This window comes from Micromonospora sp. WMMD1120, from assembly GCF_029626235.1.
In the GTDB taxonomy this organism is placed as follows: domain Bacteria; phylum Actinomycetota; class Actinomycetes; order Mycobacteriales; family Micromonosporaceae; genus Micromonospora.
On sequence record NZ_JARUBO010000005.1, the window covers coordinates 4,141,258 to 4,198,555 of the forward strand.

The 57,298-nt window shown below is 73.1% G+C and carries 48 protein-coding genes, 3 pseudogenes and 1 riboswitch (2 of these 52 running past the window's edge); of the genes and pseudogenes, 25 read left to right on the forward strand and 26 right to left on the reverse strand.

The genetic code is table 11. The features are described 5' to 3' along the window. The 4 genes in view from O7634_RS19460 to O7634_RS19475 are tightly spaced (at most 46 nt apart) and all read left to right on the forward strand, a layout consistent with a single transcriptional unit that may run on beyond the window. Positions 1–742: the 3' portion of a hypothetical protein gene (locus O7634_RS19460; RefSeq protein ID WP_278151541.1), read on the forward strand. It extends 362 nt beyond the left edge of the window; the window shows 742 of its 1,104 coding nt (coding positions 363–1,104); its start codon lies beyond the left edge, outside the window; the stop codon is at positions 740–742. A 30-nt stretch (positions 743–772) separates the two neighbouring features. Further along, on the forward strand, positions 773–1,822 hold the full coding sequence (locus O7634_RS19465) for a nitronate monooxygenase (protein WP_278151542.1): 1,050 nt from the start codon (positions 773–775) through the stop codon (positions 1,820–1,822). Between the two features lie 46 nt (positions 1,823–1,868). Then, a complete protein-coding gene (locus O7634_RS19470; RefSeq protein ID WP_278151543.1) occupies positions 1,869–2,969 on the forward strand; it encodes an SRPBCC domain-containing protein in 1,101 nt (366 codons plus the stop codon). Positions 2,970–2,982: 13 nt separating this feature from the next. Beyond that, a complete protein-coding gene (locus O7634_RS19475) occupies positions 2,983–3,618 on the forward strand; it encodes a hypothetical protein (RefSeq protein ID WP_278151544.1) in 636 nt (211 codons plus the stop codon). A gap of 49 nt (positions 3,619–3,667) precedes the next feature. Here O7634_RS19475 and O7634_RS19480 read toward each other — a convergent pair whose 3' ends face one another. Next, a complete protein-coding gene (locus tag O7634_RS19480) occupies positions 3,668–5,689 on the reverse strand; it encodes a glycosyl hydrolase family 28-related protein (RefSeq protein WP_278151545.1) in 2,022 nt (673 codons plus the stop codon). A gap of 218 nt (positions 5,690–5,907) precedes the next feature. Between O7634_RS19480 and O7634_RS19485 the strand changes: the two genes are divergently transcribed. Together O7634_RS19485 and O7634_RS19490 are read left to right on the forward strand one after the other, a co-directional pair. Continuing rightward, positions 5,908–6,978, forward strand: coding sequence for a PIN domain-containing protein (locus tag O7634_RS19485; RefSeq protein ID WP_278151546.1), 1,071 nt, complete (start codon positions 5,908–5,910; stop codon positions 6,976–6,978). Positions 6,979–7,069: 91 nt separating this feature from the next. Beyond that, positions 7,070–9,739, forward strand: a complete 2,670-nt coding sequence (locus O7634_RS19490) for a LuxR family transcriptional regulator (protein ID WP_278151547.1) — start codon at positions 7,070–7,072, stop codon at positions 9,737–9,739. A gap of 127 nt (positions 9,740–9,866) precedes the next feature. On the opposite strand, the gene O7634_RS19495 is transcribed toward O7634_RS19490, so the two are convergent. Beyond that, complete coding sequence (locus O7634_RS19495) at positions 9,867–10,763, reverse strand: hypothetical protein (protein WP_278151548.1); 897 nt, start codon at positions 10,761–10,763, stop codon at positions 9,867–9,869. Here O7634_RS19495 and O7634_RS19500 point away from each other — a divergent pair. The 3 genes from O7634_RS19500 to O7634_RS19510 all read left to right on the forward strand — a co-directional run bounded on the left by O7634_RS19500 (position 10,747) and on the right by O7634_RS19510 (position 12,615). After that, complete coding sequence (locus O7634_RS19500) at positions 10,747–11,835, forward strand: hypothetical protein (protein ID WP_278151549.1); 1,089 nt, start codon at positions 10,747–10,749, stop codon at positions 11,833–11,835. The genes O7634_RS19495 and O7634_RS19500 overlap by 17 nt on opposite strands. A gap of 156 nt (positions 11,836–11,991) precedes the next feature. Beyond that, positions 11,992–12,213 carry a hypothetical protein gene (locus tag O7634_RS19505; protein WP_030335934.1) on the forward strand — a complete coding sequence of 74 codons (222 nt, stop codon included), beginning with the start codon at positions 11,992–11,994 and terminating at the stop codon, positions 12,211–12,213. 240 nt (positions 12,214–12,453) lie between these two features. Further along, complete coding sequence (locus O7634_RS19510) at positions 12,454–12,615, forward strand: hypothetical protein (protein ID WP_278151550.1); 162 nt, start codon at positions 12,454–12,456, stop codon at positions 12,613–12,615. A 73-nt stretch (positions 12,616–12,688) separates the two neighbouring features. On the opposite strand, the gene O7634_RS19515 is transcribed toward O7634_RS19510, so the two are convergent. The 4 genes from O7634_RS19515 to O7634_RS19530 form a co-directional block, all read right to left on the reverse strand. Then, a complete protein-coding gene (locus tag O7634_RS19515; RefSeq protein ID WP_278151551.1) occupies positions 12,689–13,237 on the reverse strand; it encodes a DUF1062 domain-containing protein in 549 nt (182 codons plus the stop codon). A gap of 202 nt (positions 13,238–13,439) precedes the next feature. Beyond that, on the reverse strand, positions 13,440–14,501 hold the full coding sequence (locus O7634_RS19520; RefSeq protein WP_278151552.1) for a Gfo/Idh/MocA family oxidoreductase: 1,062 nt from the start codon (positions 14,499–14,501) through the stop codon (positions 13,440–13,442). A gap of 100 nt (positions 14,502–14,601) precedes the next feature. Beyond that, positions 14,602–15,267 (reverse strand): response regulator transcription factor, encoded by a 666-nt coding sequence (locus O7634_RS19525; RefSeq protein WP_278151553.1) that lies wholly within the window; start codon positions 15,265–15,267, stop codon positions 14,602–14,604. Continuing rightward, complete coding sequence (locus O7634_RS19530; protein ID WP_278151554.1) at positions 15,255–16,544, reverse strand: sensor histidine kinase; 1,290 nt, start codon at positions 16,542–16,544, stop codon at positions 15,255–15,257. Before O7634_RS19530 ends, O7634_RS19525 begins: the two co-directional genes overlap by 13 nt. A 134-nt stretch (positions 16,545–16,678) precedes the next feature. On the opposite strand from O7634_RS19530, the gene O7634_RS19535 reads away from it, so the two are divergent. The 3 genes from O7634_RS19535 to O7634_RS19545 all read left to right on the forward strand — a co-directional run bounded on the left by O7634_RS19535 (position 16,679) and on the right by O7634_RS19545 (position 20,898). Then, on the forward strand, positions 16,679–17,446 hold the full coding sequence (locus O7634_RS19535; RefSeq protein WP_278151555.1) for a TetR/AcrR family transcriptional regulator: 768 nt from the start codon (positions 16,679–16,681) through the stop codon (positions 17,444–17,446). A gap of 88 nt (positions 17,447–17,534) precedes the next feature. Further along, the gene (locus O7634_RS19540; RefSeq protein ID WP_278151556.1) at positions 17,535–18,734 is read left to right on the forward strand and encodes a low temperature requirement protein A; all 1,200 of its coding nucleotides are present in this window, start codon (positions 17,535–17,537) and stop codon (positions 18,732–18,734) included. Positions 18,735–18,741: 7 nt separating this feature from the next. Next, positions 18,742–20,898, forward strand: coding sequence for a hypothetical protein (locus O7634_RS19545; RefSeq protein ID WP_278151557.1), 2,157 nt, complete (start codon positions 18,742–18,744; stop codon positions 20,896–20,898). 27 nt (positions 20,899–20,925) lie between these two features. On the opposite strand, the gene O7634_RS19550 is transcribed toward O7634_RS19545, so the two are convergent. The 3 genes from O7634_RS19550 to O7634_RS19560 all read right to left on the reverse strand — a co-directional run bounded on the left by O7634_RS19550 (position 20,926) and on the right by O7634_RS19560 (position 23,016). Further along, on the reverse strand, positions 20,926–21,321 hold the full coding sequence (locus tag O7634_RS19550) for a hypothetical protein (RefSeq protein ID WP_278151558.1): 396 nt from the start codon (positions 21,319–21,321) through the stop codon (positions 20,926–20,928). Then, on the reverse strand, positions 21,321–21,770 hold the full coding sequence (locus O7634_RS19555) for a hypothetical protein (protein WP_278151559.1): 450 nt from the start codon (positions 21,768–21,770) through the stop codon (positions 21,321–21,323). Before O7634_RS19555 ends, O7634_RS19550 begins: the two co-directional genes overlap by 1 nt. 367 nt (positions 21,771–22,137) lie before the next feature. Beyond that, the gene (locus tag O7634_RS19560; protein WP_278151560.1) at positions 22,138–23,016 is read right to left on the reverse strand and encodes an alpha/beta hydrolase; all 879 of its coding nucleotides are present in this window, start codon (positions 23,014–23,016) and stop codon (positions 22,138–22,140) included. A 137-nt stretch (positions 23,017–23,153) separates the two neighbouring features. Here O7634_RS19560 and O7634_RS19565 point away from each other — a divergent pair, with 137 nt between their 5' ends. Both O7634_RS19565 and O7634_RS19570 read left to right on the forward strand, forming a co-directional pair. Next, on the forward strand, positions 23,154–26,459 hold the full coding sequence (locus O7634_RS19565; RefSeq protein ID WP_278151561.1) for a BTAD domain-containing putative transcriptional regulator: 3,306 nt from the start codon (positions 23,154–23,156) through the stop codon (positions 26,457–26,459). Positions 26,460–26,560: 101 nt separating this feature from the next. Next, complete coding sequence (locus O7634_RS19570; protein ID WP_278151562.1) at positions 26,561–28,135, forward strand: Na+/H+ antiporter; 1,575 nt, start codon at positions 26,561–26,563, stop codon at positions 28,133–28,135. Positions 28,136–28,251: 116 nt separating this feature from the next. Here the strand turns inward: O7634_RS19570 and O7634_RS19575 are convergent, their stop codons facing one another. The 3 genes from O7634_RS19575 to O7634_RS19585 are packed head-to-tail and all read right to left on the reverse strand — an operon-like array spanning position 28,252 to position 30,692. After that, the gene (locus O7634_RS19575) at positions 28,252–28,995 is read right to left on the reverse strand and encodes an amino acid ABC transporter ATP-binding protein (RefSeq protein WP_278151563.1); all 744 of its coding nucleotides are present in this window, start codon (positions 28,993–28,995) and stop codon (positions 28,252–28,254) included. Further along, positions 28,992–29,771, reverse strand: coding sequence for an amino acid ABC transporter permease (locus O7634_RS19580; protein ID WP_278151564.1), 780 nt, complete (start codon positions 29,769–29,771; stop codon positions 28,992–28,994). The genes O7634_RS19575 and O7634_RS19580 overlap by 4 nt, the downstream gene beginning before the upstream one ends. A gap of 39 nt (positions 29,772–29,810) precedes the next feature. Further along, positions 29,811–30,692, reverse strand: a complete 882-nt coding sequence (locus O7634_RS19585) for an ABC transporter substrate-binding protein (protein WP_278151565.1) — start codon at positions 30,690–30,692, stop codon at positions 29,811–29,813. A 272-nt stretch (positions 30,693–30,964) separates the two neighbouring features. Then, positions 30,965–31,076: riboswitch (SAM riboswitch) on the reverse strand. A 201-nt stretch (positions 31,077–31,277) separates the two neighbouring features. On the opposite strand from O7634_RS19585, the gene corA reads away from it, so the two are divergent. Further along, positions 31,278–32,408 (forward strand): magnesium/cobalt transporter CorA, encoded by a 1,131-nt coding sequence (corA, locus tag O7634_RS19590; protein ID WP_278151566.1) that lies wholly within the window; start codon positions 31,278–31,280, stop codon positions 32,406–32,408. A 16-nt stretch (positions 32,409–32,424) separates the two neighbouring features. On the opposite strand, the gene O7634_RS19595 is transcribed toward corA, so the two are convergent. Both O7634_RS19595 and O7634_RS19600 read right to left on the reverse strand, forming a co-directional pair. Then, positions 32,425–32,610, reverse strand: a complete 186-nt coding sequence (locus O7634_RS19595; protein WP_203149154.1) for a hypothetical protein — start codon at positions 32,608–32,610, stop codon at positions 32,425–32,427. Between the two features lie 219 nt (positions 32,611–32,829). After that, complete coding sequence (locus O7634_RS19600) at positions 32,830–33,345, reverse strand: 2'-5' RNA ligase family protein (protein WP_278151567.1); 516 nt, start codon at positions 33,343–33,345, stop codon at positions 32,830–32,832. Between the two features lie 77 nt (positions 33,346–33,422). Here O7634_RS19600 and O7634_RS19605 point away from each other — a divergent pair, with 77 nt between their 5' ends. The 3 genes from O7634_RS19605 to O7634_RS19615 all read left to right on the forward strand — a co-directional run bounded on the left by O7634_RS19605 (position 33,423) and on the right by O7634_RS19615 (position 36,590). Continuing rightward, a complete protein-coding gene (locus O7634_RS19605) occupies positions 33,423–33,932 on the forward strand; it encodes a DUF664 domain-containing protein (protein WP_278151568.1) in 510 nt (169 codons plus the stop codon). Between the two features lie 121 nt (positions 33,933–34,053). Beyond that, positions 34,054–34,530, forward strand: a complete 477-nt coding sequence (locus O7634_RS19610; RefSeq protein WP_278151569.1) for an SCP2 sterol-binding domain-containing protein — start codon at positions 34,054–34,056, stop codon at positions 34,528–34,530. Then, positions 34,527–36,590 (forward strand): glycogen debranching N-terminal domain-containing protein, encoded by a 2,064-nt coding sequence (locus O7634_RS19615; protein WP_278151570.1) that lies wholly within the window; start codon positions 34,527–34,529, stop codon positions 36,588–36,590. The genes O7634_RS19610 and O7634_RS19615 overlap by 4 nt, the downstream gene beginning before the upstream one ends. A 42-nt stretch (positions 36,591–36,632) precedes the next feature. On the opposite strand, the gene O7634_RS19620 is transcribed toward O7634_RS19615, so the two are convergent. Beyond that, entirely contained in the window at positions 36,633–37,136 is a 504-nt protein-coding gene (locus O7634_RS19620; protein ID WP_278151571.1) for a DinB family protein, read from the reverse strand. 130 nt (positions 37,137–37,266) lie between these two features. On the opposite strand from O7634_RS19620, the gene O7634_RS19625 reads away from it, so the two are divergent. Continuing rightward, a complete protein-coding gene (locus O7634_RS19625; protein WP_278151572.1) occupies positions 37,267–38,184 on the forward strand; it encodes a DUF72 domain-containing protein in 918 nt (305 codons plus the stop codon). A gap of 27 nt (positions 38,185–38,211) precedes the next feature. On the opposite strand, the gene O7634_RS19630 is transcribed toward O7634_RS19625, so the two are convergent. Both O7634_RS19630 and O7634_RS19635 read right to left on the reverse strand, forming a co-directional pair. Then, positions 38,212–38,583 (reverse strand): hypothetical protein, encoded by a 372-nt coding sequence (locus O7634_RS19630; protein ID WP_278151573.1) that lies wholly within the window; start codon positions 38,581–38,583, stop codon positions 38,212–38,214. Positions 38,584–38,719: 136 nt separating this feature from the next. Continuing rightward, positions 38,720–39,349 (reverse strand): hypothetical protein, encoded by a 630-nt coding sequence (locus O7634_RS19635; RefSeq protein ID WP_278151574.1) that lies wholly within the window; start codon positions 39,347–39,349, stop codon positions 38,720–38,722. Between the two features lie 187 nt (positions 39,350–39,536). On the opposite strand from O7634_RS19635, the gene O7634_RS19640 reads away from it, so the two are divergent. Continuing rightward, positions 39,537–39,713: a hypothetical protein gene (locus tag O7634_RS19640; protein ID WP_278151575.1), complete on the forward strand. Its 177-nt coding sequence runs from the start codon at positions 39,537–39,539 to the stop codon at positions 39,711–39,713. Positions 39,714–40,034: 321 nt separating this feature from the next. Here the strand turns inward: O7634_RS19640 and O7634_RS19645 are convergent, their stop codons facing one another. Together O7634_RS19645 and O7634_RS19650 are read right to left on the reverse strand one after the other, a co-directional pair. Further along, on the reverse strand, positions 40,035–40,898 hold the full coding sequence (locus O7634_RS19645; RefSeq protein WP_278151576.1) for an alpha/beta fold hydrolase: 864 nt from the start codon (positions 40,896–40,898) through the stop codon (positions 40,035–40,037). Between the two features lie 118 nt (positions 40,899–41,016). Beyond that, entirely contained in the window at positions 41,017–42,273 is a 1,257-nt protein-coding gene (locus tag O7634_RS19650; protein WP_278151577.1) for a hypothetical protein, read from the reverse strand. 201 nt (positions 42,274–42,474) lie between these two features. Between O7634_RS19650 and O7634_RS31910 the strand changes: the two are divergent. From O7634_RS31910 to O7634_RS19660, 4 genes and pseudogenes are all read left to right on the forward strand, one after another. Further along, positions 42,475–43,965, forward strand: a pseudogene (locus O7634_RS31910) (ATP-binding protein); the annotation flags it as partial. Further along, a pseudogene (locus tag O7634_RS31915) lies at positions 43,939–45,309 on the forward strand (DNA topoisomerase); the annotation flags it as partial. The pseudogenes O7634_RS31910 and O7634_RS31915, both read left to right, overlap by 27 nt. Before the next feature lie 6 nt (positions 45,310–45,315). Next, positions 45,316–45,954: pseudogene (locus O7634_RS31920) on the forward strand (toprim domain-containing protein); the annotation flags it as partial. A 32-nt stretch (positions 45,955–45,986) separates the two neighbouring features. Then, the gene (locus O7634_RS19660) at positions 45,987–48,470 is read left to right on the forward strand and encodes a DNA topoisomerase IV subunit A (RefSeq protein WP_278151579.1); all 2,484 of its coding nucleotides are present in this window, start codon (positions 45,987–45,989) and stop codon (positions 48,468–48,470) included. 455 nt (positions 48,471–48,925) lie between these two features. Here the strand turns inward: O7634_RS19660 and O7634_RS19665 are convergent, their stop codons facing one another. The 7 genes from O7634_RS19665 to pseB all read right to left on the reverse strand — a co-directional run bounded on the left by O7634_RS19665 (position 48,926) and on the right by pseB (position 56,444). Beyond that, positions 48,926–49,561: an alpha-ketoglutarate-dependent dioxygenase AlkB gene (locus O7634_RS19665; protein ID WP_278151580.1), complete on the reverse strand. Its 636-nt coding sequence runs from the start codon at positions 49,559–49,561 to the stop codon at positions 48,926–48,928. A 113-nt stretch (positions 49,562–49,674) separates the two neighbouring features. Beyond that, the gene (locus O7634_RS19670) at positions 49,675–50,904 is read right to left on the reverse strand and encodes a glycosyltransferase (protein ID WP_278154019.1); all 1,230 of its coding nucleotides are present in this window, start codon (positions 50,902–50,904) and stop codon (positions 49,675–49,677) included. Next, positions 50,901–51,647 carry a glycosyltransferase family protein gene (locus tag O7634_RS19675; RefSeq protein ID WP_278151581.1) on the reverse strand — a complete coding sequence of 249 codons (747 nt, stop codon included), beginning with the start codon at positions 51,645–51,647 and terminating at the stop codon, positions 50,901–50,903. Before O7634_RS19675 ends, O7634_RS19670 begins: the two co-directional genes overlap by 4 nt. Then, on the reverse strand, positions 51,644–53,458 hold the full coding sequence (locus O7634_RS19680) for a class I SAM-dependent methyltransferase (protein WP_278151582.1): 1,815 nt from the start codon (positions 53,456–53,458) through the stop codon (positions 51,644–51,646). The genes O7634_RS19675 and O7634_RS19680 overlap by 4 nt, the downstream gene beginning before the upstream one ends. Further along, positions 53,448–54,296, reverse strand: coding sequence for a hypothetical protein (locus O7634_RS19685; RefSeq protein WP_278151583.1), 849 nt, complete (start codon positions 54,294–54,296; stop codon positions 53,448–53,450). Before O7634_RS19685 ends, O7634_RS19680 begins: the two co-directional genes overlap by 11 nt. A gap of 10 nt (positions 54,297–54,306) precedes the next feature. Then, positions 54,307–55,464, reverse strand: coding sequence for an aminotransferase class I/II-fold pyridoxal phosphate-dependent enzyme (locus tag O7634_RS19690; RefSeq protein WP_278151584.1), 1,158 nt, complete (start codon positions 55,462–55,464; stop codon positions 54,307–54,309). Beyond that, on the reverse strand, positions 55,461–56,444 hold the full coding sequence (pseB, locus tag O7634_RS19695; RefSeq protein WP_278151585.1) for a UDP-N-acetylglucosamine 4,6-dehydratase (inverting): 984 nt from the start codon (positions 56,442–56,444) through the stop codon (positions 55,461–55,463). The genes O7634_RS19690 and pseB overlap by 4 nt, the downstream gene beginning before the upstream one ends. Positions 56,445–56,810: 366 nt before the next feature. Here pseB and O7634_RS19700 point away from each other — a divergent pair, with 366 nt between their 5' ends. Beyond that, positions 56,811–57,298: the beginning of a hypothetical protein gene (locus O7634_RS19700; protein ID WP_278151586.1), read on the forward strand. The gene runs 1,249 nt beyond the window's last position; the window shows 488 of its 1,737 coding nt (coding positions 1–488); its start codon is at positions 56,811–56,813; the stop codon falls past the right edge of the window.

Here is a 57,298-nt window from a genome sequence, read left to right on the forward strand (position 1 = left end):
CGGCGACAACGACCGCACCCGAACCACGGTCGCCGTGTGGCGGCTCGCGCCCGGGGCGGAGCAACCGGTGCTGCACCGGATGACGTACCCGGACCGTCCGCACGACGCGGAGGCTCTGCTGCTCGACGCGTCCGGCCGGCCGCTGATCATCACCAAGGGCGGCAGCGGAACGGTCTTCCTGTACGCGCCGACCAGCGCGTTGCGGCCGGGCGCGACGACGCCGCTCGCCGCGCTCGGCCAGGTGACCCTGCCGACCACCGGCACCAGCAACCCGTTCTCGTTCCTGGGACGGGGTGTGGTCACCGGCGCGGCGAGCGCACGGGACGGACGCCGGGTGGCGCTGCGCAGCTACGCCGACGCGTTCGAGTACGACGTGCCCGACGGCGACGTGGTGCGCGCGCTGACCAGCGGCACCCCGCGGACCACCCCGCTGCCGGACGAGCCGCAGGGCGAATCGATCACCTACAGCCGCGACGGCCGGTCGTTGCTCACCGTCTCCGAAACCGCCGACCAGCCGCCCGGCACCCGCCCGACGATCCTGCGGTACCCGGCCTCGGCTGCCACCTCCGCGCCCCCGACGGAGTCGACCGACCCGACGGCGTCCGCCGCCGTCCGTCCGGCGGCGAACCAGGCCGACGACGCCGGGAAGCCGATCTGGCCGCTGGCGGCCGGCGCCGGAGTCCTTGTGGCGCTGCTGGCGCTCGCCGGTGTGCTGCGGCGGAGGCGCACCGCACGTCGGTGAGCCACCGATCCGGTGCGGCAGGATGGGGGGATGTCCGTGCTGTCCGCACTGCGCCACCCGATCGTCGCCGCCCCGATGGCCGGCGGCCCGTCCACGCCGGCGCTCGTCGCCGCGGTCTCCGGGGCCGGCGGGCTGGGCTTCCTGGCCGCCGGGATGATCGACACCGGGCGGCTGGCCGAGGACATCGCCGCGGTACGCGCCCGTACCGACCGGCCGTTCGGCGTCAACGTCTTCCTGCCCGACCCCGGCGACGTCGACGACGCCGCGATCCGGGCGTACGCCGAGCGGCTCGCCCCGCAGGCCGCCGAGCGTGGGGTGCGCCTGGGTGACCCGGTGGGCGGCGACGACGCGTACCCGCAGAAGCTGGCCGCGTTGCTCGCGGACCCGGTGCCGGTGGTGTCCTTCGTGTTCGGGCTGCCCGACCGGGCGGCGGTGGCCGCCCTGCGCGAGCGGGGCACCGAGGTGTGGGCCACGGTGACCCGCCCGGACGCCGCCCCGGCCGCGGTCGAGCGGGGCGTGGACGCGGTGGTGGTGCAGGGCACCGAGGCCGGCGGCCATCGGGCCGGCCGGCCGGACGACGACGACTACGCGCTGCTGCCGCTGCTCCGGCTGGTCGCCGCCCGCTGCGACCGGCCGCTGGTGGCCGCCGGTGGCCTCGTCGACGGCCCGGCCGTGGCCGCCGCGCTGACCGCCGGGGCCGCCGCCGCGCAACTCGGCACCGCCTTCCTGCGCTGCCCGGAGGCGGGCAGCTCCGCGCTGCACCGGGCGGCGGTGGCCAGCGCCGCTCCCACCGCGCTGACCCGGTCGTTCACCGGCAGGCGGGCCCGTGGCGTGGCGAACGACTTCATCAGGCAGCACGACGCGGTGGCGCCGCGCGGATACCCCCAGGTGCTGCACCTGACCCGTCCGCTGCTCGCCGCCGCCCGTCGCGACGGGGACGCGTCGGTCGCCAACCTGTGGGCCGGGCAGGCGCACCCGCTGGCCCGGGAACTGCCGGCGGCGGAGGTGGTCGCGCAGGTGAGCCTCGGGGCGCGGGCCGCGCTGGCCGCCGTGGCCGAGCGGTCGAGGCGATGGGGCTGACCAGGACGCGGGCGACCGGCTCGGGCGCACCCGTTAGAGTCTCGCCGTGATCGAGATCGGTGCGCAGGTCGACCTGTCCCACCCTTCCGACCGGGTCTGGCGCGCACTGACCGATCGGAAGTTGCTCAGCCGGTGGTTCGCCGAGGCCGAGACGGTCGAGGGAGTACCCGACCGGCTGCTGCTGCGCACGGCCGAGCTGCCCGGCTTCGAGGCCGACGTCGAGGTCGAGGTGACCGAGCGGCTGGAGCTGGAACTCCTCGTGCTGGCCTGCGACGAGGCCGGCCGGCTCAGCGAGCTGACCTGCGCGCTGACGCCCACGACGCAGGGCTGCCGGCTGGAGGTCCGGGAGGTCGGCACGCACGGCGGGTGGTCCACCGAGCAGCACGAGCCCCGCGAGCAGCAGCTCCGGCAGGCGCTGACGGTACGGCTGCCGGCGATCCTCGACTGGCACGCCTTCGGGCAGGTGGACCTGCGGCGGGAGGATTCCGGACTGACCGCCGAACTGCCGCTGGTCGGCGCGGGCGGTGGGTCGGGAGGCGCCCGCCGGCGACGTCGTGTCCTGGTCGCCGCCGTGGGTGGAGCCGTGCTGCTGGCGGGTTCGGCGGCCTGGATCACGGTGCCGGCACTGTCGAACACCGCCGCCACCGTGCCGGCGCCGACCGGCACCCCGTCGCCGAGCGTGCCGCCGAGCGCCGCTCCCGTCGCGTCGTCCGTGTCGCCGACGGCGCGACCGCCCCGGCCCACCAGCACCGCGTCGGCGAGCGCCCGGCCGAGCCGTACCCCGTCGGCGAAGCCCTCGCGTACGCCGTCGGCCGCCCCGCCACCAGCGCCGCCGGCCCCCATGGCCGCCCGGTACGAGACCGACTCCAGCCGCCTGTTCGGTTACACCGGGGAGATCGTCGTGGACAACCCGCGCGCCGTGCCGGTCACGGACTGGGCGGTGGTGATCACCCTCGCCGAGGGCACCACTGTCGACGACGTCGACGGCGCCACCTGGCGGCAGGACGGGCGGACGATCACCTTCACCGGGGGCGCGGTGGCGGCGGGAGCGTCCCAGACGATCAGCTTCGACGTCCGGGACAGCCGGCCGAAGGCCCGGGAACCGGAGAGCTGCACGATCGGCGGGAACCCCTGCGCGGGCCTCTGACTAGGCTGCCGCCATGGCACTGCTGCATCGGGCGACCCTGCGCCCCACGAAGCTCGACCTGCTGACCGACTGGTTGCCCGGCCGGTCCTGGTTCGCCGGGTCCGCCGGCGTCGAGGTGGTGAGCCGGGGCGGTTACCGCTTCGACGACCCGGCCGGCGAGGTCGGCATCGAGACGATGCTCGTCGGTGGCGCCGACGGGCCGGTCCACCAGGTTCCGCTCACCTACCGCGCCGCGCCGCTCGACGGCGCGGACGCCGGGCTGGTCGGCACCACCGAGCATTCGGTGCTCGGCCGCCGCTGGGTGTACGACGGATGCGCCGACCCGGTGTACGCCACCGCCCTCGCCCACGCCATCCTCACCGGCAGCGGGCAGGCGGAGGAGTACTTCGAGGTCGACGGGCGGCGGGAGGTGCGCGAGTCGGCGGTGACTGTCGTCGTCGACGGCGTCCCCGACGCCCCGGCCCCGGAGGTCGGCGCGGTCCGGCGGGTGGTCGACGGGGAGCACACCGTCATCGACACCGACGGCGTCGAGCTGGTCGTCGTCCGGCGGCCGGCCGTCGAGGCCGACCGGCTCGCCGGGGTCGTGCTGAGCGGCGGGTGGAAGGGGCAGCCGACGACGGTCCCGCTGGCGTACGCCCGGCCGCGCTGAGCTGCCGCGAGCGGTGGGCGGCCCGTCGGTCCGGGCCGCCCACCGCGTCTCACCACCGCGCCGGGGGCGGGGGCGGCGACACGGGCGGCCGGTCGTCGCAGGTGATGGTGTTGGGCAGCAGCCACGGGGCGAGCCAGCCGCCGTCGTTGCCGCCGAGGTCGGTGAGGGTGAACTCCGAACCGGCCGGGGTGAAGTGGAACGATCCGCAGTTGTTGACGCCGACCGCGCCCACGTTGCGGGCGTCCACGTTGGCGAACGAGGCGGACCCGGCGGCGCGGGCGCTGACCACCGACGTGCCGGTGCCGTCCACCCGGACGTCGCGGAACCGCACGTCCGAGATGGAGTAGAGGTCCTTCACCGGCCAGTCGCTGACCAGCATGATGGCGTTGTACGTGTTGTCCAGGTAGGCGTCGCCGGTCACCTCGATGCCCGCGTCGATGCTGCGGTCCAACGCGAAGACCCAGATCGCGCCCAGCCCGATGTTCCAGTTCAGCTCGTAGGTGCCGGCGCGGGCGGTGGTGTTGTCGGTGAACCGCAGGTGCCCGGTGAACGGTTCCGCGCCGAAGCGGGAGCCGGCGTGCAGGGCGCTGCCCTCGCGGACCGGATCGGCGACGAGGTTGTGCGACACGGTGGTGTCCGTGCCGCCGTAGATGGCGATGCCGTTGGCCAGCGTCGGTGACTGCACGGTGTTGTGGTCGAACGTGTTGCGCGCGTTGGCCGACGCCTCCGACCACATCGCCAGGCCGTCGTCGCCGGTGTTGCGGACGAAGGTGTGCGCGACGAGCGAGTCGGTCACGCCGGTGTGGAAGTTGAGCGCGTCGGCGATCTGGTCGACGATGATGGTGTTGGTGACCCGGACGTTGCGCATGGGCCCGTCGAACCACAGACCCGCCTTGGTGTGGCGCAGGTGCAGCCCGTCGATGGTGGAGTCGCTCATCGCCCCGCCGATGGCGTTGACCTGGTCGGTGTCGATGCGCTCCCGGACGTCGCCCTCGATGGCGAAGCCGGAGAGGTGCACGTTGCGGCTGCCGCCGTCGGCGGCGTCCCGACCGTAGAACCCGACGCCGGTGTGCACCGAGCCGTCCGGTGCGGGGGTCGGCAGGGCGACCTCGCGCCCCTTGATGACGGTGTGCCAGTTGCCGGCGCCCTCGATCGTCACGTCGTCGACGATGATGTGCCTGTTGACCTGGTAGGTGCCCGGCGGGATGTAGACGGTGAGGTGGGCGCGCCGGGCGAAGGCGATGGCCCGGTCGAGCGCATCGGCGGAGTCCCGGCGACCGGTCGGGTCCGCCCCGAAGGCGAGGACGTTCGCCGCGCGCAGCCGTACCCGCGGCGGTGCGACGAGCTCCGAGTCGAGCAGGTCGATGACGGTCCAGGCGGCGGCGCTGCCGGGCGGCGCGGTGAGCCGGACCCGGTCGCCGGCCCGGTAGGTGCGGCTGAGCAGGAGCCGCTGCTCGTCGTAGAAGTGGCTGGGCCGGAACGGCGTGCTGATGCTCGGGTACGGCGTGGTGGCCGCCGGCACGCACTGGCACTCGGTGATCCACCAGTCCGGGTGCAGCAGCCCGGCCTCGGGGTCGTTGCTGAACGGGTACTGGTTGTAGAGCCACGAGTACTGCGAGGTGAGCGTCATGGTGCGGACGTGCGTGCCGTTGACGGCGACCCGCAGCGGCGCGGTGATCCCACCACCGCGTGGCGCGTCCGGGATGCTGTACCGGACGGTGATCCCGTTCGCCGCGCTGGGCAGGACGAACTCCACGTACTCGCCGGGGGTGAGCCGGACCGCGCGGCGGCCGGACGCCTCGGCGGGCAGGGTGTAGGCGGACCGGTCGGGGCCGATGACCTCGCCGGTGGTGCGGGCGTTCTCGGCCTCCTGCTCGACGAAGTTGACGTCCGCGCCGCGACCGGCGACCAGCGCCGGGTCGAGGGCGGCCCGGGTGACCACCGGTGTGGCGGCGGTGGACGCCGGCGGACCGGCGACCGCCACGGCGGGGCTGACGACCAGCACGGTGAGGCCGGCCGCGAACGCGGTGGCGACGGGACGTCCCCGTGCCGGCATGAGGTTGCGAAACATCGGTGACCCTCCAGGGTGGGTGGTGGGGAGGTCCGCCCGGCGCCCCCGAAACGCCCGACATTGAGCGTCATGATGCAGCACCGGACACCGTGCTGCAATACGACGATCGAGAAGCGAAAATAAATGACATGATGACCGAAAGAATTGGACGATACGCGTGTTGAGGTGCTGCGCGTCGCCGCGCTCGACCAGCTCCGCGGCGGCGTAGGCTGACCGGCGTGGAGCACGAAGATCGGATCGCCCTGTTCCTCGACTACGAGAACCTCGCGCTGGGGGCGCGGGATCATCGCGGCGGCGCGGACTTCGACTTCCGGCCCATCGCCGACGCGCTCGCCGAGCGGGGGCGGGTGGTGGTGCGCCGGGCGTACGCCGACTGGTCCTACTTCGACGAGGACCGCCGGATGCTCACCCGCTCGCACGTCGAGCTGATCGAGATACCGCAGCGGATGGGCGCCTCCCGCAAGAACGCGGCGGACATCAAGATGGCGGTCGACGCCATCGAGCTGGCGTTCGAGCGCGACTACATCTCGACCTTCGTCATCTGTAGCGGCGACAGCGACTTCACGCCGCTGGTGCACAAGCTGCGTGAGCTGAACAAGCGGGTGATCGGGGTCGGCGTCGAGGGGTCCACGTCGGCGCTGCTCCCGCCGGCCTGCGACGAGTTCCTCTACTACGACCGGTTGGAGGGTGTGGACATCCCGCCGGCCCGCGCGCAGCGCCGTCCGGCGCGTCCGACCGGACCGGACCAGCGCCCGGCGGAGCCGGAGGCGGACCGCCTGCCCGAGCACGAGGAGCCCGGCCGGGACGTGGACAGCATCGCCGTCCAGGTCGCCCAGACCGTCGCCGGTCTGCAGGGCAGCGCCAACGGCGAGGTCACCGCCTCCCGGCTCAAGCGCACCCTGCTGCGGAAGGACCCGACGTTCAGTGAGTCCGACTACGGTTTCCGCACCTTCGGCGAACTGCTGCGCCACCTCGCCGAGCGCAGTGTGATCGAGCTGGCCGAGGGGCCGGCGAAGGGCGACCCCGAGGTCTCGTTGCCCGAGCACGGCGACCGGGAGATGGCGTTCGGTCTGCTCCGGGGCGTGGTGGCCGACCTGGGCAGCGGCGGCAACCCGGTGGCGTTGTCCGGTCTGAAGAACCAGGTGCGCCGGGCCCGCCCGGACTTCAGCGAGAAGAAGCTCGGTTACCGCAGCTTCCTCCAGTTCTGCAAGGCCGCCGCCACCGCCGGAGTGCTCGACCTGCGGTGGAGCCCGGAAGCCGACGACTACCTCCTCACCACCAGCGGCTAGCCCGCCGGCATCGAGCGCTGTCGAGCGGAAGTGTCGGAGCTGCCCATAGGGTGGACGACAGGGCTGTCCCGAGGGCGAGGTGACTGTCGGCATGTCGGGACGTGGCGAATGGACACTCGTCGGCCGCGACGACGAGCTGAAGACCATCGAGGCCGTGGTGGCCGCGCGACTACCCGGCCTGGTGCTGGTCGGCGACGCCGGGGTCGGCAAGACGCGGCTGCTGCGCGAGTCGCTGGCCCGCGCCGCCGAGGACGGTGTGGAGTGTCACTGGGTCTCGGCGACCGGCGCCGCGCGGTCCATCCCGTTCGGCGCCGTGTCCCACCTCATCCCCGTGCCGACCCGGTCGGACCCGGTGGGGCTGCTGGTCAGCGTCGAGCGCGAGTTCGCCCGCCGGGGCGGTGACCGACCGGTGGTCGTCGGTATCGACGACGCGCACCTGCTGGACGAGCCCTCGGCCGGGCTGCTGCACCAGCTCGCCGTGCACGGTCTGGCGGTCGCGGTGGCGACGGTCCGTGCCGGCGAACCGCTCTCGGACGCCCTGACCTCGCTGTGGGTCGGATCGGGGCGGCGGCTGGACGTCCGTCCGTTGCCGGTCGGCGCGGTGGACGACCTGCTCGACCAGGCCGCACCCGGGCCGCTCGACGCGATCAGCCGACGCCGGCTGACGCAGCTCGCCGACGGCAACCCGCTGCTGCTGCGGGAACTGCTCGCCGACGCGATGGACACCGGAGCGCTCCGCGAGACGCGCGGGGTCTGGCGCTGGAGTGGCACCGCCTCGGGTAGCCCGCGACTGGCCGAGCTGGTCAGCGCCCGGCTGCGCGCCCTGGAACCCGCCGCCCGCCAGGTGCTCGAGGTGGTGGCCTGCGGCGAGCCACTGCCCCTGGCCCTGCTGGAGCGCTGTAGCGACCCGGCCGCCATCGAGGCCGCCGAGCGCAGCGGCATGGCGGTCGCGGAGCGCTCCGGCGCCCGGACGGCGCTGCGGATGGCCCATCCACTGTACGGCGAGGCGCTGCGGGCCAGCATGCCGGCCAGCCGCTCCCGGACGGTCTTCGGGCAGCTCGCCGACGTGCTCGCCAGCATGCCGCTGCGCCGTCGCGACGACGCCCTGGTCGCCGGGGTGTGGCAGCTGCGCTCGGGCAGCGTCCGCCATCCGGGCATCGCGCTCGCCGCCGCCCGGCAGGCGATCGACCGCTTCGACATCGACCTCGCCGAGCGACTGGCCCGCACCGCGTACGACGCGGAGCAGGGCTGGGAGGCGCAGTGGCTGTTGGCGCGTGTGCTGCAGTACCAGGCGCGCAGCCAGGAGGCGTTCGACATGCTTCCGCCGCCCCCGCCGCCGGGCAGCAAGCGCCTCGCGATCTGGGCGATCACACGGGCCGGGCTGCTCTACTGGGGTCTGGACCGGATCGACGAGGCACACGGGACGCTGGGGATGGTGCCGGCGGGCGCGCCGGGCCACGACCTGACCGAGGCGACCCGGTCGTGGGTGCTGTTCTACGACGGCCGGTGCGAGGCGGCCCTGGCGGTCGGCCAGGCGGTGTTGGCGCGGCCCAACATCAGCGTCCGGGCCGCCAGTTGGGCGACGATGGGCGCCGCCTCGGCGGCCGGCATGCTCGGTCGGCTCGGCCTGGCAGCCGAACTTGCCGAGCGGGGTCGGGCCGTGCTCGCCGCCGTACCCGAGCGGTTGCCGTGGAACGAGGCGCAGGTCGGGCTGGGCCTCTGCTACGCCCGCTACGCGGCCGGCGAGCTGACCGGGGCGGCCGACCTCGCCGACCAGGGCTACCGCGACGCGGTGGCCAGCGACGCACGGGGCATGGTCTCCGTGTGGGCGGGCTTCCGGGGCATCATCAACAGGGCCCGGGGCCGGCTCGCCGCCGCCGAGGCCGACCTGCGGGAGGCCATCGCGCTCGTCGAGGAGAACGACCAGTACCACCTGGTACGGACGTACTGGGCGGGGCTGGCGGCCGTCCGCGCCCTCGCCGGGGACCCGGCCGGCGCCCGCCACTGGCTCGCCGCCGCGGACGCCCGGGAGCGCACCGCCAACCGGCTCTTCCACCCGTGGGTGGAGCTGGACCGAGCCTGGGTGCACGTGGCCGAGGGGGACCTCACCGCCGCGATGCGTACCGCCCGGCACGCCGCCGACCTGGCGCGGGCCAGTGAGCAGCCCACCATCGAGGCGGTGGCGCTCTACGAGTGCGCGCGGCTGGGCGCGCCGGAGTCGGTGCTGAGTCGGTTGACCGGTCTCGCCGAGTCGCTCGGCGGGCTGTCGTCGACGCTGACCCACGCCGCCGAGGGTCTGGCCCGCGACGACGCCGCGACACTGGAGACGGCAGTGGACGACCTGGTCGCCCGGGGGCACACGGTCCTCGCGGCCGAGGTGCTCGGTGCCGCCGCCCGCGCGTACGCCCGGCGCGGCCGACCCCGGACGGCGGTGGCACAGCGCGCCGCGACACTGGCCCGGGAGTGTCAATCCGTGCACACGCCCCTGCTCGCCGCCACCGCTCCCGGCGCCGAGCAGGCGACGCTGACCCGCCGGGAGCGGGACGTGGCGATGCTCGCGGTGACGCTGCCGAGCCGCAGCATCGCCGACCGGTTGGGGTTGTCGGTCAACACCGTCAACAACAACCTGGCGCGGGTCTTCACCAAGCTCGGTGTTCGCAACCGGCAGGAACTGGCCGTGGTGCTCGGCCACGACCAGCCGCGGGCGCGGCACGGGTCAGCCGGGGCCGGGTCACCCTCCACAGTAGGTAAGGACGACTGATCTACCGGGTCACGGGGCCGATGCCTACCGTTCGGTAACACCTACCGGTGCATCTCAGTCCCCTGGAGGACGGCATGAGCCAACTCGACCCGAGCGGACCACCAGGACCACGGTTCACCAGGTCGCATCACGTCCAGAACGCTGTCTTCGCCGCCGGGGTGGCGCTGGTGGTGGCAGTGGTCACCACCGGGCTGGCCCCCACCGCCGACGGTGCCCCACCCGCAGCCGTCGCCGCCACACCCGATCGGGTGTCGTACGAGGCGGCGCCGTGCACCCGGGAGTTGGAGGGCACGACCTGGTTGCTCGACCCGTGCGTCGAGCCGGGCGGGAAACTCCCGGCCGCAGTCGAGGCGCGACTCGCGCGGATCCGTACCGAGAAGGCCGCGGCTACCGCCGACTGCCCGGACCCGACGGAGTCACCCTCGCCCTCGACCTCGCCGACCCGGGAGACCCGTCCGCCGGTGACCGTCGAGCCGGTGTCGCAGCGAGCCGCCGCCGCGACCGCGACCGCCCCCACGTCGACGGCGACCGCTCCCACGTCGACGGCGTCGCCATCGTCGACCGCCGAGCCCACCGACACGCCCTGCCCCTCCGGCAGCGCGTCCCCATCGGGCAGCGCCTCACCATCGACAAGCGCGTCGCCGTCGGAGAGTGCGTCACCGTCGGAGAGTGCGTCACCCTCGGAGAGCGCGTCGCCGTCGGAGAGTGCGTCGCCGTCGGAGAGCGCGTCGCCGTCGGAGAGCGCGTCACCCTCGGAGAGCGCGTCACCCTCGGAGAGCGCGTCGCCGTCGGAGAGTGCTTCTCCCTCGGAGAGCGCGTCGCCGTCCGGGACCGCCTCTCCGTCGGAGAGCACGTCGCCGTCGGGCAGCGCCTCACCGTCCGAGTCGGCCTCCCCGAGCGAGTCGTCCTCACCGAGCGACGATCCGGACCCGACCGACCCACCGACCGGCCCCACCGGCGGGCCGCCTCCGCCGCCCCCACCGCCGCCGCCGACCGGCTGCCCGAACGTGAGCGGCAACCCCACGCTGGTGGACGCCAACAAGGACCGGATCCGCTGCCGGGAGGTGCAGACCGTCTCGGACGACACGGTCCTGACCCTCACCGGTGACTCGATCAGCTCGTCGCACCACCAGTGGGGCTTCGGCGTGGGCCCCGGTTGCCCGATGACCTCGTTCGACGACCGTGGTATGCCCGGCAACAACGGGGTCTTCAGCTACGGGCGGCGCTACTTCGACATGGACGGCAGCATCGTCGACTACGACAACTACGCCCGCACCGGTTACGGGACCGGCGACATCATCGCCGGTCGCGCCGGCCCCGACGCCTGTGGCAACGCCTGGGCACGGGTGGCCAGCCCACTCGGCCTCGCCACCGCACGGATCGCCAAGGCGAAGGCGGACGGACACCAGGCGTACCACGCCACCACCGGTGGCGTGAACAACACCAACTGGACCACCGTGCTGACCCGCCTGGCGATGTGTCGCGCTCTCGAGTTCGCGGGCGAGACGCTGAACCCGTACGGCGTCTTCCGCTTCGAATGGGCGGCGGTGGGCGGCAAGGCCGGCATCGTCACCAACGGCGGTGGCTGCAACTTCTGGCTGGACCTCCCGGTGGGCGAGGACTACTACATCAACATCGGTGTGCCCCGCTACGACGGCCCGGCCCAGTACTCCACGATCACCGCACACGCGACCAGGATCGTCAACGCGCTGCTCACCGCCGGTGCGGACAAGGTGGTGTGGATGCTCTACTACGACATCACGCCGGCGAACGTCGACGTCGGACAGTACGCCTGGGCCAAGCTCAAGTCGCTCCTGCCGCCCTCGACACACTCGTACCTGCCGGCGGCCCCGGTGTCGACGCTGCAACCGCTCATCGACCCGCTCTGGGTGGGTACCGTACGGGGTGTGATCGGCGACCTCAACCGGGCGATCCAGCTCGGCGTCCCGTTCCACGAGTCCGTCCGGGTGGCGCTACCGCCGCCGTTCACCCCCGGTGACATCCAGATAACCGCTGAGGGTGGCTCGCCGCACCCCAGCCCGTCCGGGCAGGACGCGTTGGCCAACACCCTGGCCGGGGCGCTCAACGACATCTGACGCGCACCTGACCCACCCGTGGAATGGGGAGGAGCTGCCGACGCGGCTCCTCCCCGTCACCGGACGAATGGAAGTCTGCCTGAATTGCGCGTATCGCCCCGGTACCTGTCCTGCTGCGCCGTACCCTCGGGACAAAAATTGCTATACGGTCGGCGAATGAAGGTCGAGGAGCACTGGTGGAACGGAGACACGACCCCGCGCGGACGCCGGGACGTGTATATCCGTACTGACGGGCAGGGTTGGGAGGTCCGCGCCCAGATCGGTGGGGCGTCGGGTCGTGAGCGGGTGCAGCAGTGCCCCAGCAGGGCCTCGGCGGCCATCCTCGCCGACGCCTGGCGCGGCACCCACCCTTCCTGGCGCGAGCTGAAGCAGCGCTGATCCGGCGCCGGGCCGGGTCGGCGACCCCCTCCGGGCTTGCGCCCGGTACACCCGTCGACCGGGCCCGGCGCACGGAATCCTAGTGATCATCTGATGACAGGTAGTTCCAGTCAGGCGGATTCAGCTACTTTCCATCACTTGATCAAGCGTGACACGTGATCAATGGCGACGGGAGACCGTGTCTCCGCCCTCAGGTCGGGTATACGGGGGTCCGCCGGTCGCGCCCGATGGAGGTCGCCCATGCCGCAGGGTCCCGAGAAGGGGAACTCGACGCTCGACGAGGAGATCCTGGAGGCCGAGCGGCAGCTCGCCAACCTCAGCGACACCTCCGACGACGACGCGCTGACCGACGACGACGCCCGCGCGCCGGACGACGCTCCCTCCGAGCAGAACGCCGACTAGGGCGTGTGTCCCGGACGTGCCGCCCTGCCTGAACCGGCAGACCGGCCCGGCACGTCCGGGACACACAGTGGACTCAGCGTTTGAGGGTGAACGTGAAGTCGCCGGAGAGCCGACCGCCCAACCGGACCGCCGACACGAGCCTCCCTTCCGTGATCAGTCGACCGACCTCGCCCCGCGACAGACCGCAGCCGTCGGCGATCAGGCGTACCGGCCGGACCGGGATCCGCGCCGCGAAGCGGACGGCGACGTCGAGCACGTCGTGATCCAGGTCGACCGGTCCGCCGGTGTCCAGCCGCCAGGCGTCGGTCCAGTCCAGGTCGAATCGGTTACGGCGCTGCACGGCCGGGTCCTGGAGCAGCTCGGCGATCAGCCCGCTGTCGTTGTCGTGCAGCCGGTCGAGCAGTTCGGAGCGGATGGCGCCCACCGTCACCCGCTCCAGGACGGTGAGCTTCGCCGTGACCCCGCAGGCGGCGCAGAGCGCGAGGAGCCAGACGTCGATGAGTTTGTGGTTGGCGTTGACGCGGAACCGGCCGCTGGGCCGCAGTCGCTGCGACGCGCAGACGTGACAGCGACGGCGGACGAGGGGCAGGCAGGTGGGCACGACGGCCCAGGTGATGAGCACGGGGGTACACCGGTTTCCGTGAGAGATCCGCAGCAGGAAGGAGCGCGGCGCGAGGGCGCGACGCGCGACAGATCAGTGCTCGGGAAAACTCACAGGGTGTACAACGGCACGTCCTTGCCTAGACGACCCGGATGCGCAGCACGGTAACGGCGGACAGGGGTCCGCTCCACCGCTTTTCGGCGCGGGTAGGTCGTCGGCGACGTCAGTCGGTCGGGACCGGCAGCACCACGCCCTCGGCGGCCGACCGGTGCGCCAGCTCGATCAGCTCGACGGTGGCGACCGAGTCCCGGGGGTCCACCGGCAGCGGCGTGCCGTCCCGCAGCGCCGCCGCCACCCGCGCGTAGAAGGTCTGGTACGCGCCCGGCTCGGTCGGCACCGGTCGCAGGTCACCGTCGACGCCGAGCAGGCCGTAGCGCTCCGGCGGGACCTCGCCCCAGCCCGGCTGGCCCGGACGACCGCCGTCGTGCAGCGCCGCCTCCTGCACGTCCAGCCCGTACGTCGTGTAACCGGCCCGGTCGCCCAGCACCCGCAGCCGGGGCCCGAGTTGGGCGGTCACCGCACCCATCCACAGGTGCGAGTGGACCCCGTTCGCGTGTGTCAACGCCACGAAGGCGTCGTCGTCCACGGCCGCGCCCGCGCGGCGACGGTCCACCTCGGCGTAGACCCGCTCGACCGGGCCGAAGAGCTGCACCGCCTGGTCGACGAGGTGGGCGCCGAGGTCGAACAGGGCGCCACCGGCCTCCTCCGGGCCGGCCAGCTCCCGCCAGCCCGGCTTGATCGCCGGGCGGAACCGCTCGAACCGCGACTCGAAGCGCAGCACCCGGCCCAGCTCACCCTGCTCCACCAGGCTGCGGGCGGTCAGGAAGTCGCCGTCCCAGCGCCGGTTCTGGAACACCGTCAGCGGCACCCGACGCTCGGTCGCCTCGTCCACCAGCTCGCGACCCTCCGCCGCCGTGGCCGCCAGTGGCTTGTCGACGACGACCGGCAGACCGGCGGCGAGCGCCGCCCGCGCCAACGGCACGTGGTGCCGGTTCGGCGTCGCGACCACCACCAGGTCCAGAGACTCCGGGGTACGCCAGAGTTCGTCGGCGTCGTCGACCAGCCGGGCGTCCGGGAAGTGCTGCCGGGCCTGCTCGCGCCGCTGCGGATCGCGGGTCACGACGGCGTCCAGCCGCAGCCCCGGAGTGGCGGCGATCAACGGGGCGTGGAACACCCGGCCCGCCAGTCCGTACCCCAGCAGCCCAACCCGCAGTGCCTCCGCCATGCCGTGCCCCCATTCCAGTGGTCCGCGCCCGGTCCGGCGGCGGTTCCGCAGACCGAATCTACGCCCCGGGCGGCCCGGCCCGACCACGGCCCGGCGCTGGTCAGCCCCCCGGCTCGGCGCGCAGGTAGGTCAGCACCGCGAGCACCCGGCGGTTGGTGTCGTCACTGGGCGGCAGGTCGAGCTTCAGCAGGATGCTGCCGACGTGCTTGCCGACCGCCGCCTCGCTGACGTGCAACCGGCCGGCGATCGAGGCGTTGGACCGGCCCTCGGCGAGCAGCGCCAGCACCTCACGTTCCCGCGCGGAGAGCGCGGCGAGCGGGTCGCGTGGGCGGTGCAGCAGTTGCCGCACCACGTCCGGGTCGATGGCGGTGCCGCCGGCGGTGACCCGGCGCAGGGTGTCGACGAACTCGGCGACCTCGGCGACCCGGTCCTTCAGCAGGTAGCCCACCCGCTGGCCGTCGCCGCTGTCCAGCAGCGCGGCCGCGTACCCGGTCTGCACGTACTGGCTGAGCACCACGACCGGCAGGTGCTGTCGCTCGGCGCGCAGCGTGACGGCCGCGCGCAGCCCGTCGTCGTGCCGCCCCGGCGGCATCCGGATGTCGGTCAGCACCAGGTCCGGCTGGTGCGCACGGGCCGCCTCCAGCAACTCCGGCGCGGAGCCGACGGCCGCGCACACTGTGAAGTCGAAGCGGGTCAGCAGCGCGACCAGGCCCTCCCGCAACAGCACCTCGTCCTCCGCGAGCACCACCCGGGTCAGCGACGGCATGGCAGCTCCACCCGGAGCACCGTAGGCCCGCCGGGCGGGCTGGACAGCAGCAGCCGCCCGTCCACCGCGGCCACCCGGTCGGCCAGCCCGGTCAGGCCGGTGCCCGCCGCCGGGTCGGCGCCGCCCCGACCGTCGTCGGCGACCTCGACGACGAGATTTCCGGCGGGCTGGGTGAGGCGTACGTCGGCGCGCGTCGCCCGGGCGTGCCGGGCGACGTTGCCCAGCGCCTCGGACACCACGAAGTACGCGGTCGTCTCCACGATCTCCGGCAGCGGCGCGGGCAACTCGGTGTGCACGGTGACCGGGATGGTGGCGGCGTCGGCGAGTTCGCGTACCGCGCCGGCCAGGCCGAGATCGGTGAGGCTCTGCGGGCGGATGCCCTGCACCAACTGCCGCAGCATCACCATCAGGCCTCGGGCCTGCTCGTGCGCCACGGCCAGAGGGCGGGCCGCGGGCGAGTCCTCGGGCACGTCGAGCCGGGCCAGGCCCAACTGGAGGGTGAGGCTGGTCAGCCGGGGCTGCGCGCCGTCGTGCAGGTCCCGCTCGATGCGGCGGCGCTCCGCCTCGTACGCGCCGACCAGCCGGGTACGGGATCGGGTGACCTCGCGCAGCGCCGCCGCGTCGATCGGCGAGGCCAGTGCCCACCGGGCCACCGCGGCCTGCGCGGCGGCGAGCAGGCCGATGGCGTAGCAGAGCACCGGCAGCAGCAGCACGCCCAGGATCGCGTACGGAACGGCCTCGCCGGTGCTCTCGATCGGCCGCCAGATCACCACCGGGTCGCCGTCGCCGGCCAGCCAGGGACTGGTGATCATGCCAAGGTCGAGCAACGCGAGGACCAGGACCATCCAGTACGCGACCGGCACGGCCCCGCCCAACCAGAACAGGTACGCCACGGCGCGCCAGCCGGCGGCGCTGCGGTAGCGGGCGGCGAGGCCCGGCCAGGGCGACGCGGGCAGCGGGCGGTCGTCGACCAGCCTGGTCCGCCACCGCTCGATGACAGCCACCGGGTGACTGACGAGCGGCGCCAGCGCCACCAGCAGGAGGCTGCCGGTGGCCAGGAACAGCATCAGCGCGATGCTCGGTGGCCGGCCGTGCTGCCGCACGGCGTTGACGGCGGCCAGCAGGGGGGCGCCGATGACGAGCAGGCCGACGCCGAGCACGCTGGCGATCGGCACCGTGGTGACCAGGTAGGCGAGCGCCCGCCAGGGCCAGGCGGAGAGCAGCCAGCGGCGGCGGCGCAGCGCCTCGGCCAGGTGCGATGGGTGTTCCGGGGTCATGCCGCAGACGCTAATCGCGGGCCACCGGCCGCCCCAGCCGTCCAGATCCACTTTCCGGGGTATGCCCAGCACTACCACCGCCACCGCACTCGCCGACGTACGACGTACGCCGGCGTTGCTAGGATGGCGGCACCATGGCGAGTGAGCGCAAGGCGATCGCGGACCCGGCCCGCAGCCTGGCCATCCTCTGGCGCACCCGGGAGCCGACCAGCCGCAGCGCCGGGCCGGGGCTCAGCGTCGACCGGATCGTCCACGCCGCCATCGAGATCGCCGACGCCGAGGGTCTGGACGCGCTGACCATGCGCCGGGTCGCCGAGGCGCTGGGCGTGGGCACCATGTCGGTCTACACGTACGTGCCCGGCAAGGCCGAACTCGTCGCGGTCATGATCGACACCGTGTACGGGGAGATGCCGCGTCCGGCCGCCGAGGGCGACTGGCGGGCCCGGTTGGAGCGGATCGCCCGTGACAATCTGGCGCTCTACCAACGGCACCCCTGGATGCTGCGGGCCGAGACGACCCGGCCGGTGCTCGGGCCGCACCTGCTGGCCAAGTACGACAGCGAACTCGCCGCGGTCGCCGACATCGGGCTCACCGACGTCGAGATGGACGCCGTGCTCACCCTCGTGCTGGGGCACGTGAAGAGCTCCGCGCGCGCCGCCTCCGAGGTGGTGGACCTGGAGCGCGCGACCGGCATGACCGACGGTCAGTGGTGGCAGTCGCACGCGCCCTGGCTGGAGACCTTCCTCGAACCGGGCGCCTACCCGACGGCGTCCCGGGTCGGCACGGCCGCCGGGCAGCGGCACGGCGCCGCGTACGGCCCGGAGTACGCGTTCGAGTTCGGTCTGCAACGCGTCCTCGACGGCATCTCGGTGGTGGTCGCCGAGCGGGCGGCCGCCAGCTAGCTCGTTCCGGCTCGGCGGAACCCGCCCGAGCCCGCTCGTCCGGGTGGTACGACTGGGGCGGCGGTGGTGCGGGCCGGGAAGGATCGCGATGACGGGCGGGCTTGCCGGGCGGCTGCTGCAACGACGGGAGAGCCCGCGCCGGGCCTCGTTCCTGGAGCTCTTCTTCGACCTGGCGTTCATCTTCGCGCTGACCCGGCTGTCCCGGGCGCTGCTCGACGACCCCAGCCTCAACGGCGGCATCCAGGTGCTGCTGATGCTGGCGGCGCTCTGGTGGGTGTGGTTCGTGACCGCCTGGTCGGCGGACTGGTTCGACCCGCGCGCGCCGCTGATCGTCGCCCTGCTGCTCTGGGTGATGTTCGGCGGTCTGCTGATGGCCGCCGCGGTGCCCACCGTCTTCGACGGGCACGCGCTGGTGTTCGCCATCGCCTACGTTGCCATCCACCTGGGCCGGGCGGGGATGCTGCTGCCCGCCCTGCGCGGGCACCCGCTGCAACTGCGCAGTCTGCGGGTGGCCATCTGGTTCGCGATCTCCGGCGTGCTCTGGGTGGTCGGGGCGGCCGTCGACCCGGCCCGGGAGGCGCTCTGGGCGACCGCGCTCCTGCTGGAGTACTCGCTGGCCCGGCTGCGCTGGCCGTTTCCCGGGCTCGGGCGTAGCTCCTGGATCGACCTCCAGGTGAACGGCATGCACCTCTCCGAGCGCTACCAGCAGATCTTCATCATCGCCCTGGGTGAGCTGATCCTGATCTCCGGCATCACCTACAGCCAGTCCGGCCTGGACCGCGACAGCACGGTCGCCTTCGCACTGGCGTTCGTGACAGCGGTGGCCCTCGCCCGGCTGTACCTGGTGCCCGCCGGCGGGCGGCTGGGCACGCGGATCGAGGCGGCCGGCCCGCCCGGGAGCAGGCTGACGCTCAAGGCGGGCTACCTGCACCTCGTCATGATCGCCGGGGTGCTGGCCACCTCCGTCGCCATGGAGATGACGATCGACGATCCGATGGAGCACGACACCGGCCAGTTGGCGCTGGGCGTCGTCGGCCCCGCGCTGTTCCTGACCGGCCGGATCCACCTCGCGGTGGTGGTCGACGGTGGCCGGCCCTGGGCGCGCCTGGTCGGGGTGCCGGTCATCATCGCGGCGGGCCTGGCGACAGCGCGGCTACCGCAACTCGTCAACAGCGCCGTCGTGGCCGGGGTGCTACTGCTGATCGTCCTGGTCGACGCGATGCCCGGCCTGCGGCGGTTCCTCCGGCGGGGCGCGGGGAGTGCCGCGCCCGACCGGCGGCACGGGTAGCAGCCCGATGCCTGAGGGGCGAGCCGGCGACCAGCCGCCACCGGACGACGTGGTGGAGCTGCGGGTGCACGGCGTGTCCGGGGCGGAGCCGACAGCCGTTCTCGCCCGGACGCGGGTGCGGCAGGTGGCCGGGGACGACAGCGGGGGCTTCTACCGTGCCGCCGGCCGGGACCCGGACGGGCTGACGCTGGAGGCGTACCGCTGGGGTGACCTGCCCACCGGCACCGTGGGTCGCACCCTCGCCATGGTCTTCCTGCTGCCGTTCATGCTCAGCAACGTGGCGGTGTGGATGCGCCCCGCCGGCCGCCGCGGCGCGGCGGGGGTCACCCTGCTGTGCCGGCTCCTCGCGCTCAACCTCACGGTGCTGTACGTGGTGTCCATCGCCGGGGTCGCCCTCGACCTGCTCGCCTGGCAGTGTCTCGGCGCGGCCCGCTGCCGGGCCCCCTTCGACAGCATGGGCGGGCTCGACGGCCGGCACGTCGGGCAGCGGCTGGCCGTGCTCGCGCTGCTGCCGGTCGCCGCCCTGGTGGCGCTGCGGCTGCTCGGCAGCCGGCGGTCCCGTCCGGCGGACAAGCCGCTCTGGCCCGTCGAACCACTGGTGCAACGGCTGCGCGCGATCCACGTCGCCGCCGCGCTCGCCGTACTCGATGTGGTGTTGCTCGTGGCGCGTCACGCCGGCGGCGCCACGGCCGCGACGACGCCGCTGCTGGCACTCGGCGCGGCGGTGTTGCTGGTCTGCGTCGGCCTGCTCGCGGCACCGGGGTTGATCGACCGGGCCGCGACCGCGCGCGCTGCCACCCGGACCGCCCGCGCGACCAACGTGGTGGCGGTCGGACTGACCGTGGCGACCCTCGTCGTCGTCGCGCGCGACGAGCGTGGCTGGCCGTCGGCGACCGGACTGCCCGGCTACGACGGGACCGCCGGCGCGGCGCTGTTCGGCCAGATGATCCTGCTGGTGCTGCTCAGCGGCCTGGTGCTCTGGCACCGAGGTCCCGCGCGCGGCCGGTCCGCGCTGCGGCGCGGGCTCGGCGCGGCGGCTCTCGCCGCCATCGCCGTCGGCATGGCGGGCGCGCTCTCCGCCGGCCTCGTCTACCAGGCGGGGCAACTGCTCGGCGGTTACCGCGACGAGGGCGGACCGCCGCTGCCGTACCGGTGGACGCTGTTGGCCTTCTTCCTGCACGTGACCGCGGCGGCGCTGGTGTGCGGCGCGCTGACACTCGTGTCGCGGCGGCGGCGTCGTCGTGCGGCGGCGGCGATCACCGCCCGGGACTTCCCGGTCGTGCCGCCGCCGCCGGCGGCCGGTCGGCTGCGGCTGGCGACGGATGCGGTCGCCCGCGCGCGGTTCACCGAGTGGTTCGGTCTGCTCGCGGTGATCTACGCGGTGCTCGCCGTCATCGGGCTGGTCACGAGTCTGCTGGGGCGCTCCGGGCGGCAGCCGGAGACCCTCGCGCGCGAGCTGCTCGGGTTGCCGGCCGAAGCGGTCGGGATGGGCCTCGCGGGGGCCACCTATCTCCTCGCCGCGCTGGTCGTCCTGCTGGTGTCCGGTGGTGTGTTCGCCTACCGGACGGCGTGGTTCCGCCGGCACGTCGGCATCCTGTGGGACCTGGGCACCTTCTGGCCCCGGGCCGCGCACCCGTTCGCGCCGGCGAGCTACGCCGATCGCGCGGTGCCGGAGTTGGCCGACCGGATCAGCCGGCTGGCCGAGCGGCACAGCGGGGTGCTGCTCTGCGGGCACAGCCACGGGTCGGCGCTGCTCGCGCTCGCGATCCTGCGACTGCCTCCGCGCGTCCGTCAGCGGGTCGCGCTGCTCACCCACGGATCGCCGCTGGACCGCCTCTACGCCCGGCTCTTTCCGGCCTACCTCAACGAGCAGGTCCTGCGGGAGGTGGGGAGGCGGGTCGGGTGGCGCTGGCTCAACCTGTGGCGGGACACCGACCCCGTCGGTGGGTGGATCTTCGCCGCGCACCGACCGGGCGATCCGCCCCAGGACCCCGTCGACCCGGCCGGCCGGGTCGACCGGCGGCTGCGGGACCCGCGGGACCTGCTGCCCGGGCCGGGGGAACGGTCCGCGCCGCCGCTGCGGGGGCACCATCCCGGCGAACTCGACACGGACTTCCGGGCGGCGGTGGCCGAACTCGTCGAACGTCTGCGCGGCGCGGGTTAGCGGAACCGGGCCGGGGACGCGACGCGGTCACCGGTCCATCTCGGGAATCCGGTCGGTCTCCGCCACCGTCGCGCGGACCTTGCGCAGCGTGGCGTCCGGGGCGCGGATCGCGGCGCGCCAGCGGTCTAAGGTCCGGGTGAGCACCCGGACCACGAACTGCAACTGGTTCACCTGCTCGCGCAGCACACCCAGCTCCGACCGCGCGCTCAGCGCCTCGTCCTCCAACTGCGTGATCCGCGTCTGCAACGGCTGCACGAGGGTGAGGGCCGCCTCGGTGAGGGTGTCGGCGGCGTCGGCCTTGAACTTGCCCCGCTGCACCACCACCGCTGCCATCGCGGCCAGGCCGGTGCCTCCGCCGAGGATGCCGAGCACGCTGAGCGTCACCTGGACCCAGTGCGGCGCGGAGGGTGCCGGTTGGGTCATCACGTGACACCTGCCCGCAACTCCTCGTAGGTCACGAATTCGCAGGCCCGGGCCAGGCGGCGCAGGTCGACGGCGATCTGGGCCGCCCGCCCGAGCGACCCGACAGTCACCGCCAGCACGAACGACGTCGCGACGATGGAATTTCGGCCGGACATGACCAGCAGGGCCACCGCGTACATGCCGGTGAGCGTGCCGAGCACCAGCACCGACGCGAGTTCGAGACCGAGCCCGGTGGAGAGCCGGCCGGGCCAGGAGACGCCCAGCAACCCGCCCAGCCCCACCGCGACCAGGCCCAGCTCCCAGGCGACCTGGATGGGCGCCGGCATGGACGTCTGCACCGAGGTCGGCCGCACGTTGAGGGTCATCATCAACACTCCGCAGACCGGTGCCGCGATCAGGACGGCGATCTCGTACGGCTGGTGGCGGGATCGGATACGTAGGTGCCCCACGGCGACTCCTTGGTCGAGGACCGTCAGCCGGCGGCGGCCGTGGGTCGCTGCCGTCGATGGGTCGCTTCCGTGGTGCGGCGGTCCTGACGACGAAGCCCGTTGGCGCGAGTGCGGCGGGACGGTGGTTGGGCGAGGATAGGAAGCGACTCGCCGCCGTTGGCTGCCGGTTACTGCCTGTGTATCACCGATGACCGGTTGCCGTCCACTCCGTGTAACGTCTCATTTGCGCAGCTCAGAGCCGCTTTGGCGAGGGTCTGGCGAGGGGTGGCCGGCCGGAGCGCGGCACCCGGCCGCAGGGCCGGTTTCGTGACCATGAGTGTCGGATATATTTCTCTGGGTCACGACCTGCGGCCGGTGCGCCGGCCGGTCAGCGGGCGAGCAGGGCACGCACCTCCCGCAGGACGTCCGCCGGCGCCTCCTCCGCCATGAAGTGCCCGCAGGTGACAGTCCGGTGGTCCAGGTCCGGCGCCCAGGCCCGCCACACCGCGGCCGCGTCGTAGCCGAGCGCCGCGCCCCAGTCCTGCTGGAGCACCGTCACCGGCATCCGCAGCCGGTTGCCGGCGGCGCGATCGGCGGCGTCATGGGTCACGTCGATACCGGCCGACGCCCGGTAGTCGGCGACGATCGAGGGCACCGCGTTCCGCGACGCCCGCAGGTACGCCGCCCGCACGTCCGCCGGCAGGGCCTCCGGAGTACCGGTCCAGACGTCCAGGAAGTGACCGAAGAAGGCGTCCGGACTGCCGGCGATGAGCGTCTCCGGCAGGCCGGGCGGCTGCGCCATGAGATACAGGTGGAACGCGACGGCGGCGCTGTTGCCGTGCAGCACGTCCCACATGTCGAGGGTGGGCAGCACGTCGAGCACCGCCAGGTGGCTGACCGCCGTCGGATGGTCGAGACCGGCGCGGAACGCCACCAGGGCGCCCCGGTCGTGCCCGACGAGCGCGAACCGTTCGTGGCCGAGCGCGGCGGCCAGCGCCACAACGTCGGCGGCCATGGTGCGCTTGGCGTACCCGGTGCCGTCGGTGTCGAGGGGCTTGTCGCTGTCGCCGTAGCCGCGCAGGTCGGGGCAGATGACAGTGTGGTCGGCGGCCAGGTCGGCCGCCACGTGCCGCCACATGAGGTGGGTCTGCGGGAAGCCGTGCAGCAGCACGACGGCCGGCCCGGAACCGCCCACCGCGGCGTTGAGCGTCACGCCGTCGGCGACGCTGACCCGGCGGTAGTCGAATCCGTTGATCCTGGGGTCCATGGGGAACCTTCCTGGTGAGCAGTGCCGGCTCGGGCGTGGCCCGTCGCCGTCGGACGTCGTCAAGCCTCGCCAGCGGTGATCAGCAGACGGTCAGCGGCGGATCAGTGCCGGTCCGCCGAGCCGCCTAGATTGGTGCCATGACCAGGCCGGAGAGGACGCCCGGCGCGGTGACCTTCGGCGTGCTCGGGCCGCTGACCGCCGCGATCGGCGGCGACCCGGTGCCCCTGCGCGGGCACCGGCAGCGTCTCGTGCTGGCCCGGCTGCTGCTCGCGCACGGGCGTGTGGTGCCGGTGGACCGTCTCGTCGACGACCTCTGGGAGGTCGCGCCGGACGGCGCGGTGGGCGCGATCCGGACCTTCGTCGCCGACCTGCGGCGGGCGCTGGAGCCCGACCGGCCACCCCGGCAGCCGCCCCGGGTCCTGGTCACCGAACCACCCGGGTACGTGGTGCGGGCCGACCCGGACGCGGTGGACGCCGACCGGTTCGAGGCGGCCGTCGCTGAGGCTGCCCATCTGCTGGAGGCAGGACGTCCCGGGCCGGCCCTGACCGGTCTGGACACGGCGCTCGGGCTCTGGCGCGGGCCCGCGTACGCCGACGCCGCGACGGAGACCTGGGCGGTCGCGGAGGTCAACCGGCTGAACGAGCTACGGTCGCTCGCCGTCGAGCGGCGGGCCGAGGCGCTGTTGGCAATGGGCCGGCCGGAGGAGGTCGCCGCCGACCTGCCGGCCCACCTGGCGAGCTTCCCGCTGCGGGAGGACGCCTGGCGGCTGCTGGCGGTCGCCCGGTACCGGGCCGGTCGGCAGGGTGACGCGCTGGCCGCGCTGCGGGAGGCCCGGGACGTCCTGGTCACCGAGTTGGGCGTGGACCCCGGCCCCGAACTGCGGCAACTCGAAGCCGACATCCTGGCGCAGGCGCCGCACCTCACCCCGCCTCTCGGCCGGGCGGTCGCCCCCGGCCCCGACGGGACCGTCCGACCCGTGCAGCCCGCTCCGCCACGGCGTCCGTTCGTGGGCCGCGACCCGGAGCTGGCGCGGCTCGCCGGGGCGGCCGAGACCGCCGTCCGCCGACGCCGCCCCACCCTCGCCCTGCTCAGCGGCGACCCGGGCGCCGGCAAGACCGCGCTGGCCGAGGCCCTGACCGCCCGGCTCGCCGCCGAGGGCTGGACCACCGCGTGGGGGCGCATTCCGGAGTACGAGGGCGCCCCGCCGGCCTGGCCGTGGACCCAGGTCACCGACGCGCTCGCGGGGACCGTGGACGCCACGGCGGCCGGCGGGCCGAACGACGGACCGGCCGACCCCGCCGCGGCGCGGTTCCGCCGGCACCGCCGGGTCGCCGCGCTGATCTCGGCGGTCGCCGCACGAGGGCCGGTGCTGCTGGTCCTCGACGACCTGCACCGCGCCGACGGGGACACGCTCGATCTGCTGAGCGCGCTGCTCGCCGGCCCGCAGCCGGTCAGCGGGCCGGTGCTGGTCGTCGGCACCTACCGGGCCACCGAGATCAGCCCGGAGCTGACCGCGGCCCTGGCCCGCTCCGCCGGACTCGAACCGGTCCGTGAATATCTCGGCGGTCTGTCCGCGCCGGCGACCGGCGAGCTGACCGGCGCGATCGTCGGCACGGCACCCGATCCGGCCACCACCCGGTTGATCCACCAGCGCAGCGGGGGCAACCCGTTCTTCGTCCGCGAGCTGGCCCAGCTGTACGCGACGGAGGGGGAGGCGGCACTCGTCGCCGTGCCGCCCGGGGTGCGGGACGTGATCCGGCACCGGCTGGCACAGGTGCCCGCGTCGACCCGTACCGTGCTGCGGCAGGCGGCAGTGCTCGGCCGCGATGTCGACCCGGCCCTGCTGAGCGCGTTGGTCGGGGACCCCTCGGTCGCGCTGGACGCCGTCGACAGCGCCCTCCAGGCCGGGTTCCTCACCGAGCGGGAGTCCGACGGCCAGCTGCGTTTCACCCACATCCTGGTCCGCGACACGCTCTACGCCGACCTGTCCGCGCCCCGCCGTGCCGCCTGGCACGCGGCCGCCGCCGAGGTGCTGCGCCAACGGGACCCGGTCGAGCCCGCCGCCCTCGCGTACCACCTGCTGCGCGCGGGCGGGCCGGCTGCGGCCGCGCGCGCCTCCGGGTATGCCCGGCTGGCAGCCGAGCGGGCCGAGCAGCACGGCAACCCGCACGAGGCGGCCCGGATGTGGGGACAGACGATCGAGGCGTACGACCGGGCCGGCGGTATCGAGCGGCGCGAGCGTCTCACAGCGGTGCTCGGTCTGGGACGGGCGCTGGCCGTGACGGGCCGGCTGGCCGAGGCGCGGCGCTGGCGCGCCGAGGCGATCACGGCGGCCGAGGCGGTCGGCGACCCCCGACTGCTCGGGGAGGTGCTGGCGGGCTTCGACGTGCCGGCCATCTGGACGCGTAACGACGACGAGTCGCTGTCCGCACGCATCGTCCGGGCCGCCGAGCACGCCCTGACGACTCTCGACCCGAGCGACGGGACGCGGCGTAGCCGCCTGTTGAGCACTCTCGCGGTCGAGCTGCGCGGCAGCACGACCGACCGGGGCCGGCGGGCGGCGGACGAGGCCGAGACGATCGCCCGCAGCCTCGACGACCCCACCCTGCTGGCGTTCGCGCTCAACGCCCGCTTCCTGCACACCTTCGCGCGTCCCGGGCTGGCCGGCGACCGGGCCCGGATCGGCGGCGAGCTGGTCGACCTGGCCGCCCGACACCACCTGGCCACCGTCGAGGTGCTCGGTCACCTCGTGCTGGTCCAGGCCGCCTGCGCCCTTGCCGACCGGGCCCGCGCCGACGCGCACGCCGACGCCGCCGACCGTCTGGCCCGACGGTACGAGCTGCCGCTGGTCGGCGTCTTCACCGGGTGGTACGCCGCGCTCCGCCGGGCGCTCGACGGCGAGTCGGTCGGGGCGGCGGACGCGTACCGGGCGGCGGCCGGCCACCCGGGCGCCGACGGCATGCCGGGGTTGACCGAGGGTCTGCTTCCGCTCGCCCTGCTCGGCCTCTGGCTGGCCGACACGATCGGCGGCGACCGGCCGGTCCCGCCGGCCGGCGCCAAGGAGTGGGCGACTCTGGACTGGGGCGGGCACGAGCCGTGGGTCCGCCCGTTGCTCCTGCTCTCCGACGGCGACCGGGAAGCGGCCGCGGTCGCCCTGCGCGCCGTCCCCGCTTTGCCGCACGACCTGCTGCGCGAGGTCCGGCTCTGCCTCCTCGGCCGTGCCGCGTGGGCTCTCGACGACCGGGTCACGATGACTTGGGTCCACGCCGAGCTGCTGCCGGCCGTCGGCGAGATGGCGGCGGGAAGCGGGGTGCTCACCGCCGGCCCGGTGGCGGGGCACCTCGCCGACCTGGCCGGCGCACTCGGTCGGGCCGAGGAGGCGGCCCGGCACCGGCGCACCGCCCGGGCGGTCACAAACCGGGCCCGCGCCGTCGCCCGCTGACCTCCCACGACTTGGCCAATCGCGCCGGAACCACCGTCTGGGTGCGGTCAGATGGAACCACCGGCGGGCGCGCCGCCGGCCACGGTTCGAGGAGGGTACGCGTGGAGGCGCTCGTCCTGATCGTGGTGCTGGGCGTCACCGTCCTGGTCGGCACCACGCTCGGCGGTCGGTACCGGGTCGCCCCGCCGGTCCTGCTCATCGGCCTCGGGGTGCTGCTCGGCTTCACCCCGCCGCTGTCCGAGCTGGCCCTGGAGCCGGACCTGGTCCTGCTGATCTTCCTGCCGGCGATCCTGTACCGGGAGAGCCTCACCCTCAGCCTGCGCGAGATCCGGGCCAACCTTCCGGTGATCGGGCTGCTCGCCGTGGTGCTGGTGGTGCTCACCCTGGTCACGGTCTCGTACACCGCCCAGGCCCTCGGGGTGAACCCGGCGGCGGCCTGGGTGCTCGGCGCGGTGCTCGCGCCGACCGATGCCGCGGCGGTCACCGGCCTCGCCAAGCGGCTGCCCCGCAAACTCCTCACCACCCTGCACGCCGAGAGCCTGATCAACGACGGCACCGCCCTGGTGATCTTCGCGGTGACCGTGGGCCTGCTCACCCACAGCGCGGACCCCGGCGCGCTGCGCATCGGTGAGGAGTTCGTCGGGGCCAGCGCGGGTGGCGTGCTCGCCGGGCTGCTGGTCGGCTACGCCGTCGTGCTGATCCGCAAGCGGCTCGACGATCCGCTGCGCGAGGGCGCGCTGAGCGTGCTCACCCCGTTCGCCGCGTTCCTGCTCGCCGACGCGGTGCACGCCAGCGGCGTGCTGGCGGTGGTGGTCGCCGGCCTGATGCTCTCCTACGCCGGCCCACGGGTGATCCGCGCCCGGTCCCGGGTGCTGGCCTACGCGTTCTGGGACCTGTCCACGTTCCTGATCAACGGTGGCCTGTTCGTCCTGCTCGGCACGCAGATACCCCGGGCGGTGCGGAACATCACCAGTACCTCGCCACAGCGGGCCCTGCTGATCGTCCTGGTGGTCACGCTCGTCGTCATCGGCACCCGCCTGCTCTTCGTCTACCTGACCTCGCAGGTGGCGAGGCTGCGACGACGCCGGATCATGGACCCGAGTCAGGGACCCTCGGGCTGGCGGGTGGGCACCGTGGCCGGCTGGTCCGGCTTCCGGGGCGCGGTCTCGCTCGCCGCGGCACTGGCCGTGCCGACCATCGAGGTGGACGGTCGGCCGGTGGTCGAGCGCGACCTGATCATCTTCGTCACCGCGCTGGTGATCGTGCTCATCATGTTGCTCCAGGGGACCACCCTGCCGCTCGTCGTGCGCTGGGCACGGCTGAGCGGCGACCCGCAGCGCGTCGACGAGGCCCGGCACGCCCGTCGGCGGGCCGCCGAGGCGGGGCTGGCCGCGCTGCCCCAGGTCGCCAACGAGGTCGGCGCGGGGGAGGACACCGTCGATCGACTCCGGGCCGAGTACCAGCGACACCTGGAGGACCTCGACGAGAGCGGCGAAAGCACCGGCGAGGAGCGCCGCCTGGAACGGCAGTTGCGCCTGCGCGTCCTCGCCCACAAGCGCCGGGAGGTCACCCGCCTGCGGGACGACCGGGAGATCGACGACCTGGTGCTCCAGGAGCTCCAGGCCGCGCTGGACAACGAGGAGATCCGCCTGCTGGGACGCGGCCCCACCGACTGACCGGGCGGGTCGGGCAACCGTGCAGCGGGCGAGACGCGGTCTGCCGCGTCCGGGATCTTCGGTCACCGCTCTCGAGTAGCACCGTCCTGCCGGGTCAGGGGCCCAACTCGCCCCGCTCAGAGCACCTGGTCGAGGAAGCGGCGCAGCCGGGGGTGCGTGGCCCGCTCGAAGATCGCCTCGGGTGGACCGGCCTCCAGCACCACCCCCCGGTCCATGAAGGCGACGGTGTCGGCGACCCGCTGGGCGAAGCCCATCTCATGGGTGACCACCACCATTGTCATGCCCGCCGCGGACAGCTCGGCCATCACCGCGAGGACGCCCTTGACCAGCTCCGGGTCGAGCGCCGAGGTGGCCTCGTCGAAGAGCATCACCTCGGGCCGCAGCGCGAGCGCCCGAGCGATGGCCACCCGTTGCTGCTGACCGCCGGAGAGTTTCGCCGGCCGGAAGTCCGCCTTGTGGGCGAGGCCGACCAGCTCCAGGTGGGCGTGTGCGACGGCATCCGCCTCGTCCTCGCCGAGCTTGCGCAGCCGGCGCAGCGCGAGGGTGATGTTGCGCCGGACGGTCAGGTGCGGAAAGAGGTTGAACTGCTGGAAGACCATCCCCACCCGCTGCCGCAGGGCGTCCGGGTCGTCGCCGAGCACGCTGCGCCCGTCCAGCAGCACGTCGCCCCGGTCCGGCTCGATCAGCCGGTTGATGGTGCGCAGCAGTGTGGACTTGCCCGACCCGGACGGGCCGATGACGCAGGCCGTCGCGCCGCGCGGCACGGTGAGGTCGACGCCGCGCAGCACCCGGTTCGGTCCGAAGGCGAGGTGCACGTCGCGGACGTCGAGGCTGACCGAGGTGCTGGGGTCGGTGCTCATCGTCGCTGTCCCTCCGTCGCCATCTCCTCGTTCTCCTCGTTCTCCTCGTCCTCCTCGGTCGGCGCGGTCGCCGGCCGACCGTCGCGCAGTCGACTGTCGATCCGGTTGACGACGTGCGTCAGCGGTACGGTCAGCGCCAGGTAGCAGAGCCCGGCCAGCAGCAGCGCGGACTCGTTGCCGGTGGTGGCCGCGTAGTCCTGCCCGATCCGGAACAGCTCCCGCTGGCTGGCCACCAGACCGAGGAAGTAGACCAGGCTGGAGTCCTTGATCAGCGCGATGAGCTGGTTCACCCAGGCGGGCAGCACCCGCCGCAGGCCCTGCGGGATGATCACCAACCGCATCGCGTCCACCCAGGAGAAGCCGAGCGCGCGGGCGCCCTCCAGTTGGGTGGCCTCCACCGACTGGATGCCGGAGCGGAAGATCTCACCGAGGTACGCGGCGGCGATCAGCGACAGCGCCAGGATGCCCAGCGGGTAGGGGTCCGGTCCCCACACCCGCATGCCCAGGGGTGCCAGCCCCACGCCGATCAGCAGGATCGTCGCGGCGGCCGGCAGCCCCCGGAACACGTCGGTGTAGACCCGCGCCGGCCAGCGCAACCACCGGCTACGGGAGATCCCGGCGACGGCCAGCAGCAGGCCCAGCACCGAGCCGAGCAGGGCGGCGGAGACCGCCAGGATCAGCGTGTTGGGCAGCCCGACGGTGAGCATCTCGGGCAGCGCCTCGCGCATCGCGTCGACGTCGAAGAACGTCTCCCACAGCGTGCTCAACGGATCCATGTGTCGCCTCTCCCACCGCTCCGCTCGCTCGGCACCCGGTCAGGACGCGCTCGACGCGGACGCCGACGGCACTGCCGACGCCGACGGCACGGCCGCCGTCCCGCTGCCCGGGGTGAAGTCCGCCGGGATCGGCCGGCCCGGGTAGTACTGCGCCTGCAGGCGGCTCCAGGTGCCGTCCGCGATGACCTCGTCGAGGCCCTCGTTCAGCGCCTCACGCAACCTGTCGCTGCCCTTGGCCACCGCGTACGCGGTCGGCGCCGGGCTGAGCTGCTTGGCCGCCACGGTGATCTTGCCGTTGCTGTCGGCGGCCGACTTCTCGCCGATCTCGGCGGGCGCGATCCACGCGTCGGCGGTGCCCGCCTTGAGCTGGTTGATCGCGCCGTTGTAGTCCGGCACGCGCACCGGGTTGAGCTGCTTGCCGGTGGCGTAGTCGTCCTGGACGGTGCCCTGCACCACCACGACCCGCCTGCCGGCGAGCTGGTCGAAGCTGGTGATCGGCGAGCCGGCCGGCACGTCCAGGCCGAAGTAGCCGAAGTCGTAGCCGTTGCCGAAGTCGACAGTCTTCTTGCGCGCCTCGGTGATGGTGATCGAGGAGCTACCGACGTCGAACTTGTGGTTGTTGACCTGGGAGAGCAACGCGGAGAAGTCGGTGCCCACGAACTCCACCCGCAGGCCGAGCCTGCCGGCCACGGCGGTCAGCAGGTCGTTGTCGAAGCCGGTGAACTTCCCGTCCTTGAGGTACACGTTCGGCGGGGCGTCGGTGAGCGTGCCGGCGCGCAGCACGCCCGGCTGCGCCAGCCCGTACGGGTTGGCGGTGGAGTCGGTGGAGTCGTCGGCGCCGCAGCCGGTGAGCGCGGCGGCGGCCAGCAGCATGGCCGCGGCGAGGGCGACGGTGCGGGTCAGGGCAGGAAGGGATCGCACAGGTGTCTCCGAAGGGTGGTGTCCCGGCAGCGCGGACGTGCGCCGCCGACGGCACGCCCGCTGGGCGTACCGCTGGAAGGGGTTCGAGAAGGGGATGCGCTAGGGCGCGGTGCCGCGACGACAGGCGGCGCTGCACATTCGCATCATGTCCACGTGCCGTCGCCGGATCAGTGCCGGCGACCGTCGACCGGCGCGGACGTCCGCGACATCGGTCGGTGGGGCGGTGCTGAGCATGCGCATGGTTCTCCCGGGTCTGTGCTGACCTGGGTGCCAGGCCACGCTTGCGCCGGCGTCCTGCCGGTGCCTGGTCCTCACCCGGGGCACCCCACCGCGGAGGAGGGTTGCCGGCCAGCAAGCCGGGGCTTCGCGCTGGCACTCATGACCTGCGCCGATGCTAGCAGCGGGCGTGGGTGGACCGTCCAGTCGTTATGACCACCCTCACCGTCGGCTCGCCGGTCACCCGGGCCGGTGCGCGGAACCCACCCGGTCGCGCGGCGGGTTTCGTACTCCGGACAGCGGGAACGCAGCGCCCCCGGGTTGGCGGGCCCGCGCCGGGCCGGACAGCGCCGGGGGAGGGGGCAGGGCATGGTCGGTGGCCGTCGCTTCCGCCCGGGTGGTGGCTTCGGTCGCCAACTCGACGAGTACGAGACCCCGGTCGGCGTCGCGCCGTCCACGCAGTCGTCCACCGCCCCCGCCGGCGGCCTGGTGGACAGCGCGATCTACCGCCACGGACACCGCTTCGCCTCGCCGTCCGGCCTCGCCGAGACGTACCGCTGCCTCCAGGAGCAGGATGACGCGATGGCCTGGATCGGGTTGTACCGGCCCGACATCGGCCAGATCACCTCGTTGGCCCGGGAGTTCCGGCTGCACGACCTGGCGGTCGAGGACGCGATCAACGCCCACCAGCGGCCCAAGCTGGAACGGTACGGGCACACCCTGTTCGTGGTGCTCCGCGCCGCCCGCTACGACGACTCCCGGGAGGAGGTCGAGTTCTCCGAGCTGCACCTGTTCATCGGGCCGGGTTTCGTGGTCACCGTGCGGCACGGTGAGGCCCCGGACCTGGCCGCCGTGCGACGTCGGATGGAGACCGAGGCGCAGATGCTCGCCCGGGGCCCGGAGGCGGTCCTGTACGCGATCCTCGACCAGGTCGTCGACGGGTACGCGCCGGTGGTCGCCGGGCTGGAGAACGACATCGACGAGATCGAGACCCAGGTGTTCGGCGGTGACCCGAACGCGAGCCGGCGCATCTACGGCCTGAGCCGCGAGGTCATCCAGTTCCAGCGGGCCGCCCGGCCCCTGCTGAGCGTGCTCGACGCGCTGGCCGGCGGCGCGGGCAGCCCCGGCGCGGACGAGGAGCTGCGCCGCTACCTGCGGGACGTGACCGACCACCTGACCCAGGTGGTCGAGCGGGTGGACGGGTTCCGGCACCTGCTACAGAACATCCTCACCGTCAACGCCACCCTCGTCTCGCAGCAGCAGAACGAGGAGATGCGCAGCCTGACCGCGGCCAGCTACGCGCAGAACGAGGAACTGAAGAAGGTCTCGTCCTGGGCGGCGATCCTCTTCGCGCCCACCCTCATCGGCACCGTGTACGGGATGAACTTCGTCCACATGCCGGAGCTGCGCTGGCGGTTCGGCTACCTGTTCGCCCTGCTGTTGATGTTGCTGGTCTGCGGCACCCTCTATGTGATCTTCAAGCGGCGCGGATGGCTCTGAACCGCCCCGCCGGGTGTCACTCGATGCCGCGCAGGATGTGCCGCTCGTCCTCGACGTCGTCGTCGCCGGCGCTGATCCGGCCGAGCAGCACCGCGGCCGCCCAGATCGTCAACGGGGTGGCTGCCCCGGTCATACCCCCGCCGGTCCGGTCGTCCCGGGTCTGGCGCCGCTCGGTGCGCGGCGGCCTGCGCTGAGCCTGCATGGGCCCTGCCTCTCCTCCTCGACGCCGCCGCGCGGGCGCGGCGTGAGCACGCGCCACCGGCCGGGCGAACCGCGGACGGGCGACTCGCCACTGGTACGGCGGCCACTCGAACCATCCCACGCCTGGGCGGATTCGCACCCCTGGTTTTCAAGTTTCCGACTCCCGCCCGCCAAACCGGACATTTTGCAGTGAGGTGGGCGGGTCGGTGAGCTGTCGGCTTCAGGGCAGCGGGTGGGCGATGCCGCGTGCGTGGTCGGTGAGGGCCGCCCCGACCACCGTCGCGGCCAGCGGCAACACCTCCAGGCACCGGCGTACGGCAGCGGCCATCAGCGCGTTCGGCACCCGCATGGACAGCGTGCAGTGCGGCACCCACCGGCCCGGCCGGTAGTGCTCGGTGAGCCCGACACCGGCGGCGGCGAGCCGGTCGTGCACCAACCGGTGGTGCGCCAGCAGCTCCGGTGTGGGCGCCGGGCCGAGCCAGAGCACCCGACCGACGAACTGACCGGCGTGCTGGAAGTCGAGCCGCAGGGGAGCGGCCACCACGGTGCCGCGCAGGGCCGCGGCGACCTGTTCCGGATCGAGGCGGGGCGCCACCGCGAGCGAGACGTGCGGGCGGTGCCGCTGCTCCAGCAGCGACCGCATGCTCTGCACGCCCTCGGCCTCCAGCGCGTCCCAGAGCACCCGGATGCGACGGGTCGCGTCCGGGTCCAGGTACAACTCCACCGCCGCGACCACTTGATCACCGTAGCGGTCGAGGTTTGACCGTCGGCGCCAGCGGTACCTGATCGGAACCCGATCAGGAGGCGTACCCAGTGGACGTGAACGAGCTGTTGACCGAGACGTACGACCGGCTGCCCGACCTCGTCCGCTCGGCGGTGGACGGCCTGAGTCCGGAGCAGCTGCGCTGGACGCCGGGACCGGGCAGCAACTCGGTCGGTTGGCTCGTCTGGCACCTCACCCGCGTCCAGGATCACCACGTCGCCGACCTGCTCGCCGCCGAACAGGTCTGGACGGGCGGCGACTGGGCGGGTCGTTTCGCGCTCGCCGCCGACCCGGACAACACCGGATACGGGCACTCACCCGACCAGGTCGCCGCCGTACGGCCGGAGAGCGCGCAGGCGCTCGTCGACTACTACCGGGCGGTCGCGGATCGGACCGGGGCGTTCCTCACCGGCCTGCGCCCGGCCGACCTGGACCGGGTGGTCGACGAGTCGTGGGACCCGCCGGTGACCCTCGGCGTCCGGTTGGTCAGCGTCGCCGAGGACGACCTGCAACACGTGGGCCAGGCCGCCTTCGTGCGCGGGCTGCTGGAAGCCCGCTGATCACCGGCCCGCCGATCATCGGCGGGCGTCCCGGCGCGCCCTGTCGCTCACCCGTTCCGGGTGAGGCGCGCTCACCCCACCAAGGGTGAACCTGCGGGGACACCGTGGGGAAGGGGATCCGATGGGCGTGACGGCGGAGGAGTACCTGGGACAGTGGGACGCCGATCGGCGCTTCAACCTGCCGGAGACCACCGCCGGCACCGTGCGGTTGGACGTCGCCGCCCACGACTGCACCGACCACTGGTACCTCACTGTCGCCGACCAGCACGTCCAGGTGTCGCGGTCGGCCGACGACGCCGACCTGGTGATCCGCGCGGACCGGCAGGTGTTCGACCAGATGGTCAGCGGCGAGCTGCATCCGGGTGCCGCGCTGCTGCGCCACGAGTTGACCGTGCAGGGCGACATGCGACTGCTGATGGTGCTGCGGCGCATCTTCGCCGGACCCAGCGGGGCCCGGCATCCACGGGAGTTGGGCCGAGCCGCGGTCGCTTCCCGCGCCTCCGGCGGCAGGGCCGACGCCGACGACCCGCGGCGCGGCGTGGCGGACGCCAGCGCCTCGGGGCGCGGCACGGCGGACGCTCGGGAGGGACGGCCGTGAAGCAGGAGCTGCTGCACGTGATCGCCGGCAACGTGTTCGCGATGAGCGACGCCCAGGGCGACATCGAGGCCGACGCGCGCTCGCCGGTCGGTCTCTTCGCGTACGACACGCGGTTCCTGTCGCACTGGGTGCTCAGGATCGACGGCGAACGGATCAACGCGCTCTCCCGCGACGACATGACGTACTTCGAGACCCGGTTCTTCCTGGTCCCCGGCGCGGCCAGCCACTACGTCGACGCCGACGTGTCGATCATCCGGTACCGCTCGATCCACGACTGCCTGCACGAGAACATCACGGTGCTGAACCACTCGTCGCGGCCCGCCGAGTTCACAGTGCGGGTGGAGATGGGCAGCGACTTCAGCGACATCGCGGAGATCGGGCACCTCCGGCAGCGGGCCGTCGAGGTCACCGCGGACTCGTCCCACCAGCAGCTCGTGCTGCGCTACCAACGGCAGCGGTTCGTCCGGCAGACCACGGTGCGCAGCACCGCTCCCGTCGACGTCGACGAGGGCGGGATGACGTTCCGGATCCGGGTGGACGCCGGGGGCAAGTGGGAGACCGACCTGCACGTCGCCATGACCATGGGCGGCGCGGACGGGGAGGACGTACGCGCCTCGCTGGAGTCACACCAGCGGGCCGTGCGCACGGGGATGCGCGAGGACCTGGCGGCCTGGATGGACGGGGCGCCGCAGCTGGTCGCCGAACGCGACGGGCTGGTGGAGTTGTACCTGGGCAGCCTGGCCGACCTGGCGGCGCTGCGGTACCGGCCGTTGTCGTACGACGACCGGGTGCCGATCGCCGGCCTGCCGTGGACCATGTGGTTGTGTGGGCGGCACAGCATCATCACGTGCCTCCAGACCCTGGCGTTCACCCCCCAACTGACCCCCGCGACGCTGCGGATGCTGGCTTTCATGCAGGGCAGCCAGCTCGACGACGGCCTGGACGAGGAGCCGGGAAAGATCCTGGCCCACCTGCGCTACGGCGAGTCCGGCGCGTTCGGCGACCGGGCGCACGCGCTCTACTACGGCTCGGCCGACACCAGCGCTCTCTTCGTCATCCTGCTCGACGAGTACGAGCGCTGGTCCGGCGACGCGGACCTGGTGCGCGAGCTGCGGCACCCGGCCCGGATGGCGTTGGACTGGATCGACGAGTACGGCGACCTGACCGGGGACGGTTACGTGCGCTACCAGCGCCGCAACGAGCGCGACGGCCCGCTCAACCAGTGTTGGAAGGACTCCCCGGACGCGATCACCAGCGCCGACGGCCGGCAGCCGGCCCTGCCCCGCGCCACCTGCGAGTTGCAGGGCTACGCGTACGACGCGAAGAGGCGCGCGGCCCGGCTGGCCCGGGAGTTCTGGGACGACAACGCGTACGCCGACCGGCTGGAACGCGAGGCCGAGGCGCTGAGGGACCGTTTCAACAGGGACTTCTGGCTGCCGCACCGGGAGTACTACGCGCTGGCGCTCGACCCGTACGGCGAGCCGGTCGACGCGCTGGCGTCCAACATGGGGCATCTGCTGTGGAGCGGCATCGTCCCGGAGGAGCGCGCCGAGGTGGTCGCCGGGCACCTGGTCGGGCCACGCCTGTTCAGCGGTTGGGGGGTGCGCACCTTCGCCGCCGGGCAGCGCCCGTACAACCCGTTGGGCGCGCACCTGGGCGCGGTGTGGCCGGCGGACAACGCGCTGATCGCCGCCGGCCTCCGCCGTTACCGCCGTGACCGGGAGGCAGCCACCATCGCGGCCGGCATCTTCGACCTGGCGCAGACGCTCGGCGGAGCAGTGCCGGAGGCGATCGCCGGCCACGAGCGCAGGCTGACGACGTATCCGGTGCAGTTGCCGGAGGCCGGTCGCCCGCAGGCATGGTCGTCCGGGGCGCTGCTGATGCTGCTGAGCGTCACGTTGGGGTTGCGACCCGTCGGCGACAACCTGCTGGTCAACCCGGCCGTGCCGGAGGGGTTCGGTCGGCTGGAGCTGCTGGACGTCCCGGGCCGCTGGGGCCACTCCGACGCGTACGCAAGGGACCGGACCACCGAGGGCCGGCACCGCCCGCGAGTGCGCTGACGCCCGCGGCGGCCGGCGCGTGGCCCCGGTCGCCCGCGCCGGTCAGCCCATGGTCCTGGCGCCGTCGATCGACTCGCGCAGGATGTCGGCGTGCCCGGCGTGCTGGGACACCTCGGCGATCACGTGCAGCATCACCCGGCGGACCGTCCAGCTCGCCCCCGGCTCGAACCAGGGCGCCTGCGGCAACGGGTGTGCCGTGTCCAGGTCGAGGGTGGCGACCAGCTCGTCGGTGTGGGCGGCCACCTGGTGGAAGCGCTCGACGAGCCCGGCCAGCGTGTCGCCCGGGGACATCCGGAACTGGCCGACCCAGTCGATCGGCTCCCGTTCCATCGCGTCGGCGCCACCGGTGGCGAAGAGCATCCAGCGGTGCTCCACGGTGGCCACGTGCTTGATGAGGCCGCCGAGGCACAGCTCACTGACGGTCGAGCGGGTGGCCGCCTGCTCGTCGGTGAGCCCGTCGACCGTGTGCAGGAGGAAACCCCGCTGCCGGCGCAGGCTCTCGAGCAGATCGGCCCGCTCGCCGGTGAGCTGCTGTGTGTTGGTCATGAGCCACCCTTCGTCGACGTCCATCCACCGACACCGTAGGACCGGCCACCGACACTGTCCGGTATCCACACCGGGCGACGGCGGCCCGCAGCGGTTGCCGATCGGCGCGCGCGGCGGTCCACTGAATACCATGGGTGTGATTAGGGTGGGCACGTCGTCCTGGGCGGACCAGTCGCTGCTGCGCTCCGGGTGGTACCCGCGCTCGGCCAGCACGCCGGCCCGCCGGCTGGGCTTCTACGCCAGCCGGTTCCCGCTTGTCGAAGTGGACACGTCCTACTACGCGGTGCCGGTCCCGGAGACCACGCAGGGCTGGGTGGACGCCACGCCGGACGACTTCACCTTCGACGTCAAGGCGTTCCGCCTCTTCACCGGCCATCCGACGCCGGTCGCCGCGCTGCCGAGGGACCTGCGCCCGGCCGCCGGACCGAGCCGCGTCCGCCGCCGCGACCTGCCGGAGGGGGCGTACGACGAGCTGTGGGCCCGGTTCCGGACGGCCCTCGAGCCGATCGCGGCGGCCGGCAAGCTGGGTGTGGTGCTGTTGCAGTTCCCGCCGTGGCTGGTGCGCAGCCCCGCCGCCGAGCGACGGATCGTCGAGCTGGCGCAGCGCTGCCGGCCGTGGCGGGTCGGCGTGGAGGTGCGGCACGGCTCCTGGTTCACCGACGACGCCGAGGCGGACACGCTGGACCTGCTGCGCGCCAACGACCTCTCGCTGGTCTGCGTCGACATGCCGCAGGGCCACCCGTCGTCGGTGCCGCCGATCCTGGCCCGGACGGCCGAGCCGGCGATCGTCAGGTTCCACGGGCACAGCGACGCCTGGGGCGGCGGCGACAAGGAGGACAAGTTCCGCTACGAGTACGCCGAGGACGAGCTTCGGCACTGGGCCAAGCTACTGGCCGAGTTCGCCGGTCAACCCGACGACCTGCACGTCCTGTTCAACAACTGCTGCGCCGGGCAGGCCCAACGCGACGCCACCCGGCTGGCGCAACTGCTCGCCGAGCGGATGGCCGACGACCGGGCGGTTCCGGCGCGGGCCGCGCCCGCTGGCTGAGGCGCGGCAGCCGGGCACCGGGGCGGCTCAGGAGCGACGTCCCCTGCTGCGCAGCGCGTCCTGGGTGGACTCGCCGACGTCCGCGTCGTCGGGGAACGTCCGGCCGCTGGGCGCCGGGTCGGGCGGAGCGCCCGGTCCGGCCATCGTCATCCGTGTGGGTTCGACCGAGCCGAAGCCGTGCCGGCCCGCCGGCTCCGACGAGCCCGACGGCGCGCCCGCGCGCCGCTCGCCGCGCCGCCCCTCGGGCACCGCCGTCTCCTCGCTGCCCTCGTCCAGCGGCGAATCCGTGTCCGTCCCCCAGGGCGCGTCGGCGTCGAATCCGTCACCGGTGCCCCACGGTTCGACCGCCTCCGGCTCCAGCCGGTCGTTGTCCCCGCCGCGTCCATCGCGTGCCGTCATGGCCACCCCACTCGTCGGTCCGCCACCGGCGGACGTGCCTGCCCTGCTCCGCCGCCACCGCGTACGGCCGGGCCGCGCAGGGCCGACCAGCGCCCCGCCGTCGAGGTGGCGGCGGGACGCCGGTCGGCCCGGCGTCTCAGCGTCCGGCCATCGCCATGTGGCGCTTGCCGTTGCTCATCCCCGCCATCTTGATCATGGTTTTCGAGGCGCCCTTCATCCCGCCGGCGCGACCGAGCATTCCGCGGAACACCTGTCCGGGCTTCTGCTGCTCGCCCATGTACGCGGTGACCACCACGAGGGTTCCGGTCAGCGCCGGAATGGCCCACTGGAGCAGTTTCATCTGCCGTTGCGAGGCCGCCACGCTGGCCGGGGTCTGGTGGTTGGGCTCGGTGGCGCCGCTCACCGACGGACCGCCGGCCTTCTCCAGCCGCATGCCGACCAGCCGGCTGTAGCCGGTCACCGCCAGCGCGCCGATCGTCAACACGGTCTTGATCGCGCTGGCCCGGCCGACGCCGGACTGGGCCGCCACCCGTGGGCTCTCGGTCACCAACTCGCCGACTGCGCCGGCCAGGTGGGCGCCGATCGCCGCCGCGTTGACCGGGGTCCACTTGGACCAGCCGGCCGAGGCCACCGGGAGCCGTTGGGTCGAATCGCTGATTTTCGCCGCTGCGCCGTTGACACCGAAGGCACCCATGAGGGAGCCCCCAAACCAGGCCGCCAGGCCCAGATCGTGCATGGAGCGCAGTGCGGTGTGCCGTTCGGACATGTGATCCCCTTCCGCCGTGTCGGGCGCTGCGGCTTACCCGCCGCTCGCGCGGCTAACCCCGCCCCGAGCGGGTCGATCCGTGCCGTACGGGCAGGTCAGGGACACCTCCCGTGGTCGCCACGGCGGAGCCAGGAGTCGTCCGCCCGGTGGCGGGTAGACCCAGCGCGGCCGACGAGAGGGGAACGTGATGTCACAGCCGGACGAGAGCCGGGAGAAGACCCCCAAGACGGACGCGGTGCTGATGCACCCGGACAACGACCCGCACCGCACGACGGCGGAGGTCGCGCCCCGCCGGGAGCACGCGGAGATCCAGGTGGAGCGCGACGGCGACCTGGTGCCGCTGGACCAGGACGAGACCGGCTGACCGCCGGTCCGGCTCAGCGCGGCGGCAGGTCGCCGGCGAGGGTGGTGATGCGCCGTGTCAGCGCGGCGGCAGGTCGCCGGCGAGGGTGGTGATGCGCCGTGTCAGCGCGGCGGCAGGTCGCCGGCGAGGGTGGTGATGCGCCGTGTCAGCGCGGCGGCAGGTCGCCGGCGAGGGTGGTGATGCGCCGTGTCAGCGCGGCGGCAGGTCGCCGGCGAGGGTGGTGATGCGCCGTGTCAGCGCGGCGGCAGGTCGCCGGCGAGGGTGGTGATGCGCCGTGTCAGCGCGGCGGCAGGTCGCCGGCGAGGGTGGTGATGCGCCGTGTCAGCGCGGCGGCAGGTCGCCGGCGAGGGTGGCGATGCGCCGCGCCAGTGGGGCGCTCGCCCGAACCCAGGTGAAGTGGTCCAGCGGTGCGCCGGCCTCGGCCACCGTGTAGCGCTCCCGGGTCACCGGGGCGCCGCCGAGCTTGGCGCAGAGGTGGTCCATGGTGTCGTGCGGGGTGTACTGGTCGTCGTCCACGCTCACGGCCAGCACGGGCGTGCGCACCGCGCGGAGGGCCGCCTCGGTGTCCGACCCGTCCAGCCGGGGGAACCGGCCGGTCCGCGCGGTGTACGCCCAGTCGCGGATCACGCCACGCGCCTGCCGACCGCCGAAGCCCCAGCCGGGCCAGACGCCGAGCAGCGCCGCGGTGGCGGCGATCCCCTGCGTGTACGGCAGCACCCCGACGCCGCGCGGACCGGGGTAGCTGCGCCAGTACGGGACGCCGACCGCCACCAGCGCGAGCCCGTCCACCTCGGCGTCGCCGTGCCGGGCGAGGTGCAGCAGGGCGGCCTGCCCGCCGAGCGAGTGGCCGAGCAGCAACCGGGCGCGACCGTCCAGTCGTGGCTTGAGCGCGGCCAGGACGGCCCCGACGTCGTCGGCCAGCTCGGCGTAGCCGTACCGGTCGGCCCGGCTCGGCGCGGGGGTGCTGGTCCCGGTGCCGCGCAGGTCGGCCACGATCACGGCCAGCCCGGCGGCGCGCAGCTCGGCGGCGAACGGCCGGTAGTAGCGGGCGCGGACCCCCATCGCGGGCCAGATCACCACAACCGGCGCGCCGGTGGTGCCGGTCGGCTCCGGATAGACCTGGACACCCAACCGACCGCCGTCGACGTCGACGAACTCCTGCGCGTACTCCGGTTCCCCGCTCACCGGCACAGCCTACGACCCGACGTTACCGACGGGTAGCCGCAGGGTCCGGACACGACGGAGGGCTCCGCGGTGGCGGAGCCCTCCGGGTGGCGGCGCGCCGGGGCGCCGGGTGGCCGGGTCAGGAGACGGAGATCGTCCCGTTGCCGGCCCGGACGCAGGTCACGGCCCGGGCACTGGTGGCCGCCGCCCCGCTGAGGCACTGGCCGAGCACCTGGTGTCCGGTCGCGTTCGGGTGCCAGGACTCCTGGCAGGTCTGGAAGTAGCTGACGCAGGTGTTGGCGATCCGCTGGATCGCGATCTTGTCCTTGCCGGAGAGGCTGGTGACGAAGGTGCCGTTCGCGCCGTCCTGGAGCCGGATCGGCGTGGCCAGGGCCCCTGTCGGGCTGGTCGTCTGCTCACACAGCCGGGCGCCGTTGAACGCCTGCTGCACGTTCAGGTAGACCAGGTCGTCGCCCGGGAACTCGGCGGCCAGCGTGTCCCGGGCGGACCTGACGAGCGTGCCCAGACCCTGCGAGAAGCGGTGGCCCGGGGCCAGGCTGGCCCGGTGGATCGGGCATCCGGCCGCGTACCGCTCGGCGCCCAGGTCACGGAACTTGTCCCGGGTGTCGTCCCGACCGTCCTCCTCGTGGAACTGCGGGTTCAGGTCCAGCGGCAACGGGTTCGTGTAGTCCTGGAACACCACCCGGTGCTGCCCGTCCGCGTCCACCTGGTCCAGAGTGGTCAGCAGTTGGCGTACGGCATTGGTGGTCTCCGCCGTCGCGGCGCTGAGCTGCGCGGCGGTGGCCAGGTCGGCGTCACCGCACGGCTTCTGCTCCACCGGCCCGTTCAGGTACGCCCAGAACTCCCACCAGCCCGTCCAGGCGTCGGCGATGAACCGGTTGGCGCAGGTCTCCGCCACGTTGCCGAAGGTGAACGAGCTGTTGTTCGAGCCCAGGCCGATCAGCACCAGATCGATGTCCTGGGTCTGCGCGACGGCGCGGAGCTGGTCGAGCTGCGACGCCACGCCGCGGCCCTTGGCGCGCGACTGCGAGGCGTTGGCGATGTCGTAGGGCTGGCCGCCCGAGCACGCCAGGTTGAACCGGTTCTGGATGCCGGGCAGGTTGGCCTGGTGGAGGGAGGCGTTCGCCGAGCGGTGGCAGAAGTAGGCGTTGTTGTTCGGCGCCGTCCAGCCGGGGAAGCCCTGGCTCACCCCGCTGGCGTCGACCACCGGGGTGTACGCCCCGGCGCCCTCGCCGCTGATGAAGCTGTCCCCGAGCGCCACCGCGGCGGTGGGCAGCGCGGCGGACGCGGGTGTGGGCAGCGCGACGGCGGTCGACAGCGCGGCCATGGCGATCGTCAGTCCCGCGGCGAGCGCGGTACGCCGGAACCTGGGCATGGGGCCCCCATCCATCGAAAGATGAAAGATTCTCTGAGAGCGCGATCAGATCACCCGCGTGCGACGGGCGTCAATGGCCCGTAACAGATTCGTTCGACGAAGGACACGCGGGCGTACTGTTTGCTGGCTCACGTCCGGGGGGCCCCGCGCGGCGGTTCGCGCGGGCCCTCCGGGACTTGTCCCAGGCTCGGGCTAGGCTCGCTGCGGCGCGCCACGCCGGCTGATCTCGCCGGTGACCGGCTGCACACCGCCGAGACCGGGGAGTACGACCAGTTGACCGCAGAGCCTGACACCCTGTACGGGGCCGATGACCTCACCCACCTCGAGGGGCTGGACGCCGTCCGCAAGCGTCCCGGCATGTACATCGGCTCCACCGACAGCCGTGGCGTGGGTCACCTCGTCAACGAGATCCTCGACAACTCCACCGACGAGGGTGTCGCCGGCCACGCCAGCCACGTCGAGGTGATCCTGCACCCGGACGGCTCGGTCCAGGTCGACGACGACGGCCGGGGCATTCCCACCGACGTGCACGCCAAGTCCGGCATCTCCGGCGTCGAGCTGGTGCTGACCCGCCTGCACGCGGGCGGCAAGTTCGGCGGCTCCGGCTACAAGACGTCCGGCGGTCTGCACGGCGTCGGCGCGTCGGCCGTCAACGCGCTGTCGCGCCGCTTCGACGTGACAGTCCGCCGTGGCGGCAAGGTCCACGCGATGTCGTTCCGGCACGGCGTTCCCGGGATCTTCGACGGTGCCGGGCCGGACGCGCCCTTCACCGCCGGCCCCGGCCTGCAGGTGACCGGCGCGATGAAGCGCGGCCAACGCACCGGCACCTCGATCCGCTGGTGGCACGACGCCCGCTACTTCGAGACCGGCGCGGCGCTCGACGTCGACGCGGTCCGGATGAAGCTGCGCAACACCGCCTTCCTGGTCCCCGGCGTGACCTACCTGCTGCGTGACCTGACCGGCGAGACGCCGGTCGAGGAGCGGTTCCACTACCCCAACGGCCTCAGCGACATGGTGGAGTTCCTCGCCCCGGCCGGCGACCGGCCGGTCTCCGGCATCCTGCTGGTCAACGGCGAGGGCACCTACCGGGAGAACGCCGCCGACGCCAACGGTGTGATGCAGTCCAACGTGCAGCGTCGTGCCGAGGTCGAGGTGGCCTTCCGCTGGGGCACCGGTTACGAGCGCACCGTCGAGTGCTTCACCAACACCATCCGCAACGCCCACGGCGGCACCCACCGCAAGGGCTTCGAGCGGGCCCTGGTGCGCACCCTCGCCGACGCGGTCCGCAACACCCGCGGCCTGCTCAAGGCCAAGGAGGAGCCGCCCACCCTGGACGACGTCCTGGAGGGCATGACGGCGGTGGTGCACGTGCGCATCCCGGAGCCGCAGTTCACCTCGCAGACCAAGGACGAGCTGTCCACCACCGGCATCACCAAGGTGATCCAGGGCCTGGTCGACGCGCACGTCAAGGCCTGGCTGGAGGACCGGCGCACCAAGGCCGAGGCGCGGACCGTCCTACAGAAGATCGTCGACGCGGCCCGGGTGCGGCTCACGCAGAAGCAGCAGAAGGACGCCGCCCGGCGTAAGACCGCCCTGGAGGGCGCGTCGATGCCGCCGAAGCTCGTCGACTGCCGGGCAACAGGGGTGGAACGGAGCGAGCTGTTCATCGTCGAGGGAGACAGCGCCCTCGGTTGCTTCACCGGTGACACGAAAGTCGCACTGGCCTCGGGGCAGAGTCGGTCCTTCGCTGAATTGGCTGCAGACTGGCAGCGAGGCATCAGCCACTTTGGTTACACGACCAACAAGGCCGGTCGGGTCGTCGTCGCCCCCCTGGTGGAACCCCGGCTCACCAAGTCTGACGCGCCGTTGGTGCGGGTCACGCTCGACAACGGCGAGTCGGTGCGTTGCACACCTGATCATCGGTTCCGGCTGCGCGACGGCTCCTACCGTCGGGCTGACTCGCTTGTCGAGGGCGACTCCCTGATGCCCCTGTATCGCCGCCTCTCCAGTAAGGCGGAAGGGCATAACCTCCAGGGCTACGAGCGAGTCTGGATGAACGACCGGGACGAATGGGTCTACACCCACTACCTGGCTGACGCGTGGAATCTGCGCCATGGCAAGGACAGCGCAACCAACGGGAATGTCCGTCACCACATCGACATCAACAAGCGCAACAACGACCCCCGCAACCTGCGGCGGATGACCTGGCCGGATCACACCGCACTGCACGCCGCAATGATGGGCGACCACGTCCACGCCGGTTGGCGGGAGTGGTTCGCCAACGGCGGCCGGGAGTTCCGGTCAGCCATGCTGACAAGTCAGTGGCGAGATCCTGATTTCCGTGAGGCGTGTCTCGCTCGCCTGTTCGCGCTCAACGAGTCGCCAGCGTTTCGCGCTAGATTTGAGAAGGGCTTCCAGGAGTGGTACAACGCGCTCGGCACCGAGGAGCAAGGCGCTTACGCCGAGCGGATGCGTGAGCGGCAGGCCACCTACTGGGCGCACCCCGAACATCGGGCAGCGGCAGCCGAACGGGTTCGCCAATACTTTGCTGACCCGTCTCGTCGCCAGCAGTGGCGCGAGCGGTCAGTACAGCAGTGGCAGGACCACGACTTGCGTACCTGGCGCTCTCGGAAGACCGTAGAGCAGTTTGCGGACCCCGCCGAGCGAGACCGCCAGCGCAATGCGGTGTTGGCCTGGCATCGGGACAATCCAGAATTCGGTGATCAACATTCCCGTCGCCAGCAGAACGAAGGTCGCCGTCTAGCAGCGCTCCGTCGGCTGGCACCGTTGCTGGCGCATCCCGACGAGGAATTGTCAGCCACTTACGAAGCCGAGCGGGTGCGTACCGCTCGCACCGGCCTCCGCTTCGCACGGCTTCTAGCCCTGTACGACGGAGATTACGGCCGACTTCGTGACGCCGCCTCGCTTGTCAATCACCAAGTGGTGTCGGTGGAGGTGCTCGACGAGACAGCCGACGTCTACGACCTGACGGTTGACGGGTACCACAACTTCGCCCTCGAAGCTGGCGTGTTCGTCCACAACAGCGCCCGGGTAGCGCGGACCTCCGAATACCAGGCGTTGCTGCCGATCCGCGGCAAGATCCTCAACGTGCAGAAGGCCAACCTCCAGCAGGTTCTGGACAATGCCGAGTGCGCCGCCATCGTCCAGGTCCTCGGCGCGGGCTCGGGGCGCACGTTCGACCTCGCCGCGCTGCGGTACGGCCGCGTGCTGATCATGGCCGACGCCGACGTGGACGGCGCGCACATCCGTACGCTGCTGATCACTCTCTTCGCGCGGTACATGCGTCCGCTGATCGAGGCCGGTCGGCTCTACGCCGCGATGCCGCCCCTGCACAAGATCACGACGAAGGGGCGTAACCCGCAGACCGTCTACACCTACACCCAGGTCGAGATGGAGTCGACGGTCCGCAGTCTGGAGAAGGCCGGCAAGCAGATCGTCACCCCGATCCCGCGCTTCAAGGGTCTGGGTGAGATGGACGCCGACGAGCTGTGGGAGACCACGATGAACCCGGCCACCCGGGCCGTCCGGCGGATCACCCTCGACGACGTGGAGGCCGCCGAACGGATCCTCGAACTCCTGATGGGCGAGAAGGTCGAGCCGCGCCGCAACTGGCTCATCGACTCCGCCGACCGGGTCGACCGGGACGCGATCGACGCATGACCACCTGCTGTGTTCTGGGGGAAAGCTGAGCCATGGCACGCCGTAAGGAAGACAAGGTCGATCTCTCCTCGTTCGACCAGGCCGGCGCGCGGGTCTTCGACAATCCGCTGGTCACCGAGGTCTCCGACTCCTACCTGGAGTACGCGTTCTCGGTCATCCACTCCCGTGCCCTGCCGGATGCCCGCGACGGCCTCAAGCCCGTGCATCGGCGCATCCTCTGGTCGATGTACGAGCAGGGCTACCGCCCCGACCGAGGGCACGTGAAGTCTGCCCGAATTGTCGGGGATACGATGGGAAAGTACCATCCGCACGGCGACACGGCGATCTACGACGCGATGGTCCGCCTCGCGCAGGACTTCTCGCTCAACGTGCCCCTCATCGACGGGCACGGAAACTTCGGGTCCCCCGACGACGGTCCAGCCGCGTCCCGCTACACCGAAGCCCGGATGTCCCGGGAGGCGATGCTGCTCGTCGGCGAGCTGGGCGAGGACACCGTCGACGTCGAGCCCAACTACGACGGCTCGCTGACCCAGCCGACGGTGCTGCCGGCGGCCTTCCCCAACCTGCTGGTCAACGGCGCGTCCGGGATCGCTGTCGGGATGGCCACCAACATGATCCCGCACAACCTCGGCGAGGTGGTCCAGGCGGCCCGCTGGTTGATCAAGCACCCGGACGCCACACTGGACAAACTCATGGAGTTCGTCCCCGGCCCCGACCTGCCCACCGGTGGCGTGCTGCTCGGCCTGGACGAGGTGCGCCGCGCGTACGAGACCGGACGTGGCGTGGTGCGGATGCGCGGCAAGGTCGAGATCGGCCCGATCGAGGGCAGCCGGGGCCGACAGGCGATCACCGTCGTCGAGCTGCCCTACGGCGTGGGCGCCGAGAAGGTCATCGCGGCGATCACGAACGAGGTCACCAAGACCAAGCGGCTGACCGGCATCGCCGACGTCAAGGACCTCACCGACCGGGAGAGCGGCACCCGGCTCGTCGTGGAGTGCAAGGTCGGCGTCAACCCGCAGGCGCTGCTCGCCGACCTCTACCGGTTGACCCCCCTGGAGCAGTCGTTCGGCGTCAACAACCTGGTCCTGGTCGACGGCCAGCCCCGTACCCTGGGATTGAAGGCGCTGTTGGAGGTCTTCCTGGCCCACCGGTACGAGGTGGTCACCCGGCGCACCACGTACCGGCGGCGCAAGCGCCAGGAACGGCTGCACCTGGTCGACGGCCTGCTGATCGCCCTGCTGGACATCGACGAGGTGGTCCGGCTGATCCGGGGCAGCGACGACGCGCAGGCCGCGAAGGACGGGCTGATGAGCCGGTTCGGCCTCTCCGACATCCAGGCCACCTACATCCTGGACACTCCGCTGCGGCGCCTCACCAAGTTCGACCGGATCGAGCTGGAGTCCGAGCAGGAGCGGCTGCGCGCCGAGATCGCCGAGCTGAGCGCCATCCTCGACGACGAGCGGGTGCTCAAGAAGGTGGTCTCCGACGAGTTGGCGGCGGTGGTCAAGCAGTTCGGCGCCGAACGGCGTACGACGCTCGTCGACGGCGACCTGAAGGAGGTGCTGGCCGCGTCCGCGCCGGCCGGCCCCCTGGAGGTGGCCGACGATCCCTGCCAGGTGATCCTCTCCGCGACCGGACTGGTCGCCAGGACCGCGGCCGAGTCGGAGGAGAGCGCCGAGGGGCGCCGACGCAACGGTCGGGTCAAGCACGACACGGTACGCGCCATCGTGCACTCCACCGCCCGTGGCCGGGTGCTGCTGCTGACCAGTGCCGGTCGGGCGTTCAAGGTCGACGTCCTGCCGCTGCCGGTGCTGCCCGAGCAGGCAGGCACCGTGTCGCTGCGCGGCGGCATGTCGGCGGCCGAGCTGGTGCCGTTGGCGGCGGGGGAGACCGTTGTCGGCCTGGCCCCGCTCGGTGGGCAGGCGGACGGCTCACCCGGTCTGGCGCTGGGCACCCGGCAGGGCGCGGTGAAGATCTGCGCGCCGGAGTGGCCGGTACGATCCGACGAGTTCGAGGTGATCGGCCTTCGCGACGGTGACGAGGTGGTGGGGGCGACCTGGCTCACCGACGGCACCGAGACGCTGACGTTCGTCACCTCGGAGGCGTCGCTGCTGCGCTTCTCCGCCGGGCTGGTTCGTCCGCAGGGCCTGAAGGGTGGCGGCATGGCCGGCATCAACCTGCCGACGGGCGCGCAGGTGGTGTTCTTCGGCGCGGTGCGCACCGACGATCCGGGGCACGGCGAGCCGATGGTGGTCACGTCCACCGGGGCGACGGTCAAGGTGACGCCGTTCGCGGCGTACCCGGCGAAGGGCCGGGCCACCGGCGGCGTGCGTGCCCACCGGTTCCTCAAGGGTGAGACGGACGTCGCCGTGGCGTGGGTGGGCCCGCGCCCTGTCGGCGCGACCGCGAACGGCGAGCCGGTGGAGCTTCCGGCGGCGGATCCCCGCCGCGACGGCAGCGGCTTCGCGGTCATGCTCGGCCCAACGGTGATCGGCCACCTCATAGAACGCGACTGATCCCCGCCTCCCCCTCCCCGCCGCACGAGCCGCACGGACCGCACGAGTCGCACGCGCCGCACGAGTCGCACGAGCCGCACGCGTCGATCATGAAGTTGTTGCCAGGACACGCCGGTATTCCTGGCAACAACTTCATGGTCAACTAAGTCTGAGGGTGTTGTGCGGGTGCGCTGCGGCGCGCCGTGGCGCGGTGTGGCGCGGTGTGGCGCGGTGTGGCGCGGTGGCCGGGCACGCGAGGCGGCGCGTCAGTCCTCGGCTCTGGCCCTCGCCCCTCGCTCCCACCCTCGTCGATCTTGCGCTTTCGGTGGTGATTTTTCCGGCGCAGAGGGGCAATTCGACGTTCCTTACTGCAAGATCGACGGGCGCGGGCGCGGGCGCGGGCGCGGGCGCGGGCGCGGGGCGCGGGCGCGCGGGTGGGGGGCGCGGGCGCGCGGGTGGGGCGGGGTTGGGGTTGGTTAGGCGACGTTGTGGGGGCGGAACTGGACGCTTACCCGTGGGCCCACCGGGCGGGTGGTTTTCGGGATGGCGTGTTCCCAGGTGCGTTGGCAGGAGCCGCCCATCACGATCAGGTCGCCGTGGCCGACCGGGAAGCGCAGGCTGTCGCCGCCGCCGCGGGGGCGTAGCAGCAGGGGCCGGGGCGCGCCGAAGGAGACGATCGCGACGATCGTGTCGGTGTGCGCCGAGCGACCGATGGTGTCGCCGTGCCAGGCCACGCTGTCGCGCCCGGAGCGGTAGAGGCACATGCCGGCGGTGACGAAGGGCTCGCCCAGCTCGGGCGCGTAGTGCCTGGTCAGCGCCGTCCGCGCGGCGGTGAGCACGGGGTGGGGGAGTTGCCGCTCCGCGTCGTACCAGCAGAGCAGCCGTGGCACGTCGACCTCGCTGTCATACATCGTGCGGCGTTCCGCGCGCCAGGGAACCTCGGTGAGCAGGGTGTCGAGAACCCCGTCGGAGCCGTGCACCCAGCCGGGCAGGTGATCGACCCAGGCCCCCCGGCTGAGTTGGTGTCGGCGGATCTGACCGTCGAGTGGCCCCAGGGTCGGCCCGGCGTCGGCCAGGTCGAGCATCGACGGCTGGTAGGCGGCAGGCGTCATGCCGCCACCCTAGCAGCGCTTTCGTACACCCGTGCTAGTGGCGGGCAGGCTCGATCCTGGATGTGGTGGTCTGCCGGGCGCAGCGAGGGGACGACAACCAGGATCGAGCGCGATCATGACGGTCGGCCCGGGTCGGCGGCGGAGCCGGCGGCAACGGTGGTCGCCGACGCGCGGACGGCGTCGAATACCGCGTCCACGACCCGGGCGCGACCCCTGCCGTCGACAGTGGACCAGGCTCGGGCGGCGAGCGTCGCGCGCCGTTGGGGTGCGCTGAGCAGCCCGTGCAGCGTCCGTGCCGCCGTCGCGCGGGCCGCCCGCCCGGTCACCCCGGGCGCGGCCAGCTCCGGTAGCTCACCGAGGCCGGCGGCCAGACCATGCCGCACCACCCGGTGGTACGACTCGCGTTGGTTGTCGACCACGCAGACCAGCGCGGCGGGCGCGCCGAGACAGCAGAGTTCCCAGGTGGACGTGCCGGCTGCGCTGATCACCAGGTCCGCTTCGGTGATCAGCGCGGGCAGCGAGCTGGTGGGCGGCACCGGTCGGATGATCTGGCCCCGCCCGGGGGTGACGTCCTCGACCTCCGCCTCGATATCGGGTCGGCCGACGATGACGGTGAGGTCCATCGGGTGGCCGGTGGCGACCAGCACCCGGGTCAGCACCGGGGCCGCGCCGACCGCGTCGGTGCCGCCGAAGAAGGCCAGCACCCGGGGTCGACCGACCGCGGCGGCGGGCGGCGGGACCGGCGGCCGGGCGCTGATCACCGAGTTCCGCAACAGCGCGTACCCGCTGCCGGCGAGCAACCGCCCAGCCAGCCCAGCCCCGGGAGGCAGCTCCGCGCCGGGGGGCAGCCCAGTCCCGGGAGCCAGCCCGACGCCGGGGGGCAGCCCGACGCCGGGGGGCAGCCCGACGCCGGGGGGCAGCCCGACGCCGGGGGGCAGCCCCGCCCCGGCGGGCGGTTCCGCGCCGAAGTTCTGGTCGAGGTAGAGGTCGGCGTCCTGGCCCCGGCTGTCCCCGTCGATGATGGCGAGGGTGAACACGCCGGCCGCGCGCAGCGCGCCGGCGCCGGCCGGGTCCAGCTCGTAGGAGTCGAGCACCACCACGTCCAGCGCGTGCAGCCGGGCCGCGTCGACCAGCGCGGCTGGCGAATCCGGGCCCGGGAAGAGCGGGATGCCCCGGGTGGCCAGCTCGGCGGTGGCCCAGTCGAGGCGTTCGACGGTGCCGAACACGGCGACGTGGGCGCCGCGGGCGAGCAGCTCCTCGGCGAGCGCCAGGCAGCGCACCAGGTGGCCGACGCCGCGCCGGGGCCCCGCGTCGCACCGTAACCCGACCCGCAGGGTGTTCAGGACTCCTCCAACGGCTTCTGGCGTACGCCGGCGTTGAGCGCGCGTAGCCCGGGCTGGCCGTGCAGCCAGTCGGCGAGCTTGGCCAACGGTACGTTGACGTCGCCGAAGTGGTCGACGATGGCGCTGACCAGCGCCCAGTCCTGCTCGGTGTCGAGGGTCAGCCGCAGCGCGGACCGGTCCGGGGTGAGCGTCACCCCGAGCACCCGGAACAGCTCCGGATGGGTGTACGCGTACGAGGTGACGTGCACGCGGTGGTGGCCGGTGGCGAGCCGGCCGAGGGTACGCAGGGTGTCCGCTCGGATGATCTCGACGTCCAGTCCGCGGGGCAGGGTCCGGGCGATCGACGTGCTCGCGTAGTCGAGCCCGGGCACCGCCCGGTAGACCGAGGCGACCACCGTGATGATCTCCGGGTCGAGCAGCGGGCAGTCGGCGGTGAACCGCATGACCGCGTCGCCCGGGTGCGCGTCGAGGGCGCCCACGAACCGGTCCAGCACGTCGTCGATCGGCCCGCGGTGACACGGGACGTCCAACCGTTCGCACTCGGTGACCACCGCGTCGTCGACCGCGTCCGTGCTGGTGGCGACCACCAGGTCGGCCAGGACGCCGCTGTCGCGGGCGGCGCGCACCACCCGGCCCAGCACGGTACGACCGGCGAGAGGGCGGAGCACCTTGCCGGGCAGTCGGGACGATCCCATCCGGGCCTGCACGATGCCGACGATTCGTGGCGCCGCGTCGCCGGTCACTGCTGCTCCTCCCGCTTGGGGGCGAGCACGGCGGTGGCCCGGCGCTTGGCGGCGCGCGCGCCGCGCTTGGCCAACCGGGCGGGGGTGATGGCGAGTCGGCCCACCCGGTAGCTGATCGACCCGCTGAGCAGGCCGATGGTGGTCTCGGCCCGGCGCAGCGCGCGTTCCCGCGAGGTGAGCAGTTCCTCGGTCCACGCGGTCAGCGCGGCGAGCCGGGTGAGTTCCTCCCGCTGGCGCAGCCACGCCTCGCGTAGCTGCTGGTAGCTCTGCGCGCCGACCGGCGGGTCGGTCGGGGTGACGGCGTGCAGCTCGGCGGCGAGGTCGATCCGGCCGTCCGGGTCCAGGCCGTGCAGGGCGGCGGCGATGGCCGCCTCGGTCTCCACCGCCTCGGTGACTGTCGCCCGGTCCAGATCGTGGCCGGCGACACCGGCGAGCACCACGGTGAGGCCGGCGACGTCGAGCGTGGACGGCCACGGGTGGGCGTACCCGCCGGTGAGCAGTCCCGTCGCGAAGCGCCACAGGCCCCGGGCGAGCACCACGTCGGCGGGCAGCGCGGCGGTGGCCCGCCAACTCGGGTCGAGCACCGCGTACCGCTCGCCGTCGACCACCACGTTGTCGGTGCCGGCCAGCGCCGCCGCTCCGGCGATCCGACCGTCGGCGTCGGCCTGGTCGGCGAGCCAGCCCGCGTACCCGTGCAGCAGGGTGCGCAGGGCGGCCAGGTCGCGACGCACGGCGGCGTCGAGCAGCAGGGTACGCAGCAGCCGGCCGGACGGCACCGGCCCGGACAGCGCGTCCGGGTCCCGGTAGGCGGCCTCGCGGCTGGCGAAGGGCGCCACGACGGGGGCGTCCACGCCGGTGACAGCGGTGAGCCCCCAGCGCGGCCCGGAGGGGCCGTGCAGCACCTCCAGCACGCCGATGCCGGGGCGGCCGGTCTGCACCAACGCCACCGGCAGGTCCCCGTCGGCGCTCGACGGGGTCGGGTCGGCGGGCCGGCGGGCGAGCGTCAGCCAGCCCGGCGCGAGGTCGGCGGCCCGCCCGGCGTGCAGCGCGTCCACCGCCAGCCGCGCCGGGTCCTGGAGAACGGTGGCGCTGGCGAAACCGCCCGCGCAGGCTCCGTGCAGCACCGCGTCGAACAGGCCGGAGCCCGCGTCGCGGTCGAGGTGGTCGGCGTCGAGCAGCGCCGTCGGGGTGCTGGCATCGGGGTACGCGGCCCAGCACGCGACCGGTCGCAGACCGGCAGTGGTCAGCCGTTCGCGCAGGTGGTCGCGGTTGGTCGGGTGGGCGCGGTCCAGCACGCCGCCGATCGTCCAGGCGGAGTCGTCCCGGCGGGCGTACCAGGGGGTGGTGTCGACCAGCCGGTGCAGGCCGAGCGGGTTGTCCAGGCGCAGCAGCAGGGCGCCGCCCGGTCGCACCGCGGCGACGAGCCGGGCCAGCACCGCGTCCCAGCCGAGCGGCGTGCCCTCCACCGACTCCACCGGGTCCAGCCCGGCGGCGGCGATCACCACGTCGTACGTCTCGTCGGGCAACCCGGCCACGCCACCGACCACCAGGTGGGCGGCCCGGTCGGCCAGCGCCACCGCGTCCGGGTGGCTGCGCAGCAGGCAGGTCACCTCGGCGTGGCGGAGCTGGTCGAGCAGCGCCGGATCGTGCGGTCCGGCCAGCAGCACCCGGGCGCCCGGAGGCACCAGGCGTACGGCCAGGGCGGCGAGCGGACCACCGTGGGCCAGCCGTTCCTGCGGCAGGTCCGACCAGGCCAGCATCTCGCCGCCCGGCAGGGTGATCCGGTCGGCGGGCGCCGTCTCAGTCGTCACGGTCTTCCTCTTCCTCCTTGAGGTTCGCCCACCCGAGCAGCTCGCGCAGTTCGGCAGGCGTGCAGCGGTGGTCGGTGCCCAGCTCGGCGCGGGCGATCTGGACGGCGGTGGGCAGGTCGACGGCGGTGCCGTGCAGCTCCGGCCACTGTCGCCGGATCCGGGCGGTGCCGCCGAAGGTCGGGTCCTCGTTGGACAGGATCATCGGGTCGCCGTACACGGCCGGTTCACACCCCGCCGCGATGCCGTAGAAGATCGCGCTGGTCAGCCGGTTGGACGCGACCCGCCGGTGCCGACGCAGCTCGGTCAGCTGCTTGTCGAGGAAGTACGGGTCGGTGTCCTTCCACCAGTGCCCCCGGTAGCCGTGGCAGATCACCCGGAACCCGGCCCGTTCGTAGAGCCGGCGCACGTGGCGCATCCGGTACTCGTGCCAGTAGAGGCAGACGGTGACCGGGCCGGGCTCGGTGTCCTTGATGAGCGCGATCAGCGAGCGGTGGTCGCCCTTGACGTGCTGGCCCTCCCAGCCGTGGAAGGGGTACCAGATGGTGCCCTCCCGCTGCTCGGCCGGTGCTTCCTCCGGTCGCATGGCCAGCAGGTAACTGAACGGCGCGCCGATGACGACCACGTTGCGCCGCCCCACCGACCAGGCCCGGCGGCGGGTCTGCTCGGACCAGAGCAGGCTGGGGGTGTACTCGGCGTACGGGTGGCCGGGGGCCAGGCCGTCGCCGATGTTCCAGCCGTGCTGCACGTACCCGTTGATCCGCGGTGGGTGCCGGTCGCCGAGGCCGGCGTAGCGGGCCAGCACGTGGGCGTGACCGTAGAAGTGGTTGGCGTGGTGCATCAGGTTCCCATCAGGCGGCGGAGCGCACCGCGCCGAACCGCAGCGCGGCGGTCAGCGCCTCGATGACGCGGTCCTGGTCGGCGTCGCTGAGCCCCGGGTAGAGCGGCAGCGACAACTGCTGGGAGTAGAACGACTCGGCCACCGGACAGGACCCGCGCCGGTAGCCCAGGTCGGCGAAGGCCGGGTGCCAGTGCACCGGGAGGTAGTTGACCTGCACGCCGATGCCGGCCGCCCGCATCCGGTCGTACACCTCGCGGCGGCGTCCGTCGAGCACGCGGATCGGGTAGAGGTGCCACGCCGGGTCGGCCCACGACCTGCGGGTGGGCGTCAGCACGCCGTCCAGGTCGGCCAGCGCCTCGTCGTAGCGGGCGACCAGCGCGGACCGGCGCGCCGTGAACGCGGCGAGCCGGCGCAGTTGGCTGCGGCCCAGGGCGCAGAGCACGTCCGGCAGCCGGTAGTTCAGCCCGAACTCGTGCACCTCCTGGTGCCAGCCACCCTCGTCGGGGAAGCGCAGCTCGTCGCGGTCGCGGACCACGCCGACGCCCCGGAACCGGCGGGCCCGCCGCAGGATCTCCGGGTCCGGCGCGGCGACCGCCCCACCCTCCGCGGTGGTCAGGTTCTTGGTGGGGAAGAACGAGAACGTGGTCAGGTCGGCGAGCGAACCGACCGGCCGACCGCGGTACGTCCCGCCGATCGAGTGCGCCGCGTCGGCGAGCAGCAGCGCGTCGCTGCCGTCGAGCGCCGTGCGCAGGGCGTCGTAGTCGGCCGGGTGGCCGGCGTAGTCGACGGCGGCCACCACCCTCGTCCGGCTGGTGACCGCGGCGGCGGCCGCCGCCGGGTCGAGACAGAAGGTCTCGTCGTCGACGTCGGCGAACACTATCGTCGCACCGAGGGCGACAGCGCTGCTGGCGGTCGCCACGAACGTCATCGGCGACACGACGACCTCGTCACCCGGTCCCACCCCGGCCGCCGCGTAGGCCACGTGCAGCGCGGCGGTGCCGTTGGACACGGCGGCGACACCGACCCCGCCGGTCCACCGGGCCAGGTCGGCCTCGAAGGCGTCGACCTGCGGGCCGGTGGTGAGCCAGTCGCCGCGCAGCACGTCGGCGACGGCGGCGACGTCGTCCTCGGTGATCGACTGCCGGCCGTACGGGAGCATCCCCGTCATGCGGTGATGCCGAGCATGTCGCGCAGCTGCTCGACGGTGAGCCACTCGTCGTTGGTGTCCGACTGGTAGGCGAAGCCGTCCGGGACCGCGTCGCAGTCGGCCGGCGGCTGGTAGCCCCAGGTGGCGATCGTCGGCTGGACGATGAACCGGCCGTCGGCGCGCAGCGTCCGCCGGCTGTCGTCGGGCGCGATCATCTCCTCGTGCAGCTTCTCGCCGGGCCGGATCCCCACCTCGTGCGTGGTGGCGTCCGGGGCGACGGCCTCGACCAGGTCGAGGATGCGCATGCTCGGGATGCGCGGCACGAACAACTCGCCACCCTGCATCTGGTCGAACGAGTCCATGACGAACTGCACGGCCTGGTCCAGGGTGATCCAGAAGCGGGTCATCCGCTTGTCGGTGATCGGCAGGCTCTTGCCCTCGGCGGCCAGTCTGCGGAACAGCGGGACGACCGAGCCGCGGCTGCCCACCACGTTGCCGTAGCGCACCACGGCGAACCGGGTGGGGTGCTGGGCGGCGTAGTGGTTGGCCGAGACGAACAGCTTGTCGCCGACGAGCTTCGTCGCGCCGTACAGGTTGATCGGGCTCGACGCCTTGTCGGTGGAGAGCGCGATGACCTTCTTGACGCCGGCCTCGATCGCCGCGTCGACGACGTGCTGGGAGCCGGTGATGTTGGTGGCGATGTACTCGGAGGGGTTGTACTCCGCGGTGTCCACCTGCTTGAGCGCCGCGGCGTGCACCACGTGGTCCACGCCGTGCATGGCCCGGGTGAGGCGGTGCCGGTCCCGGATGTCACCGATGAACCAGCGCAGCCGCGGGTCGTCGCCCAACTGCTGGCGCAGCTCGTACTGCTTGAGCTCGTCGCGGGAGAACACCACCACGCGGGCGGGGTCGGCCTCGTTGAGGATGTGCCGGAGGAACGTCCTGCCGAAGGAACCAGTTCCCCCGGTGATCAGAATGGACGATCCATTCAACTCACTCAATGTGGTGCTCCCGTGTCCGTGGATGAACGAGCGGCCCTGGGCCGGCCGACCGGGGTGACACGCTAGCCATGGCGGGTTAACGCCCCGGCGCTCGGCGGTGAACCGCACCCGCTGCTCCCGTGAATGCCGGGCACCGTGCAGGCGAACACTTCGCAACCCCCGGGAGACGGGCTGACCAGGCCGAACCGGGCCGCTACAGTGACCGCGCGCGAGCGACCCGGCGGCGTGTGTCAGCCGGTTTCTCGCGTCCACCCGACATCCGCACCGGCTCGGTGCGAGCGGGTCACCCCGAGCGCCGCCGCCGTGGGCCGACGTGCCCGTCGCGCCCGCGCGGGCCCGGTCCGGACGGCGGTTCTGGAGGCGTTGATGGCATCCGGTAGTGACGTGATCGAACGGCCGGCGACGGTGCCCGACACCCCGGACCGTATGCCCGCGCGGCGCTGGTTGGTGCCGGCGCTGCTGGTCGTCGGCTGGGCGCTCGGCGTGGCCTGGCGGATGTGGTTGTCCCGGCACATCGTGCTGCCGATCGCGCACACCGACGAGGACAGCTACCTCAACACCGCCCGTGCGCTGGCCGGTGGGCCGGGTGGCTTCAGCAGCGAGAACGAGCTGCTGCGCCGGGTGGGCTACCCGATGCTGATCTCGCCGGCGTTCCTCGGGGAGCGGGACTTCGCGGACAGCTACCGGCTCGTTCAACTGATCAACGCGATGGTGAACTCGGCGCTGCTGCCGCTGGCGTACCTGCTCGGCCGTCGCCTGTTCACGCTGCGCCGGTCGACGGCGTTGCTCGGCGCGGTCGTGGCGGCGACCCTGCCGGCCACCGTCTTCTACGCCGGCGTCGCCATGATCGACGC

Bases quoted from the DNA above. Each gene is read 5' to 3' on its own strand.
- O7634_RS19650 (WP_278151577.1), bottom strand. From the start codon at position 42,273: ATGCCCAGGTTCCGGCGTACCGCGCTCGCCGCGGGACTGACGATCGCC.
- O7634_RS19520 (WP_278151552.1), bottom strand. From the start codon at position 14,501: ATGGCGGAGGCACTGCGGGTTGGGCTGCTGGGGTACGGACTGGCGGGC.
- O7634_RS19610 (WP_278151569.1), top strand. From the start codon at position 34,054: ATGGGCGTGACGGCGGAGGAGTACCTGGGACAGTGGGACGCCGATCGG.
- O7634_RS19550 (WP_278151558.1), bottom strand. From the start codon at position 21,321: ATGACCCAACCGGCACCCTCCGCGCCGCACTGGGTCCAGGTGACGCTC.
- corA (WP_278151566.1), top strand. From the start codon at position 31,278: ATGGTCGGTGGCCGTCGCTTCCGCCCGGGTGGTGGCTTCGGTCGCCAA.
- O7634_RS19510 (WP_278151550.1), top strand. From the start codon at position 12,454: ATGCCGCAGGGTCCCGAGAAGGGGAACTCGACGCTCGACGAGGAGATC.
- O7634_RS19545 (WP_278151557.1), top strand. From the start codon at position 18,742: ATGCCTGAGGGGCGAGCCGGCGACCAGCCGCCACCGGACGACGTGGTG.
- O7634_RS19465 (WP_278151542.1), top strand. From the start codon at position 773: ATGTCCGTGCTGTCCGCACTGCGCCACCCGATCGTCGCCGCCCCGATG.
- O7634_RS19660 (WP_278151579.1), top strand. From the start codon at position 45,987: ATGGCACGCCGTAAGGAAGACAAGGTCGATCTCTCCTCGTTCGACCAG.
- O7634_RS19505 (WP_030335934.1), top strand. From the start codon at position 11,992: ATGAAGGTCGAGGAGCACTGGTGGAACGGAGACACGACCCCGCGCGGA.
- O7634_RS19685 (WP_278151583.1), bottom strand. From the start codon at position 54,296: ATGCACCACGCCAACCACTTCTACGGTCACGCCCACGTGCTGGCCCGC.
- O7634_RS19525 (WP_278151553.1), bottom strand. From the start codon at position 15,267: ATGCCGTCGCTGACCCGGGTGGTGCTCGCGGAGGACGAGGTGCTGTTG.
- O7634_RS19635 (WP_278151574.1), bottom strand. From the start codon at position 39,349: ATGTCCGAACGGCACACCGCACTGCGCTCCATGCACGATCTGGGCCTG.
- O7634_RS19580 (WP_278151564.1), bottom strand. From the start codon at position 29,771: ATGGATCCGTTGAGCACGCTGTGGGAGACGTTCTTCGACGTCGACGCG.
- O7634_RS19480 (WP_278151545.1), bottom strand. From the start codon at position 5,689: ATGTTTCGCAACCTCATGCCGGCACGGGGACGTCCCGTCGCCACCGCG.
- O7634_RS19530 (WP_278151554.1), bottom strand. From the start codon at position 16,544: ATGACCCCGGAACACCCATCGCACCTGGCCGAGGCGCTGCGCCGCCGC.
- O7634_RS19540 (WP_278151556.1), top strand. From the start codon at position 17,535: ATGACGGGCGGGCTTGCCGGGCGGCTGCTGCAACGACGGGAGAGCCCG.
- O7634_RS19560 (WP_278151560.1), bottom strand. From the start codon at position 23,016: ATGGACCCCAGGATCAACGGATTCGACTACCGCCGGGTCAGCGTCGCC.
- O7634_RS19490 (WP_278151547.1), top strand. From the start codon at position 7,070: ATGTCGGGACGTGGCGAATGGACACTCGTCGGCCGCGACGACGAGCTG.
- O7634_RS19535 (WP_278151555.1), top strand. From the start codon at position 16,679: ATGGCGAGTGAGCGCAAGGCGATCGCGGACCCGGCCCGCAGCCTGGCC.
- O7634_RS19665 (WP_278151580.1), bottom strand. From the start codon at position 49,561: ATGACGCCTGCCGCCTACCAGCCGTCGATGCTCGACCTGGCCGACGCC.
- O7634_RS19625 (WP_278151572.1), top strand. From the start codon at position 37,267: ATGGGTGTGATTAGGGTGGGCACGTCGTCCTGGGCGGACCAGTCGCTG.
- O7634_RS19475 (WP_278151544.1), top strand. From the start codon at position 2,983: ATGGCACTGCTGCATCGGGCGACCCTGCGCCCCACGAAGCTCGACCTG.
- O7634_RS19595 (WP_203149154.1), bottom strand. From the start codon at position 32,610: ATGCAGGCTCAGCGCAGGCCGCCGCGCACCGAGCGGCGCCAGACCCGG.
- O7634_RS19630 (WP_278151573.1), bottom strand. From the start codon at position 38,583: ATGACGGCACGCGATGGACGCGGCGGGGACAACGACCGGCTGGAGCCG.
- O7634_RS19620 (WP_278151571.1), bottom strand. From the start codon at position 37,136: ATGACCAACACACAGCAGCTCACCGGCGAGCGGGCCGATCTGCTCGAG.
- O7634_RS19575 (WP_278151563.1), bottom strand. From the start codon at position 28,995: ATGAGCACCGACCCCAGCACCTCGGTCAGCCTCGACGTCCGCGACGTG.
- O7634_RS19565 (WP_278151561.1), top strand. From the start codon at position 23,154: ATGACCAGGCCGGAGAGGACGCCCGGCGCGGTGACCTTCGGCGTGCTC.
- O7634_RS19640 (WP_278151575.1), top strand. From the start codon at position 39,537: ATGTCACAGCCGGACGAGAGCCGGGAGAAGACCCCCAAGACGGACGCG.
- O7634_RS19690 (WP_278151584.1), bottom strand. From the start codon at position 55,464: ATGACGGGGATGCTCCCGTACGGCCGGCAGTCGATCACCGAGGACGAC.